This window comes from Acinetobacter sp. P37 (assembly GCF_057480965.1).
In genome coordinates this window covers 1-57,671 of the sequence record NZ_JBLIYY010000020.1, presented here as the reverse complement: position 1 = coordinate 57,671, position 57,671 = coordinate 1, and the positions used below count along the sequence as shown (strand labels likewise).

General features: G+C 39.9%; 49 protein-coding genes and 1 pseudogene. 27 read left to right on the top strand and 23 right to left on the bottom strand.

All coding sequences use genetic code 11. The features are described 5' to 3' along the window. Positions 1-34 precede the first annotated feature (34 nt). From dnaK to AC25JC_RS15190, 3 genes are all read left to right on the top strand, one after another. Entirely contained in the window at positions 35-1,975 is a 1,941-nt protein-coding gene (gene dnaK / locus AC25JC_RS15200) for a molecular chaperone DnaK (protein ID WP_078194438.1), read from the top strand. A gap of 216 nt (positions 1,976-2,191) precedes the next feature. Next, complete coding sequence (locus AC25JC_RS15195; RefSeq protein ID WP_486924358.1) at positions 2,192-3,103, top strand: matrixin family metalloprotease; 912 nt, start codon at positions 2,192-2,194, stop codon at positions 3,101-3,103. 120 nt (positions 3,104-3,223) lie between these two features. After that, positions 3,224-3,601: a hypothetical protein gene (locus AC25JC_RS15190; RefSeq protein ID WP_171263823.1), complete on the top strand. Its 378-nt coding sequence runs from the start codon at positions 3,224-3,226 to the stop codon at positions 3,599-3,601. Positions 3,602-3,669: 68 nt separating this feature from the next. Here AC25JC_RS15190 and erpA read toward each other — a convergent pair whose 3' ends face one another. From erpA to AC25JC_RS15170, 4 genes and pseudogenes are all read right to left on the bottom strand, one after another. Then, positions 3,670-4,005, bottom strand: coding sequence for an iron-sulfur cluster insertion protein ErpA (erpA, locus tag AC25JC_RS15185; protein ID WP_078194440.1), 336 nt, complete (start codon positions 4,003-4,005; stop codon positions 3,670-3,672). Between the two features lie 134 nt (positions 4,006-4,139). After that, positions 4,140-5,106: pseudogene (locus tag AC25JC_RS15180) on the bottom strand (putative solute-binding protein). Positions 5,107-5,352: 246 nt separating this feature from the next. Continuing rightward, positions 5,353-6,363: a putative solute-binding protein gene (locus tag AC25JC_RS15175; RefSeq protein WP_078194442.1), complete on the bottom strand. Its 1,011-nt coding sequence runs from the start codon at positions 6,361-6,363 to the stop codon at positions 5,353-5,355. 257 nt (positions 6,364-6,620) lie between these two features. After that, entirely contained in the window at positions 6,621-7,625 is a 1,005-nt protein-coding gene (locus tag AC25JC_RS15170) for a putative solute-binding protein (RefSeq protein ID WP_486924357.1), read from the bottom strand. Between the two features lie 196 nt (positions 7,626-7,821). Here AC25JC_RS15170 and AC25JC_RS15165 point away from each other — a divergent pair, with 196 nt between their 5' ends. Continuing rightward, complete coding sequence (locus tag AC25JC_RS15165) at positions 7,822-9,759, top strand: ATP-binding cassette domain-containing protein (RefSeq protein ID WP_486924356.1); 1,938 nt, start codon at positions 7,822-7,824, stop codon at positions 9,757-9,759. Positions 9,760-10,289: 530 nt separating this feature from the next. Here AC25JC_RS15165 and AC25JC_RS15160 read toward each other — a convergent pair. The 5 genes from AC25JC_RS15160 to dnaA form a co-directional block, all read right to left on the bottom strand. Beyond that, positions 10,290-10,667, bottom strand: a complete 378-nt coding sequence (locus AC25JC_RS15160; protein WP_078189504.1) for a hypothetical protein — start codon at positions 10,665-10,667, stop codon at positions 10,290-10,292. A gap of 170 nt (positions 10,668-10,837) precedes the next feature. Continuing rightward, entirely contained in the window at positions 10,838-13,306 is a 2,469-nt protein-coding gene (gene gyrB / locus AC25JC_RS15155; RefSeq protein ID WP_078194446.1) for a DNA topoisomerase (ATP-hydrolyzing) subunit B, read from the bottom strand. A gap of 43 nt (positions 13,307-13,349) precedes the next feature. Next, positions 13,350-14,432 carry a DNA replication/repair protein RecF gene (gene recF / locus AC25JC_RS15150; protein ID WP_486924355.1) on the bottom strand — a complete coding sequence of 361 codons (1,083 nt, stop codon included), beginning with the start codon at positions 14,430-14,432 and terminating at the stop codon, positions 13,350-13,352. A gap of 23 nt (positions 14,433-14,455) precedes the next feature. Further along, the gene (gene dnaN / locus AC25JC_RS15145) at positions 14,456-15,604 is read right to left on the bottom strand and encodes a DNA polymerase III subunit beta (RefSeq protein ID WP_180108252.1); all 1,149 of its coding nucleotides are present in this window, start codon (positions 15,602-15,604) and stop codon (positions 14,456-14,458) included. Positions 15,605-15,712: 108 nt separating this feature from the next. Continuing rightward, entirely contained in the window at positions 15,713-17,098 is a 1,386-nt protein-coding gene (gene dnaA / locus AC25JC_RS15140; RefSeq protein ID WP_180131269.1) for a chromosomal replication initiator protein DnaA, read from the bottom strand. 658 nt (positions 17,099-17,756) lie between these two features. Between dnaA and rpmH the strand changes: the two genes are divergently transcribed. The 11 genes from rpmH to dinD all read left to right on the top strand — a co-directional run bounded on the left by rpmH (position 17,757) and on the right by dinD (position 29,668). Beyond that, positions 17,757-17,891 (top strand): 50S ribosomal protein L34, encoded by a 135-nt coding sequence (gene rpmH / locus AC25JC_RS15135; RefSeq protein WP_000831329.1) that lies wholly within the window; start codon positions 17,757-17,759, stop codon positions 17,889-17,891. A 31-nt stretch (positions 17,892-17,922) separates the two neighbouring features. Further along, positions 17,923-18,315 (top strand): ribonuclease P protein component, encoded by a 393-nt coding sequence (gene rnpA / locus AC25JC_RS15130; RefSeq protein WP_078194450.1) that lies wholly within the window; start codon positions 17,923-17,925, stop codon positions 18,313-18,315. A gap of 9 nt (positions 18,316-18,324) precedes the next feature. Further along, entirely contained in the window at positions 18,325-18,645 is a 321-nt protein-coding gene (gene yidD / locus AC25JC_RS15125) for a membrane protein insertion efficiency factor YidD (RefSeq protein ID WP_111885710.1), read from the top strand. A gap of 5 nt (positions 18,646-18,650) precedes the next feature. After that, a complete protein-coding gene (yidC, locus tag AC25JC_RS15120) occupies positions 18,651-20,417 on the top strand; it encodes a membrane protein insertase YidC (protein WP_180050921.1) in 1,767 nt (588 codons plus the stop codon). A 92-nt stretch (positions 20,418-20,509) separates the two neighbouring features. After that, entirely contained in the window at positions 20,510-21,865 is a 1,356-nt protein-coding gene (gene mnmE, locus AC25JC_RS15115) for a tRNA uridine-5-carboxymethylaminomethyl(34) synthesis GTPase MnmE (protein WP_180122696.1), read from the top strand. Positions 21,866-22,068: 203 nt separating this feature from the next. Beyond that, positions 22,069-23,304: a tyrosine-type recombinase/integrase gene (locus AC25JC_RS15110; RefSeq protein WP_486924354.1), complete on the top strand. Its 1,236-nt coding sequence runs from the start codon at positions 22,069-22,071 to the stop codon at positions 23,302-23,304. Between the two features lie 555 nt (positions 23,305-23,859). After that, on the top strand, positions 23,860-24,090 hold the full coding sequence (locus AC25JC_RS15105; RefSeq protein ID WP_486924353.1) for a helix-turn-helix transcriptional regulator: 231 nt from the start codon (positions 23,860-23,862) through the stop codon (positions 24,088-24,090). Between the two features lie 2 nt (positions 24,091-24,092). After that, positions 24,093-24,302 (top strand): helix-turn-helix domain-containing protein, encoded by a 210-nt coding sequence (locus AC25JC_RS15100; RefSeq protein ID WP_067762006.1) that lies wholly within the window; start codon positions 24,093-24,095, stop codon positions 24,300-24,302. A 216-nt stretch (positions 24,303-24,518) separates the two neighbouring features. After that, positions 24,519-24,824, top strand: a complete 306-nt coding sequence (locus AC25JC_RS15095) for a hypothetical protein (RefSeq protein WP_486924352.1) — start codon at positions 24,519-24,521, stop codon at positions 24,822-24,824. Further along, on the top strand, positions 24,821-27,247 hold the full coding sequence (locus tag AC25JC_RS15090; RefSeq protein ID WP_486924351.1) for a DUF927 domain-containing protein: 2,427 nt from the start codon (positions 24,821-24,823) through the stop codon (positions 27,245-27,247). Before AC25JC_RS15095 ends, AC25JC_RS15090 begins: the two co-directional genes overlap by 4 nt. Positions 27,248-28,828: 1,581 nt before the next feature. Continuing rightward, positions 28,829-29,668, top strand: a complete 840-nt coding sequence (gene dinD, locus AC25JC_RS15085; protein WP_486924350.1) for a DNA damage-inducible protein D — start codon at positions 28,829-28,831, stop codon at positions 29,666-29,668. Positions 29,669-30,523: 855 nt separating this feature from the next. Here dinD and AC25JC_RS15080 read toward each other — a convergent pair. From AC25JC_RS15080 to AC25JC_RS15060, 5 genes are all read right to left on the bottom strand, one after another. Next, positions 30,524-31,195 (bottom strand): DUF2290 domain-containing protein, encoded by a 672-nt coding sequence (locus AC25JC_RS15080; protein ID WP_486924349.1) that lies wholly within the window; start codon positions 31,193-31,195, stop codon positions 30,524-30,526. 9 nt (positions 31,196-31,204) lie between these two features. Continuing rightward, positions 31,205-33,358 carry a DEAD/DEAH box helicase gene (locus AC25JC_RS15075; RefSeq protein ID WP_486924348.1) on the bottom strand — a complete coding sequence of 718 codons (2,154 nt, stop codon included), beginning with the start codon at positions 33,356-33,358 and terminating at the stop codon, positions 31,205-31,207. A gap of 385 nt (positions 33,359-33,743) precedes the next feature. Then, a complete protein-coding gene (locus AC25JC_RS15070) occupies positions 33,744-34,922 on the bottom strand; it encodes a hypothetical protein (RefSeq protein ID WP_486924347.1) in 1,179 nt (392 codons plus the stop codon). 142 nt (positions 34,923-35,064) lie between these two features. Continuing rightward, a complete protein-coding gene (locus tag AC25JC_RS15065; RefSeq protein WP_078194454.1) occupies positions 35,065-36,207 on the bottom strand; it encodes an MFS transporter in 1,143 nt (380 codons plus the stop codon). 148 nt (positions 36,208-36,355) lie between these two features. Then, complete coding sequence (locus AC25JC_RS15060; RefSeq protein WP_180024968.1) at positions 36,356-36,622, bottom strand: metal/formaldehyde-sensitive transcriptional repressor; 267 nt, start codon at positions 36,620-36,622, stop codon at positions 36,356-36,358. 56 nt (positions 36,623-36,678) lie between these two features. On the opposite strand from AC25JC_RS15060, the gene dmeF reads away from it, so the two are divergent. Both dmeF and AC25JC_RS15050 read left to right on the top strand, forming a co-directional pair. Next, the gene (dmeF, locus tag AC25JC_RS15055) at positions 36,679-37,629 is read left to right on the top strand and encodes a CDF family Co(II)/Ni(II) efflux transporter DmeF (RefSeq protein WP_486924346.1); all 951 of its coding nucleotides are present in this window, start codon (positions 36,679-36,681) and stop codon (positions 37,627-37,629) included. 116 nt (positions 37,630-37,745) lie between these two features. Beyond that, on the top strand, positions 37,746-38,444 hold the full coding sequence (locus AC25JC_RS15050; protein WP_180116558.1) for a DsbC family protein: 699 nt from the start codon (positions 37,746-37,748) through the stop codon (positions 38,442-38,444). Positions 38,445-38,520: 76 nt separating this feature from the next. Here the strand turns inward: AC25JC_RS15050 and AC25JC_RS15045 are convergent, their stop codons facing one another. The 3 genes from AC25JC_RS15045 to guaD form a co-directional block, all read right to left on the bottom strand. Further along, positions 38,521-38,778 carry a GlsB/YeaQ/YmgE family stress response membrane protein gene (locus AC25JC_RS15045; RefSeq protein WP_078189516.1) on the bottom strand — a complete coding sequence of 86 codons (258 nt, stop codon included), beginning with the start codon at positions 38,776-38,778 and terminating at the stop codon, positions 38,521-38,523. A 179-nt stretch (positions 38,779-38,957) separates the two neighbouring features. After that, positions 38,958-39,485 (bottom strand): hypoxanthine phosphoribosyltransferase, encoded by a 528-nt coding sequence (gene hpt, locus AC25JC_RS15040; RefSeq protein WP_078194457.1) that lies wholly within the window; start codon positions 39,483-39,485, stop codon positions 38,958-38,960. A gap of 225 nt (positions 39,486-39,710) precedes the next feature. Beyond that, positions 39,711-41,027: a guanine deaminase gene (gene guaD, locus AC25JC_RS15035; RefSeq protein WP_486924345.1), complete on the bottom strand. Its 1,317-nt coding sequence runs from the start codon at positions 41,025-41,027 to the stop codon at positions 39,711-39,713. Between the two features lie 208 nt (positions 41,028-41,235). On the opposite strand from guaD, the gene AC25JC_RS15030 reads away from it, so the two are divergent. After that, entirely contained in the window at positions 41,236-41,850 is a 615-nt protein-coding gene (locus tag AC25JC_RS15030; RefSeq protein ID WP_486924344.1) for a nucleotidyltransferase family protein, read from the top strand. A gap of 65 nt (positions 41,851-41,915) precedes the next feature. On the opposite strand, the gene AC25JC_RS15025 is transcribed toward AC25JC_RS15030, so the two are convergent. Together AC25JC_RS15025 and AC25JC_RS15020 are read right to left on the bottom strand one after the other, a co-directional pair. After that, a complete protein-coding gene (locus tag AC25JC_RS15025) occupies positions 41,916-42,881 on the bottom strand; it encodes a TerC family protein (protein WP_486924343.1) in 966 nt (321 codons plus the stop codon). A gap of 302 nt (positions 42,882-43,183) precedes the next feature. Next, positions 43,184-44,377 (bottom strand): sugar transporter, encoded by a 1,194-nt coding sequence (locus AC25JC_RS15020; RefSeq protein WP_180116548.1) that lies wholly within the window; start codon positions 44,375-44,377, stop codon positions 43,184-43,186. Positions 44,378-44,509: 132 nt separating this feature from the next. Here AC25JC_RS15020 and AC25JC_RS15015 point away from each other — a divergent pair, with 132 nt between their 5' ends. The 3 genes from AC25JC_RS15015 (at position 44,510) to AC25JC_RS15005 (ending at position 46,534) form a co-directional block, all read left to right on the top strand. Beyond that, positions 44,510-44,815 (top strand): GNAT family N-acetyltransferase, encoded by a 306-nt coding sequence (locus tag AC25JC_RS15015; protein ID WP_347269446.1) that lies wholly within the window; start codon positions 44,510-44,512, stop codon positions 44,813-44,815. 306 nt (positions 44,816-45,121) lie between these two features. After that, positions 45,122-45,448 carry a GNAT family N-acetyltransferase gene (locus AC25JC_RS15010; RefSeq protein ID WP_180122715.1) on the top strand — a complete coding sequence of 109 codons (327 nt, stop codon included), beginning with the start codon at positions 45,122-45,124 and terminating at the stop codon, positions 45,446-45,448. 615 nt (positions 45,449-46,063) lie between these two features. After that, a complete protein-coding gene (locus AC25JC_RS15005; RefSeq protein WP_180122717.1) occupies positions 46,064-46,534 on the top strand; it encodes a BLUF domain-containing protein in 471 nt (156 codons plus the stop codon). 61 nt (positions 46,535-46,595) lie between these two features. On the opposite strand, the gene mpl is transcribed toward AC25JC_RS15005, so the two are convergent. After that, positions 46,596-47,960, bottom strand: coding sequence for a UDP-N-acetylmuramate:L-alanyl-gamma-D-glutamyl-meso-diaminopimelate ligase (gene mpl / locus AC25JC_RS15000; RefSeq protein ID WP_486924342.1), 1,365 nt, complete (start codon positions 47,958-47,960; stop codon positions 46,596-46,598). A 274-nt stretch (positions 47,961-48,234) separates the two neighbouring features. Between mpl and AC25JC_RS14995 the strand changes: the two genes are divergently transcribed. Next, positions 48,235-48,573 (top strand): DMT family protein, encoded by a 339-nt coding sequence (locus AC25JC_RS14995; RefSeq protein WP_078189529.1) that lies wholly within the window; start codon positions 48,235-48,237, stop codon positions 48,571-48,573. 129 nt (positions 48,574-48,702) lie between these two features. On the opposite strand, the gene AC25JC_RS14990 is transcribed toward AC25JC_RS14995, so the two are convergent. Next, positions 48,703-49,047 carry a hypothetical protein gene (locus AC25JC_RS14990; RefSeq protein ID WP_486924341.1) on the bottom strand — a complete coding sequence of 115 codons (345 nt, stop codon included), beginning with the start codon at positions 49,045-49,047 and terminating at the stop codon, positions 48,703-48,705. A gap of 215 nt (positions 49,048-49,262) precedes the next feature. On the opposite strand from AC25JC_RS14990, the gene purE reads away from it, so the two are divergent. The 3 genes from purE (at position 49,263) to AC25JC_RS14975 (ending at position 52,930) form a co-directional block, all read left to right on the top strand. Beyond that, positions 49,263-49,775 carry a 5-(carboxyamino)imidazole ribonucleotide mutase gene (gene purE / locus AC25JC_RS14985; protein WP_078189531.1) on the top strand — a complete coding sequence of 171 codons (513 nt, stop codon included), beginning with the start codon at positions 49,263-49,265 and terminating at the stop codon, positions 49,773-49,775. 16 nt (positions 49,776-49,791) lie between these two features. After that, positions 49,792-50,913 (top strand): 5-(carboxyamino)imidazole ribonucleotide synthase, encoded by a 1,122-nt coding sequence (locus tag AC25JC_RS14980; RefSeq protein WP_486924340.1) that lies wholly within the window; start codon positions 49,792-49,794, stop codon positions 50,911-50,913. Positions 50,914-51,643: 730 nt separating this feature from the next. Next, positions 51,644-52,930 carry a lytic murein transglycosylase gene (locus tag AC25JC_RS14975; protein WP_486924339.1) on the top strand — a complete coding sequence of 429 codons (1,287 nt, stop codon included), beginning with the start codon at positions 51,644-51,646 and terminating at the stop codon, positions 52,928-52,930. 98 nt (positions 52,931-53,028) lie between these two features. On the opposite strand, the gene AC25JC_RS14970 is transcribed toward AC25JC_RS14975, so the two are convergent. Then, positions 53,029-54,156, bottom strand: coding sequence for an anhydro-N-acetylmuramic acid kinase (locus tag AC25JC_RS14970; RefSeq protein WP_180095153.1), 1,128 nt, complete (start codon positions 54,154-54,156; stop codon positions 53,029-53,031). A 63-nt stretch (positions 54,157-54,219) separates the two neighbouring features. Here AC25JC_RS14970 and tyrS point away from each other — a divergent pair, with 63 nt between their 5' ends. Beyond that, positions 54,220-55,452, top strand: a complete 1,233-nt coding sequence (tyrS, locus tag AC25JC_RS14965) for a tyrosine--tRNA ligase (RefSeq protein WP_171262600.1) — start codon at positions 54,220-54,222, stop codon at positions 55,450-55,452. Positions 55,453-55,948: 496 nt separating this feature from the next. Here the strand turns inward: tyrS and AC25JC_RS14960 are convergent, their stop codons facing one another. Further along, positions 55,949-56,590, bottom strand: a complete 642-nt coding sequence (locus AC25JC_RS14960) for a YczE/YyaS/YitT family protein (protein WP_180108237.1) — start codon at positions 56,588-56,590, stop codon at positions 55,949-55,951. 224 nt (positions 56,591-56,814) lie between these two features. Here AC25JC_RS14960 and AC25JC_RS14955 point away from each other — a divergent pair, with 224 nt between their 5' ends. Then, positions 56,815-57,087 carry a hypothetical protein gene (locus AC25JC_RS14955; protein WP_180024981.1) on the top strand — a complete coding sequence of 91 codons (273 nt, stop codon included), beginning with the start codon at positions 56,815-56,817 and terminating at the stop codon, positions 57,085-57,087. Positions 57,088-57,671 lie beyond the last annotated feature (584 nt).

The following is a 57,671-nucleotide window of genomic DNA, read 5'->3' as shown; positions in this document are numbered from 1 at the left end:
AACATCGTAAAAGAATTTTAGAGGAAACATCCAAATGGCGAAAATCATTGGTATTGACTTAGGTACTACAAACTCTTGCGTAGCAGTACTTGAAGGCGACAAAGTAAAAGTAATCGACAACGCTGAAGGCGCTCGTACAACCCCATCTATTATTGCGTATAAAGACGGCGAGATCCTTGTCGGTCAATCTGCTAAGCGTCAAGCAGTGACTAACCCTAAAAACACATTATTTGCAATCAAACGTTTGATCGGTCGTAAGTACCAAGACCAAGCTGTGCAAAAAGATATCGGCCTTGTACCTTACAAAATCATCAAAGCTGACAATGGCGATGCTTGGGTAGATGTAAACGACAAGAAACTTGCACCACAACAAATCTCTGCTGAAATCTTGAAAAAGATGAAAAAAACAGCTGAAGACTACCTTGGTGAAACAGTAACTGAAGCGGTAATTACTGTTCCTGCGTACTTTAACGATGCTCAACGTCAAGCGACTAAAGATGCAGGTAAAATTGCTGGTTTAGATGTTAAACGTATCATCAACGAACCAACAGCTGCTGCACTTGCGTTCGGTATGGACAAAAAAGAAGGCGACCGTAAAGTTGCGGTTTACGACTTAGGTGGTGGTACTTTCGACGTATCAATCATTGAAATCGCTGACCTTGATGGCGACCAACAAATCGAAGTGTTATCTACAAACGGTGATACATTCCTTGGTGGTGAAGACTTCGATAATGCGTTAATTGAATACTTGGTTGAAGAGTTCAAGAAAGAACAAAGCGTAAACTTGAAACAAGATCCGCTTGCACTTCAACGTTTAAAAGAAGCTGCTGAAAAAGCAAAAATCGAGCTTTCTTCTTCGAATGCAACAGAAATCAACCTTCCATACATCACAGCAGATGCGACTGGTCCTAAACACTTAGTGATCAACGTGACTCGCTCTAAACTTGAAGGTTTAGTTGCTGAATTGGTTGCTCGTACAATTGAACCATGTAAGATTGCACTTAAAGATGCAGGTCTTTCAACCTCTGACATCTCTGACGTAATCTTGGTGGGTGGTCAGTCTCGTATGCCACTTGTACAACAAAAAGTACAAGAGTTCTTCGGCCGTGAGCCACGTAAAGACGTGAACCCAGATGAAGCTGTAGCGATGGGTGCTGCGATTCAAGGTGCAGTACTTTCAGGTGATAAAACTGACGTACTTCTTCTTGACGTAACTCCGCTTACACTTGGTATTGAAACAATGGGTGGCGTGTTAACAGCGATCATTGAGAAAAACACGACGATTCCTGCGAAGAAATCTCAAGTGTTCTCAACTGCTGCAGACAACCAACCAGCTGTAGACATTTCAGTTTACCAAGGTGAACGTAAAATGGCTCAACAAAACAAATTGTTGGGTAACTTCCAATTGGGCGATATTCCACCTGCTCCACGTGGTGTACCACAAATTGAAGTATCATTTGACATCAACGCTGATGGTATCTTGAAAGTATCTGCAAAAGATAAGAGCACAGGTAAAGAGCAATCAATTCAAATTAAAGCTAACTCTGGTTTGAGCGATGCTGAAATTGAAGCGATGATCAAAGATGCTGAAGCGAATGCTGAAGAAGATCGTAAATTTGAAGAATTAGCGAAAGCACGTAACGAAGCTGATGCACTTGTTTCTTCTGCTCAAAAAGCAGTAAAAGATCTTGGCGAACAGGTAACTGCTGATGAGAAATCTGCAATCGATGCTGCTGTAGCTGAGCTCGAAGCAGCGACTAAAGAAAACGATGTAGATGCAATCAAAGCGAAAACTGAAGCACTTCAAAACATCATTATGCCGATCACTCAACGTGCTTATGAAGCTGCACAAGGTCAAGGCGGTGCTGAAGGTTTTGATCCTAACGCTTTCCAAGGCGCTGAAGGTCAAGCTCAAAAAGCAGATGACGGCGTTGTAGATGCTGAGTTCACTGAAGTGAAAGATGACAAAAAATAATTTGTCGCTTTAACTGAGTCTTTCAAAGCTCAAAAAAACCGCGCGAAAGCGCGGTTTTTTTTTGTGGATGATTTTATCTGCATCAGGCAATATTCAAATAACACGCAAACGTTCAAACAGCCACATTCTTCTCGACTCACCATCGATCTAAACTTCGATTTCCATAGCGCTAAATTTCAGTTAAATTAATGTAATATAATCAAGTTTTGCGACGCTATGCGTTTGATTTTAATTATTGTTGTCATCGTTTTGAGTACTTGGTGGATCTATCAAACCAAGCAGCATCCTCAACTGAAATTTAATTCAATTTCAGATCGACTTTTACACCCTCTCGATACCCGACTGCGTTATCGGGTTGCTGATGTCGATCCACGTTTTGGATTAAGCCAACAACAAGTCATTCAACTTAGCCAAGAAGCCGCAGAGATATGGCATAAAGGGACACTCAAACCGTTATTTATCTATGACCCAAATGCACAACTGGCGATCCATCTAATTTATGATGATCGCCAAGAACAATACAATGCCTATAAGCAAGTTCAAAAGACCTTAGCCGCAGATAAAGCCCGTAATGATTTATATGCCGAGAACTTAGCAAATTCGAGAAAAGGGCTGGAGATGGATGAGCAACAGCTCCGATCAAAACAAGCCATGATTCGTGCGGAAATCGCACAGCTGTCGCAAGAACGTATGAACTGGAACCAAATCGAGCATGCACAAGGCCCCAATATGCAACGCGTTGAAAGAGAACTTGAGCAAGTTAAAGCACAAGCGATGCAATTAGACCAAGAAATAGATCGATTTAATCAGCAAAATGATCAATTTAACCAACAAGTCTTAAGCTATAACCAGCAAATCGATCAATATAATGCAGGCGTGATACAAGCCAGTCAGCGCTTTCCTGCTCGAGAGTTTCATAAAGGTGTCTTTATGGGCGATCAGATTCAGATTTATCAATTTGATGCCGAAAATGATTTACGCCTTACCCTTGCCCACGAACTCGGACATGCTCTCGGCTTATCTCACCATAATGACCCTGCTGCATTAATGTACCCAATCTTAGGCGCGCAACAATTAGAAAACTTTAAACTGATGCCAGCAGACCAAGGCTTACTATATTATCGTTAGAATACCCTGAGCAAAAAAAACCATACAATTTATAAGGATATTGCAGGATTCACCAACAAAAATCAGCATTTCATGTTATTGTTGATCTGCAATAATCCCCTTATATCAATGACATCTTCCGTGGAGAGCAATGTGAGTTACTACCATATCTTAATTGAAGTGAATGACCACATCAGCACGATTGAACAAACCCGTGATATTGAGATTTTTGATATTACAGACATTCAACCTTATCTCCATGCGGTACTTTTACCCTTTTTTAATGAGCAATTAATTGAGCTCGAAGACGAAAATCTTGAGTTTAAAGATGTCTTGCATTTACAGGTCAAACAAACCCTATTGCCGATCCGTGACCTCATCGAAGAAGAACAACGCCTGCTTCCGAGTGATACCGATGTCACCATTACGGCATATGAAATTTTTAATAATTATCAATTGACTCAAGACGTGACTACCGTAATTTTAGATCTATTAGAAGCACTAAAATTTGAAGCCTAATATCGATTTTAAACATTAAAAAAGCCCTCTAAATGAGGGCTTTTTTATGGCTCAATTCATCATCGCGATTAGATCGAGAATGAAGATCCACATCCACACGTGGTTGTCGCATTCGGGTTTTGAACCACAAATCGAGAACCTTCAAGACCTTCAATATAGTCGACTGTTGAACCAACTAAATATTGATAGCTCAGTGAATCAACCAGCATCTTCACATCACCATTGATAAATTCAGCATCATCTTCGTTTTGGCTTTCAGCAAAATTAAACCCATATGAGAAACCTGAACAACCACCACCAGTCACATATACACGTAACATAAGGTCTTGATTACCTTCACTCTCACGCAATTGGCGTACTTTATTGGCAGCATTGTCAGTCAGCACAAGTGCTTGAGCATTCATGATGGATTCCTCTGAGTCATTGGGGTGTCTTTAAAAAGAAAAGACCATATTTCAAGTATAACATACTCAATATATGGTCAGTCTTCACAGTTTAAAGTTAAATCAGAGTATTTTTCTCAAGATTCATTTAAAACTTATTTATAGTTTTCTTCCTGTAATGCGCATTCGAAGTTTTTAGGGTCTTGTTTACAGCGGAATTGCCATAATAGTTTCATCATTCGCTTGTCGTAGATACCACGTTTAGTCAAATCGATACGCGCTTCACGCATCATTTTTTGATAGCCAGCTTTGTCTGCTGTTGGAACATCCATCCAATATTTGGCTGGAATTTCTGACTTCATTTTGCCTAATATCGTGAATGCACGAGGTAATTGTGTTTTGACCCAATCACGTGATTTTTGCCCATACCCCCGCTGGGAATTTATCTGGGCGAATAATAATATTTCCCGTGACTTGTAAAATTGGATAATTGACAATTGCGCCTTTGCTGCCTAAACCTTTATGTAATTCTAATGGTTTGAACACCGCAGCAGGTGCCCCAATTATATCTACCTGACCATTGTTAAATTTAGCGCCAAAATTGGTTACATCGGCACTGACCGCTTGAGCCCCGACCTGCTGCACCATAATTTTCTGTGCTTCATCGTAGTCAAGCACCGCAATTTTTTTACCTGCGGCTTTAGCGACAGTATTAATACTTCGGTCATTCACTAACAGATAGGCATCACCAACAGGTATCACACCTGCCACTTCATATTTACTATTGACCATGCTCTTAGCAAATGTTGGACTTGCAAGACCTTGCATAACTTTTACGGCCAATTTCAAATCTGGAATCGCACCAATGGCATCTAAAGAACCAGTAAAATTATTGAATTGGCGACCACGCATACCAGTAACACTGATCCCATCACATTTACCAGCTTTAAAATCTTCTGCAATCACCGCTTCATTTTGACCGACGCGGAGCTCAATGTCTGCGCCCCAGTTTTTTGCCGCCAATTGATAATCTTTCATCAGGGTAAAAACATCACCATTTTTACCAACCAAATCAAATACACATACCACTTGCTTCGCTTGAACTACACCATTTACCGTCATTAATGCAGCAGCAACGCTCAATGCCTTTGTCCATTGTTTCATACTGACTTTCCTTGTTTTTTTACTGTTTTTGTTTTTTAACCATTTTTTGAATTTTGGGTCATGCTGAGTTCGATTCAATTGACTCACAGCCCTCGATTTGAATTTAGATTACCTGAATATTTTGCTCACTCAATGGCGAGAATGACCTATAAATTTGCAAAAAAAAGCCTGGATAAATCCAGGCTTTTTTCTTTAAATATCAGCTTATTCGCCGCCAAGTGAACATTCAAAATTGGCTTTATCGACAGAGCAACGTGCCTTTTTCAAAACAGACATCATGCCTGCATCGTAAATGCCACGCTTCGTCATATCCATACGACCTTCACGCAGTAATTTTTGATATTTGGTTTTATCTTCTGCACTTAAGTTCAGTTTATATTTCGCAGGAATACCTGCTTCTAGACGGTTAATCATCGCGATACTCTTCGGTAAGTGTTTCACAAACCAATCACGTGATTTTTGACCAAAGCCTGCAGGAAACTGATCAGGACGAATAATAAAGTCCGCAGTCACTTGTAAAACTGGGAAGTTAAACATCGCACCATTGGTACCTAAACCTTTATAGATCTCTAATGGTTTGTAGGCATATGCAGGCGCACCCACCATATCTACCTGACCATTATTAAACTTCGCCACAAAGTTAGATACATCTGAAATCACAGCTTGAGCGCCGACACGTTGCACCATGATTTTTTGTGCTTCATCATAGCCTAAAACTGCAAACTTTTTACCTGCTGCTTTTTCAATTGAGTCAATTTTTTTGTCTTTGACAAAGATGAATGCTGAACCTAGTGGGGCAATACCCGCCACTTCGTATTTCTTACCACCTAGATTGCTGACCATTTTTGCAGCATTACGTTGGTCTAATGCAAAGGTAATCGCACGTTGTGCAATCGCATTGCTCGGTGCGCCACCCAGCGCATCAATAGAGCCTGCAAATTTATTGTACTGACGGGCACGCATCGCCGTCATAAATACACCGTCACATTTACCCGCTTTAAAGTCATTGTCAGCTACTGCTTCGTCTTGACGCGGAATTAAGTTAATTTCAGCACCCCAGCCTTTTGCTGCAAGCGCCCATTCCTGAGCCATTTGATATGACTCGCCTGACTTACCTAGTAAGTCAAATACACAGATATCTACTTTTGCTGCCTGAGCCGAACCAGCAAAGCCAATTGCAGCAAACGTAGCCAATGATAGGAGCGTTTTTTTCATTCTATTTTCCTTTCAAATCTTTTTATGGTTCAGAGGTGTCCTTACACAAGCCCGATATTAAGCAAGTTAATTTAAAAAAAATAGAGCATTTACTCCATTTATTTATGTCATTTTGGCATATTCTGTTTTTCTGTGATGTATATCACTTTTTATATGAAGTAAAATTATAAATATAATCATCATCTTATCTTTCCAAAAATGGCTTTTTACATTTACAGCGATTGCATCAAAATTTACAAAGAAATACAGAAAAAAGCTTATTCACCCGCCACTGAACACTCAAAATTGGTTCGCTCAATCGTACAACGGGCTTTTTTCAGTACCGTCATCATAGTGGAGTCATAGATCCCTTGTTTGGTTAAATCCATCCGTCCTTCACGCAATATTTTCTGATACTTCAACTGATCATCTTTGCTGAGATTCATCTTATATTTGGCAGGAATTTCAGCTTCCATACGTTTCACCATGGCAAAACTTTTTGGTAATTGCTTAACAAACCATTGCCGAGAAGGTTCAGCAAAACCTTCTGGGAATTTATTATTACGAATAATCAGGTCTGCCGTGACATTCACCACAGGAAAATTCACCATCGCCCCGGTAGTGCCTAAGCCTTTTGAAATTTCGAGTGGCTTAAAGGCATAAGCTGGCGCAGCCACAATTTCAACTTCGGCCTGATTAAACTTGCGAATAAAATTAGAAATTTCTGACATCACTGGCACAGCGCCAACACGGTCTACCATCACTTTTTGCGCATAATCATAATGCAAAATGGCAAATTTTTTACCTTCAGCTTTTTCTAAATTATTGATATTGCGATCACGGACAAAAATGTAGGCTGAACCAATTTGCCCGATCCCTGCCACTTCATAACTATCTTTGCCTAGATTGCTAATCAGTCGTTTACTGTTCCGTTTATCTAAGACATAGGTAATGGCTTTTTGTGCGATGATATTGTTCGGTACACCGCCAATGGCATCAATCGAACCGGCAAATTTGTTATACGCACGTGCCCGCATCGAGGTCATATAAAACGCGTCACATTTCCCTTCTTTAAAATCTTTATCGACTTTGGATTCATCTTGATATGAAATCAGTTGAACTTGTGCTCCCCATGCCTTACTGGCCAGAGACCACTCTTCCATCAGCTTATAAGATTCCCCCGCTTTTCCAAGTAAATCGAACACACAAACCTTCTGATTGGCATAGCTTTGTGCAGACATCACACCTGAAAGAAGCGATAAAATTAAAATTCCTTTTCTCATTTCTTATATTCCCAATATGTTTTATTAATCCATTTAAAACAACAACTTGAAATATTTTTTTAATACTATAGCCCTTTCAATATACCTAAATACGTGGAATCTGTCACATTTTTTCAGATGGTTGCGATGCTTTGTTTTTTCTTTTGCAAAGCCATCCATTAGAATAGCCCCACATTCTTCTTGTTTAGTTAGTTCCATGATTCAGTTAGACCAACTTTCCATTCGTCGCGGTGGGCGTGTTTTATTTCAAAAAGCATCTATGCAATTGCATCCAGGCTGGAAAATCGGCTTAACCGGTGTAAATGGTGCGGGTAAATCCACTCTTTTTTCTGCGCTTTTAGGTGGAATGGAATCTGATGGTGGTTCATTAACTCGTCCTGCGGTATGGACCGTCGCTCATATGGCACAAGAAATCAAAGCACTCGATATGAAAGCGATTGATTTCGTTCTATCAGGCGATGAAGAATATTGGGATATACAACATAAACTTGAACATCCAGAACAATTAGACAATGAAGCGCTGGCACACTTATATGGCCGATTTGATGAAATCCATGGCTATACAGCTCCATCCAAAGCCTCACAGCTGATGGCCGGCCTGGGTTTCTTTGAACATCAGTCCCAGCTCAATGTTTCAAGCTTTTCAGGTGGTTGGCGTATGCGTTTAAACCTTGCACGTACCCTGATGAGCCGCTCTGACCTTTTATTACTCGATGAACCAACCAACCACTTAGACTTGGATGCGATTTTGTGGTTAGAAGATTGGTTAAAAGCTTATGAAGGCACACTGATCTTAATTTCACATGACCGTGATTTCTTAGATGCGGTGACTGATCATATTTTACACATCGAAAATCAAGAGCTGACGCTTTACACCGGTAACTATTCAACCTTTGAACGTACCCGTTCTGAGCGCTTGGCACAACAACAACAAGCCTATGAGAAACAACTCGAAACTCGTGCGCATCTCCAAAAATTTATTGACCGTTTTAAAGCCAAAGCGACTAAAGCTAAGCAGGCTCAAAGCCGTATTAAACAATTAGAACGCATGCAGGAACTTTCTGCCGCGCATGTCGATACGCCATTTACCTTTAGTTTCCGTGAGCCAACCAAAATGAGCTCACCACTGTTACAAATGGAACATGTCGACATTGGCTATGGTGACAAACTGATTGCCACCAATGTGAATTTACAGATTACCCCAAACAGTCGTATTGGTTTACTCGGGATGAATGGTGCGGGTAAATCAACCTTAATTAAATCCTTAGTTGGTGACCTTCCTTTATTACAAGGGACGCGCAAAGCCTCTGAACTGTTGAATATTGGCTATTTTGCACAGCATCAAATGGATGCTTTAGATGGCAATGCCAGCCCGATGTTGCAATTATCTCGAATCGCTGACAAAAAAGTCAGTGAAGCGGCATTACGTTCATTCTTAGGTAGCTTTGGTTTTAGTGGCGAACGCATGGATACGCCAAGTGAAGGCTTTTCAGGCGGTGAACGAGCACGATTGGCTTTGGCTTTGATTGTTTGGCAGCGCCCCAATGTTTTAATTCTAGATGAACCGACCAACCATTTAGACCTTGATATGCGTCATGCTCTAACAATGGCGCTGCAAGATTTTGAAGGTGCTGTGGTTTTGGTTTCGCATGAACGTCAATTGATTGCCAGCGTTTGTGACGAATTATTGTTGGTACATCATGGGAAATGTCGCGAATTTGATGGTGACCTCGTGGCTTATGCCGATTGGCTGCGTCAAGCGCGAATCGACATGATGAAAAATAGCCAACAAGCCCCTATTCCCATCAAATCTCAAGTTGAAACTAAACCGACGATTTCCAAAGTCGATAAAGAAGCGCAGCGTAAAGAAGCTGCACGTCAGCGTGAATTGACCCGCCCGATTCGTAAAAACATTGAAAAAAATGAAGCGCAAATCAGCAAAATTCAGCCACGCTTAAACGAAATCGAGGAATTATTGGCAGACAGTGCTTTATATGAAGCCAGTCGTAAAGATGACTTACTCAAACTAATGAATGAGCAAACAGAATTAAAAGCCAAACTTGAATCTGTCGAAGAGCAAATGCTTGAATTAATGATGGAATTAGAAGAAATGGAAAGTAGTTTTGAGGCTTAATTTAAAAGTCAAAACCCTAGATTGGCATTATTAAGAAAACCTAACTTAAGCTCAAAAAATCAATCGCCGTGAAATTTAAATGTTCCACGGCGATTTTTTATTTATACTTCACAATAATAATCACGCTATAAATCTAAAAAATATTTAAAAAATCGAATGTTCATATCCAACTGGTTATTGCATCGTTAAGGCATTTCTATGCAGAAAGAATCTAAAAATTGAGCGATCGCTTTTACCCTAATTTTGTAAATGAATTCAAAAAAAATACTTCACATCAAACTCATTGCCGCAGTTATCCATAAAAGTCATTTTTAAATTCAAATCTTAGTTTTAAATTCATTTTTATTTTTTAAATTCAAAATATCGAACCACCTTTTTGTGGATAAATATTTTTAAATGATGTTATCCACAATTATAAATGACTTTGATGTTGAACACTATTAAATGTGAAAATTCACAAAACTTATCCACATTTGCAAGATGGATGCATTTTATCTCCATTCACGACATCAATTTAAACTTTTTATTGTTTAAGATAAGGCAGAAGGATGGGCTTTTTTTGCCTTTAAAAAACGTAATTCTTGTATTTTCCAGGTCTGATCAAAATGCCAGATTTCCTGTATTTGCTGCTGTGTTTCGGCTAAACCAATTAAAATTTTGCACTCAGTTTGGTCACGATTAAACTCATATTCTTCAAATTCTACGTCTGGTTTTTGTGGTTTCCAAACCCCATTCTTCACTGCATGTGCAATACGTTCATAGCGGACATAATTACTTTCGACACGCCCGTCTTGCTCATAAACCACCTTAAAGTGCTCATCTTCGTATTCGGCTAAAACGGTATAATTTCCGGTAAAAAATGCATTTACCCAGATGTCACGAATGTGTTCAAGTTGATTGTCCATCATATATAGACCTCTTATTTTTAGCTGCTAAGTTCAATTTGATTTGAGCTTAGCATCAGAATAAGTCAATTTTATAAAACACAAATTGGCGATTTAATATTCAATTTTATTTAAGATAGCATAAAAAAAAGCACTCCCAAGAGTGCTTTTTTGAATGATTCTGTAATCAGAATTTAGGCATCAATATCCGCATTTAACGCATTTTCTTCAATGAAGGCACGACGTGGTTCCACATCATCACCCATCAAGCAAGAGAACATACGATCAGCTTCAATCGCATCCTGTACCGTTACTTGCAGCATGTTACGGTTCTCAGGATCCATCGTGGTTTCCCAAAGCTGCTCAGCATTCATCTCACCCAAACCTTTATAGCGCTGAATCATCATGCCACGGCGTGAGTCTTGTAAGATGTTTTGCCAAACCTGATGGAAGCTGCTCACTGGAATTTTGCGCTCGCCTTTTTGTAGGTAAGCACCTTCTTCCAACAATGTGAACCAACTCTTCGAATTTTTGAGTAAACGCGCATATTCACCTGAACCCAATAGACCTGAATCTAACAAGTATTGGTGCGGTAAATTATGAACATAGATGGTAATACGCGGGAAATAGGTCGCTGACTTATTGCCTTCAGTATCTTCATGCTCAAACGTTTCTAAGCTTAATTCAGGACGTAGGCTAGGCTGAGTTTTCTCAATATTGGCACGTAGTTGCTCACCCCAAGTCTGTACATAGTCTTGGTTATTTGCTTGATCTAACTTAAAGCCTTCTACTGCCAATAAACCATCCAACACACTTGCAGGATAACGTACAGTCAGACGATGCAAACTCTTTTGAGAGGTTTGATAATCCGCAATCACACCCGCTAAAGCCTCACCACGAATGGCAGGTGCTTCTGCACTGATGTGTAATTCAAGCTCATCAATTGCATTTGAAATCAAGTAAGTCTCAAGTGCATCATTATCTTTAATGTACTGTTCTTGCTTGCCTTTTTTCAGCTTATACAACGGTGGCTGTGCAATATAAATATATCCACGTTCCACAAGTTCTGGCATTTGACGGAAGAAGAAAGTCAATAGTAGCGTACGAATGTGCGAACCATCGACGTCGGCATCGGTCATGATGATGATTTTGTGATAACGCAGTTTATCTGGGTTATATTCCTCACGGCCAATACCACAACCTAAAGCGGTAATCAGTGTTCCCACTTCTTGAGAAGAAATCATCTTGTCAAAACGTGCACGTTCCACGTTGAGGATTTTACCTTTCAGCGGCAAAATCGCTTGCATCTTACGGTTACGGCCCTGTTTTGCAGAACCACCCGCAGAGTCACCTTCGACTAAGTAAAGTTCAGACAACGCAGGATCTTTTTCCTGACAATCGGCCAATTTACCTGGCAGGCCTGCAATATCAAGCGCACTCTTACGACGAGTCATTTCACGTGCTTTACGCGCTGCATCACGCGCACGGGCTGCATCAATAATTTTGCCTGCAATCGATTTAGCGGCTTGGGGGTTCTCTAAAAGATATTCAGAGAACGATTTATTCATTGCTTGCTCAACCGCAGTTTTCACTTCGCTCGACACCAATTTTTCTTTGGTTTGCGAAGAGAATTTTGGATCAGGCACTTTCACCGAAACAATTGCAGTTAAACCTTCACGTGCATCATCACCAGAAACCGCCACTTTCTCTTTTTTGAGTAAGTTTTCGCTTTCCATGTAGCTGTTTAAGCCACGAGTTAATGCAGCACGGAAACCCGCTAAATGCGTACCACCATCTTTTTGTGGAATGTTATTGGTAAAGCAACGAACATTTTCCTGATAAGAATCATTCCACTGCAATGCAACTTCTACACCAATGCCATTATCGGCTTGAGTAGTAAAGTGGAAGATATCATTCAGATGGGTTTTGCCTTGGTTAATATATTTTACAAACTCAGACAAACCACCTTCATAGTCATAAACGTGCTCTAAATTGATACGTTCGTCACGTAGCACAATTCGTACACCTGCATTCAGGAACGATAATTCACGTAAACGACGCGCCAAAATATCGACATTAAAAATCGTTTGACTGAAGGTTTCAGCACTTGGCCAGAAACGTATACGTGTACCTGTACGATCTGTCTCACCCACCACCTTTAATGGATACACGGAATCACCGTGTTTATATTCTTGCTGGTGGATTTGACCCGCACGATGAATGGTTAATTCGAGCTTACTTGAAAGCGCATTCACCACGGATACACCTACACCGTGTAGACCGCCTGAAACTTTATAGCTGTTATCGTCAAATTTACCGCCCGCATGCAGAATCGTCAAAATCACTTCTGCTGCAGAAACACCTTCTTCTGGGTGAATGTCGGTAGGAATACCACGGCCGTTATCCGATACGCTTACAGATTCATCTTCATGAATGGTGACTTGAATTTCGTCACAATGACCTGCCAACGCTTCATCAATTGAGTTATCGACAACTTCAAACACCATGTGGTGTAGGCCAGTACCATCGTCAGTATCACCAATATACATGCCCGGACGCTTACGTACAGCGTCTAGACCACGTAATACTTTGATGCTAGAGGAATCATAAGCTTTTTCTATGGTTTGTTCTGTTTGAGAAGCAGCTTGATCTTCTGAACTCATGGTTTCTCCCTAGTGAAAAATAGGTCTATCCAAAGGTGGTATTTCATTGCACAACAGCCTGCACCGTACCATTTTCAACTTTGAATAATTGATAAGAAATAGATAAATCATGTAAGTGTTTTTGCACTGAATCATGGTCTAAAGTGGTAATAAAAACTTGACTACCAAGATGGCTTAAACGCTCAATTAAACGCTGTTGTGCGGTTAAATCTAATTCTGCTGTCAGATCATCTAATAATACCACAGTTTCCTTATTACAAGCATGTAGCATTGCAATCTGTGACAGTTTTAACGCCATGATCAATAACTTTTTTTGCCCACGTGAGAGCACAACATCAGCATCCCCCATAGCAGTTTTTAACCTTAAATCTGCACGGTGCGGACCATACTCAGTATAGCCACGTTCGCAGTCTTTAAAGTGCTGATTGGTCAGATCATTCAGCAGTCCTGTTTCAGCATGAAAGCCTGCACTATATTCCAATGTCACTGTTAAATCAGGCAATAATGCTTCAAGATCTTGTTGGAAATATCGAGTCCACTGTTCCACCACATTGCTGCGTAGACTATGTAATATCTCACCATAGTCACTGAGCATTTTGTTCCACGGTTCTAAGTCAGACAAACTCAAATGACGTCGTGATTTCAGCAAACTATTCCGTTGTTTTAATGCCCGTGCATAATATTGCCATGTATGGTAAAACTCTGGTTCCACGTGGAACATCAACCAATCTAAAAGTTGACGTCGTGGCTTCGCACCATGATCAATAATATCCGTACTTTGTGGATCGATGAGTTGTAGCGGTAAAATCTTAGCCAACTGCCCTTGTGTCCCCACTAGGTCGCCATTGACTTTAATCACATGCTCGCCCGACTGCATTTTTTGCATACCAATGCGGTCTGTTGCAGACTGCGCAAAGACAACAGCGTCAGGGCTATTATTTTGAATATAGTTTTTCGGAATATGGGTTCGAAAAGAACGTCCAGTTGCCAGCAAATGTACTGCTTCTAATACAGACGTTTTACCTGAACCATTTTGCCCATAAAAGACATTAAACGGCTGCAACCCTGAGAGTGCAACCGTCTTTAAATTTCGAACACGTTCTACATGTAAACGCGTGATATGCATAATAATTGAGACGTCAGTCCGAATTAAACACGCATTGGCATCACAACATAGGTTTGATCTTGTTGTTGTGGATCTTGTACCAATACCGACTGGTTCGCTTCTGTCATGGTCATTGCAACATCATCACCATCCAATACATTCAGAACTTCCAATAAGTACTGTGCATTAAACGACATTTCCATCGGTGCATCTGCATATTGAATCGCAAGATCTTCGATTGCTTCATCTTGCTCAGGGTTATTGGCACGAAGTTGTAAAGTGTCCGCATCAAAATTCAAGAATACGCCGCGCAATTTTTCATTACTTAAAATCGCTACACGTTGCAGTGATTGTTTAAATACATCATGTGCAATGCGCACGTTTTTATCGCCACCACGTGGAATCACACGGCGGTAGTCTGGGAATTTACCATCGATCAATTTTGTGGTGAAACGTACGGTAATATCACCCTGCTCTTTATCACGGCTGGCAATGGTAATTGTTACATTTAATAATTCACGACCAATTAACAACGATAATTGCTCGTCTTCAACACTCAATAGACGCTGCAATTCACCTACGGCTTTACGTGGAACAATCGCTTGCATTGCTTGTGTCGCATTCGAGCTTGCCGCTGTTTCACACATCGCCAAACGGTGACCATCGGTCGTTACTGCACGCAATTGATTTTCATCAATTTCAAGCAAAGTACCCGTCAAATAAAAACGCACATCTTGAACCGCCATGGCAAAAGATGTTTTCTCGAATAAACGCTTTAACTCACGTTGAGTCACACCAACTTGAGTGCCTTGAGTATTTTCAGTGGTTAATAATGGATAGTCTTCTGCAGGCAAAGTACCCAATACAAAACGACTGTTTCCAGATTTTAAAATACAACGTTGGTCTTCAGTAATTTGCAAATCAATCAATGCCGCTGACGGTAATGATTTACAGATATCCATCAGTTTACGCGCAGGAACTGTCGTCACCCCTGCTTGTAAACAAGCACCGTCTGCCAGCGGTGTACTCGCAACCAATTCTACTTCTAGGTCAGAACCTGTAATGGTCAATGCTTGCTCAGTAACCTGTACTTTGACATTGGATAAGATATTTAAGGTATGGCGACGCTCAACCGCTCCTACGACATGTGACAGAACATTCAGTAAGCTTTCTTTCGCGATTTTTAAACGCACAATACATTCCTCTAAAAACTGAAGACAGACAAAATAAATTAATTTTTTAGCAGTGTACTATGCGGCAGAATATACCGCATTGCAAGAACAGAATTTGAACAAAAAGACTTAACTTTGCAGCAGACGTTGCAAGTTTTTATAGTCCTCATTGAAGATTGGATCTTCTTCACGCAGGCTTTGTACTTTTTCACAGGCATGCATCACAGTACTGTGGTCACGGTTACCAAAAGCCATACCAATTTCAGGGAAACTATCCCCTGTCAGCTCACGTGCTAGCCCCATAGCCAACTGACGTGGACGTGCATAAATACGTGTACGTTTTGGGCCAACCAATTCTTTGAGTGGAATACGGAAATATTCACTCACTACACGCTGAATATTTTCAGTACTGATGGTACGTGCACGAATCGCTAACACATCTTTTAATGATTCACGCACCACATCAAGGTCGATAGCGGTACCTTTAAAACGAGAAATGGCTACAACTTTATTCAGCGCACCTTCTAGTTCACGAACATTGGCAACCACTTGTTGAGCAATAAACAGCGCACAATTACGTGGAAGTTCCACGCCATTGCTTTCCGCTTTTTTCAGTAAAATTTCAATACGAGTTTCGATATCTGGTGGTTCAACACCCACCGATAAGCCCCACGAAAAACGTGAAACCAAACGTGGATCTAGCTCAGTCAGTTCTTTTGGATAACGATCTGAGGTTAAAATGATTTGCTTAGATTCATCTAATAACGCGTTGAAGGTATAGAAAAACTCAACCAAGCTGGCCTCTTTACCCGCCAACAAATGAATATCATCCACCAATAACAAATCTAACGAACGACAGTTTTTCTTAAATTCTTCGACCTTACCTTGCTGTAACGAGCTCACAAAGTCTTGTACAAAACTTTCAGCCGTCATGTACATCACACGTGCATTCGGCTTCGCTTGCAATAATGCATTACCAACTGCTTGCATTAAGTGGGTTTTACCTAAACCTGTCGGCCCATACAAAAATAAGGGATTATGTTGTGAAGCACCGGGTTGTGTAAGTACTTTACGACAGGTTTCTGCCGCCATCTGATTGGAACGGCCTTCAACAAACAAGGAAAAGGTAAATAATGGGTTAAGCTGACGCTTACGGTTATTTTTTGAAGACGTCTCTTCTTTTTCTTTTTTAGGACGATTCGGTGCAGACACTTGCGGCGTTGACTCTAATGCTGCGGTGGTTGTTGCAGGTTGTTCAGCTGCAGATAAAATTGCACCAGGCCGTGAATCAACCAAAATCTCGACTTTACGTACCCGACCTTCAGACAACTGTTCCGCTAAAATAGAGATCAGTTCTAAATGGTGCTCTTGAATATAGCGTGTCCAATACGGATTCGGTGCATAGAGTTTTAGACTATCACCTGCATCTTCTGCCACTAGTGGGCGTATCCACATTGTATAGACATTTCCTGAAAGCTCTTGTCGCAAGCGAGTTAAGCAGTCTGTCCAAAGCATGTGAAACCCCTATTTCAGTCCATTGTACGAAAAAAATAATTTAACCCCGCCTAAGCGGGCAGCCATTCTAACCATCTTATCCACATCTGTCATGAACAAATCAGTCGAAATCGATCAAAAAAACGCAAATTGAGTTTAAATTTAAATTTAAATCGCGTGTGGATAAGTTTATCCGCAAGCTGTGGATAAATTATAGCACAAAGTTATCCACAAACTATCAAAATTATAAAAACATCATTATCCACAATATAATTATTTGTTTTTTAAATCTAAAAATGCTTTTTCCACAGAAAACATCAACACTAATAATAATAAATTTAAATTTTAAAATTTGAATTTATTTATAAGATCGACCCATTCTGGGGATAACTTGATGGTTGGTTTAAATTCAAATTTAAATTCATAAAACCAATTCACAAATTTGAGATTGTGGATAAATCTGTGAGTAAACTTGAAGATAACTTAAATAATTAATATATACAATAATTTAGCCTGTGAGTATTTTAATTTAAAACTTTCTGACTGATTTCTAATCCTTATATTATCTTGATATATCACAGCCTAGATTTTGAAAGAAAGCGTGTTTTTCATTGACAGCTCAAGCAATGAGCACTAAAATCGCGAACCTTTACTGAAAGATCATTTTTGGAGTTTCGATATGAAACGTACTTTCCAACCTTCTGAGTTGAAACGTAAACGCGTTCATGGTTTCCGTGCTCGCATGGCTACTAAAGCTGGCCGTCAAGTATTAGCGCGTCGTCGTGCAAAAGGTCGTCACAGCTTAACTGTTTAATTTCAGTTAAGACTGTCAAGACTTGGGTGTTATGACAACACTTTACGGCTTTAGCACAGATGTGCGAATACACTGTGCTGCCGATTATAAAAGTGTGTTCGATGGTGCGCTTTTTAAAGTGCATCAACCCCATTTCTTATTTCTAGCAAAAATCTCCGAACAGCCGAATAGCCGTTTGGGTATTGTTGTTGCTAAGAAAAAAGTGCGCCGCGCACATGAAAGAAATCGAGTAAAACGACTTGCACGCGAAAGTTTTCGCCTGCATCAACAGCAGTCTAATGTATTAGATATTGTCGTTATGCCAAAAATGGGCATAGAGGCGGTACCGAATGCAGAGTTGCATCAGCAATTACAATTTGCTTGGCAAAAATTGCAGCGCCTTGCAAATAAGCATAAAAAAATAGCTACCTCCTCACAAGCGTAGAGATGACCAATGGTTCGTTTACTGCATTGGCTCATTCGTTTCTATCAGATTGCGATTAGTCCTTTATTGGGACCACGCTGTCGTTATATTCCAACATGTTCTCAATATTCTTTGGAAGCAGTCCATCAACATGGTGCTGTACGGGGAGTGTGTCTAGCTGTTCAGCGTATTTGCCGTTGTCATCCTTGGGGCGGTTCAGGCTATGATCCTGTTCCATCAAAAGCAATTCGTTTTATTTCATTTCAGCAAATAGATTCTCAAACGCGTCACGTTGCTGTACCCTTTCGTGAACGTTTATTGAACCAAAATCACTCTAACCACTTGGGGTAATACCTATGCAACAATGGGCCAGGATTGCAATTCTAGGGGCCATGTTTGTTGTCGCATATTTGCTCATTTTGGCTTGGCAGAAAGATTATGGACATGCGGAACAAAAACCTCAGCAAAATGCTGCGGTGGTAACGCATGAAGTATCTGCCGATTTGCCAAATGGCCAGACAGCTACGGCTGCTACTGATGTGCCGCAAGCAAATAATGCTGCTACACAACAAACAACAGATGCCACTGCACCTGTTAGTCAACAGTTAATTTCAGTACAAACTGACCTTTACCATCTTTGGATTAATCCAAAGGGTGGCGATATTGTTCGTATTGAATTACTCAATCATGACAAAAATAAAGACAGCGACGAACCGTTTGTAATGCTTGAAAGCGATGCAAAACGTACTTATGTTGCTCAGTCTGGCTTAATTGGTCTTAATGGCCCTGACAGCAATCCGAAAGGACGTCCAACCTATGAGATTGAAAAATCTTCATATACGTTAAATGACGCAAAAGCTGTGAAGGGTAAAGATGGCCAAACAGCAAAAGTTTTGTCAGTACCAATGGTTTATAAAACAGCAGATGGTGTAGAGGTTATTAAAACCTTTAACTTTACTGAAGGTGAATACCCTGTTGTCGTGAATCATAAAATCGTGAACCGCAGTGCTCAGAACTGGCAAGGTCAAATGTTTGGTCAGCTTAAACGCGACAACTCTGAAGATCCGGGTAAATCTGATCAAGGTATTTTCACTTTAGGTACATTCCTTGGTGGTGCATGGGGTTCGCCTGAAGAACATTACAACAAGCTTAAATTTGCTAACTTCAATGAAGAAAAATTGAATGTTGAAGCAACTGGCGGTTGGGTTGCAATGGTTCAGCATTACTTCGTGAGCGCGTGGATTCCTGGACAGATCAAATTAACGCAAGCCAATGGTCAACCGTATGCTGCGAAACTTGAGTCACGTAAATCTACTGATGATATGAACATCATTCAGTTCACATCACCTGCAATTAATGTTCCTGCAGGAACAGTGGCAGAAGTAGATGCAACGTTCTATTCAGGTCCAAAAATCCAATCTGAATTAAAAGAATTGGCAGTTGGTTTAAACCAAACTGTAGACTACGGTTGGTTATGGCCTATTGCGAAATTATTGTTTGTCGGTCTTGAGTTTTTCCACGGTTTAGTGGGTAACTGGGGTTGGTCAATTATTCTATTGACCATTCTGGTGAAACTGATCTTATGGCCATTGTCGTCGAAGAGCTACCGCTCTATGGCGAAAATGCGTGTGATTGCACCTGAAATGCAACGCATGAAAGAAGAGTTCGGTGAAGACCGTATGCGCTTCTCGCAAGAAATGATGGCATTGTATAAACGTGAGCAAGTGAACCCACTATCAGGTTGCTTGCCGTTATTGCTCCAAATGCCGATCTTCCTTGCTTTGTACTGGGTGTTGATGGAGTCCGTTGAACTACGTCATGCGCCATGGTTAGGTTGGATTCAAGATTTATCTGCGATGGATCCATGGTTTATTTTGCCGCTATTAATGGGCTTGACCATGTTCATTCAGCAAAGTTTGAACCCACAACCGGCTGATCCAATGCAGGCGAAAGTCTTCAAAATCATGCCAGTGATCTTTACGGTATTTATGCTGTTCTTCCCTGCGGGCCTTGTGCTTTACTGGATCTGTAACAACAGTATTACTATTCTTCAACAAGGTTTGATTAACAAATCTGTTGAAAAAGACCGTTTAAAACGTGAAGCAGCTGACTCAGCAAACTAAGCATTGCTGATGGGCTGAATAAATCCGCTTAAGATGGTAATCTTAGGCGGATTTTTCTTTATCTGTCGTTTGAAAATTTTTAGGTAAATTTTATGTTAAACCGAACCACCATCGCAGCAATTGCCACACCGCCGGGTCGTGGTGGTGTCGGCGTGATTCGCCTGTCTGGTCCCAAATCTTATGCCATTGCAGAAGCATTAACGCAGCAATCCCTGCCTGAAGCACGTTTTGCTGGTTTCCGTAAGTTTTTTGATGCATCGAATGAAATCATGGATGAAGGTTTGGTGATTTGCTTTCCAAATCCGCACTCCTTTACGGGTGAGGATGTGGTGGAGCTTCAAGGTCATGGTGGCCCCGTTATTCAAAATGCATTATTGGCACGGTTACTTGAATTGGGTGCTATTGCTGCAAAAGCGGGCGAATTTTCAATGCGCGCCTTTGAAAATGGCAAAATGGACTTGGTGCAAGCCGAGGCGATTGCTGATCTGATTGATGCCACCTCACAAGCAGCGGCACGTTCAGCGGTACGTTCATTACAAGGTGCTTTTTCGAGCAAGGTCAATACGGTGTTAGAAAAACTTATCCATTTGCGTTTGCATGTGGAAGCAGCGATTGATTTTCCTGAAGAAGAAATCGACTTTTTGGCGGATGGTAAGATTTTGGGCTTATTGGATGAAGTGGCAAGCTCGGTCCATGCTGTGCAGCAATCTGCCCGTCAAGGTCAGTTACTGCGTGAAGGTCTACAAGTGGTGATTGCCGGTAAACCCAATGCAGGTAAGTCATCGCTACTCAATGCTTTAGCGGGTGTTGAACGTGCAATTGTGACGGATATTGCGGGTACGACACGTGATGTTTTACATGAAAAAATCAGCCTCAATGGTTTGCCGATTACCTTGACCGATACCGCAGGTTTACGTGAAACCGGTGATATCGTCGAAAAAGAAGGGATTCGCCGCGCAATTAAAGAAATTGAGCAAGCTGACTTGTTACTTTTGGTCTATGACTTAAGTCAGGGCGAAGATCCACTACAATTGGCTCAAGCATACTTTGCCGATCATATTGAACCGAAGCGTTTGATGTTGATTGGTAATAAATGTGATTTGACAGGATTTACCGCGGAAATGACCGATTTAAACGGTTTTCGACATATTCGCGTTTCGGCTAAACAAGAAACTGGCGTTCAAGCGCTTATTGATGCGATTACAGCGCATGCAGGCTTTCAACCAGAGGAAGATACCTTTATTGCTCGAACACGCCATTTAGACGCAATGAAGCGCACTCAGCGCTATCTTGCAGAAGCACGTGAGCAGTTGGTGGTTTATCATGCGGGTGAGTTGGTGGCTGAATCTCTACGTTTGGCGCAAAATGCCTTAGGTGAAATTACGGGCGATTTCAGTGCGGATGATTTGCTTGGGAAGATTTTTGGATCGTTCTGTATCGGAAAGTAATTTTAATTTAAGTCAATATTCCAATAAGTTCCAATAAATTACTATATGAATTAAATAGCATTAAGTTTTAATAACTTAGTGCTTTTTTTTGCCTTATTATTCTTCCAATATGTTCAATATGCTCAACTGGTGCTATGATTTTTTAGTCACTAAGGAGTCACGGACTTTAATGTGACTATATTTTTTTATATGGTGACTAGGTTATGGCACAAGCAAAAAAGATAGTTTTTTCTACTGACAGAGAAATTAAAAGTCTCAAAGCCGGTGAAAAGAGATATACAGCTAAGGATGCATTAGCGAATGGCTTGTTCCTGGATATAACAACGACTGGTGTTAAGTCGTGGTGGTATCGTTACTCTTTAAATGGAAAACAGGAAAGACTGGTTATAGGTCGTTATCCAGATTTGTCACTGAAAGATGCTAGGCAGGTTCGAGATGAGTCTGCATCATTGGTGGCCAAAGGTATTTCACCAAAGCAGAAGAAAAATAAAGTCAGCAGTACCTTATTTAGTGACTACGGTGAACGCTATCTAAATGAGGTCATCAAAAAAGACCGTAAAGACCCTTACAACATGATTTTATGTCTGAACAATGACATTTACCCAATAATGGGCCACATCCCTTTAGATCAAATCAGCATTGAAGATGTACGCCGTACAATATGGCGTAAAAAAGAACAGGGATATGATGCAGCAGCTAACCAAGTCAGAGGCTTGTTAAAGCGCATGTTTGATTATGCAATGACTTTGGGCCTTGTACCCCATAACCCTGTTTTGGCTATCCCATCACGGCACGTACACAAAGCTAAGCCTAGAGATAGATATTTAAATACAAATGAAATCCGTACTTATTACACCACCCTCTTAAATTCAAGAATCTACCGGCCTAGAAAGCTGGGCCTTTTGCTGTCATTACTGACGTTGGTTAGGAAGTCAGAGTTATTAAGAGCCATGTGGGAACATGTGGACTTTGATAGTCGTATGTGGCTTATTCCAGAAACAAAGGCGGATAGCATGACAGGCCATAGCCGTGAAATGGTCGTCTATATGTCAGACCAGGTTATAGAGCTATTTAAGGAATTAAAAACGATTGCTGGTGATGAGCCTTATGTTTTTGTAGGTCGGAAGTCAGGTACACATATTAGCCACAACGCTTTTAATACGGCGCAAAAGGCAGCATTATCTTTAACAGATATACCCGACTTCACTGTTCACGATTTGCGCCGTACAGCAAGTACCCATTTAAATGAGCAAGGTTTTAATAGTGATGCAATCGAGGCTTGTTTAAACCATACGGCGAAAGGTGTTAGAGGCGTATATAACAAAGCAAAATATGAGAAGGAACGTATAGAGATGATGCAAAAGTGGAGTAATTTTATTTTTGATGTGATTTATGAGCCGAACGTAATATTTTTTAACCAAAATAGAAAGATTGGCTGAATAGTTGAAAATTACTAATTATTTGTGTTTCTTTGCCTATGAAATAGCCAATTTAGGGGGATATTGGGGAACAGTAAATTTTTTAGCTGTGTTAAGGTTCGAAAAATTGAAAAGAAGAACAATGTGTTCAAAGGAATACAGCAACTTTTCAATTTTTAAAAGCGAAAAAGACCAAGTACGCCAATACTTGATCTTTTTTGTGTAGCAGGTGGTTTAGGTAACGCCAATTACCCAAAAAAGCCATCATTTTTTTAATCTTGCCGTTGAGGGCACAAAACTAGGAGAACCTAGAATGTAAAAGCAAAGATTATAGGGAGTGACTATAAAATTATAGTCACGGCTATAATATTATAGGTTTTGTAGCTATTCAGCAAATTGTGGTCCTTTAAATTTCTCTTTTATTTATGTAATTGGGAAGGGAGCGCATATCTTTGCTATTTTCATTAGTTTTAATACTTTAATATTTATACTGTTTTAATTCTCCCTTTTTATTCTTGCTCCATTCTTTCCTTCCTATTTTGTGTTTAGGCATTTCCATATTTGGAGAATGTTTAGATGACATCATCTAATAAAAATACAGTTCAGCGTTTAATTCGCCGTAAAGAGGTCCAGGAAAAGACCGGTTTAGGCGTGTCCTCAATTTATGCTTTGATGAAAGAAGAGCTTTTCCCTAAATGCATTAATCTTTCTGAGCGCCGGGTGGCCTGGGTTGAGTCCGAGGTGGATGAGTGGGTATCTGAGCGTATTGCTTGTCATAGAGATAACAACAAGAAAGAAGGTATCTAACCGTGAGTACAGATACCTTAATTCTAAATTATTTAAAACAGGGCAATTCAATCACTCAATTTGAAGCGATAGAGCTATTTCGCTGTTATCGCTTGAGTGCTGTTATTCATCGACTTCGTGGTGCTGGATATCAAATTAAATCACATCGGCAACCTAATACGAATGGTGGTGGGGCTTTTTCCAGATATGAGCTAGATGAGGTGCTTGTATGAAGGGCGTTTCTATAAACAAATTTAAGACATGTTTAGTCGTGGGTATAACCTTTTTTATTGCTGTTTGCTGTGGGCGTTCTGCCTATGGGGATGTTGTATTTATGAATATGACCATCCCTACTACATTTCGTTTTTACAGCGTTCAGAAAATAGCTGTACCTACGGTGTGTCCTATTAACACTTGTTTTTCAAAACTTAATTGTTCAGGGGAAAATAATGTCTAATCAAAGCAATTCTATGCAAGATATTTCAGTCAAAGTTTATAGTGTGAAAGATATGCATGATTTGGCATCGTTGGCTGAGTGCGATATGCAATGGATGAATACAGCGATAGAGCATGTAAAAAAAGAACTTAAAAAATTATTGGATGAATGCGTGGTTCCAGGCCATCAATTGTCAGATTTAATGACCCATTTAGATATGTATGAGTACATAGCATTAAGCCGTTTAGGTCATTATTCGGATAAAGCTATGGAATATGGAGCAGAAATAGATGCAAATAAAAAGGCAGAATCATTGTGAGTGAAACTGCCTTAAAGGAACCAAATAATCCTACAGAGATATTAGAGCATTGTTTATCTTTAAATCCTAGTGATGAAGAATATTCGAAGCATCCTATTATTCAGCGTTTTGGCAGTCCATCACAGCCGATCTATGTTGACCAATGCAATGTAGACATTGACGGCATTGAGTACGATAGTCCTTTGATTCTGCCTATTTATAACGGCCAATTAGAGCTTGTTCAATGTGCTGTATTACAGGACAAACAGCGTGTATCTGTCATCCCCGATGGCCTAGCCAAAGGCTTTGCAAAGTATGGGGACTTTGACCCAACCAGACCTATCATTATTACCTATGGTCTGGAGGCATTCTTTAAGATTGCCCAAACTGGTTATGCCGTGGCTTTGGTGCTATTGCCTACCCTTTGCCATGAGCAACGAACAGAACTCAAGGCTTTTGATTTTGAGCAAATTCAGTTTGTGATTCATCAATTAAAAATGTCAGGTTTTGGCAGGTTGTATATGCCAGTACGTCCTGAACATATACAGCTTGAAGCCTTCCAAAACCTAGAGAAAAACACGGCGGTTCGATTGCTGAATCAATATCAACAGATCGAAGGAAACGAGTTTTTTATTGAGTTATCACAGCATGAGAGTAAAGAGGAAATTACCGCTTTTATTGATGAGGCAATCACCTTATTACCTGAAAAAGATCCACTACCGAAAGGACATTTAGCTAAGCCGTTTAAGTATGGTGATGGGGAATTTCATCTTTTAAAAGATGGCTTGTATTACATCGAGCAGACCAAAGAGGATGAATATAAACGCTATATCTCAAGTCCTATTCAGGTTTTGGCACAAACCAGAGATACCACCAATAATGCTTGGGGACGCTTATTAGAATGGCATGATGCTGATGGGGTAAAACATACTCAAGCCTTGTCTATGGAGCTATTTCAATCTGATGGTGTGGAGCTACGAAAAGCCTTAGCTTATCAAGGTGTCATCATTGCACCCGATGGCAGAGCAAGAAACTTATTGCAAAGTTACCTCATGAGCTACCCCACCCATGCAAGGGCGTTATGTGTTGATCGTGTAGGATGGCATGACAATGTATTTGTGTTACCTCATGAGCAGATCGGACAGCATGAACATGATAATTTAATCGTTTATCAGACTACACAAGGCATTGATAGTAATTATCAGAGCAAAGGCACTTTAGAACAGTGGCAAAAGAATATCTCTATGCCTCTTTCTAGTCATTCTAAATTGGTCGTTGCGTTGAGTTCTGCTTTTGCAGGGCAATTACTCACGCCATTGGAGCAGCAAACAGGTGCAGGCGTACACTTTAAAGGGCAATCCTCTAAAGGTAAAACTACAGCGTTATATGTGGGTTGTAGTGTATGGGGTAAACCGAGCAGTTATTGCAAAACATGGAAATCCACAGGTAACGCCTTAGAGCATACGGCATATATTCATAACGATGGATTCTTAGCACTGGATGAAATTGGCGAGGTGGCCAATCCTAAAGAGCTGGGGAACATTGCCTATATGCTTGCCAATGGTAAAGGTAAAGCACGACTGACCAAGGAAATTAAGACTAAGCCATCGTACACATGGAAAGTTATTTTTCTGTCTACTGGTGAAAAGAGCCTAAAAGAAATCATGCAGGAGAACGGACAAAAGACCAAATTAGGACAGGAAATCCGTTTAATCGATATTGATATCGACCAGTCCGAATATGGCCTATTTGATCAGATCGACTTTGCCGAAGATGGTGCAAAGCAGTCTAGGTTATTGGTCGAGCGCTCTAATCAATTCTATGGCGTTGCAGGCATGGCCTGGCTGAAATACTTAACGCAGGATAAAGAAAGCGTTATTAATCATGCTCGACAGCTCTTAGAGCAATATAACCTTGAACTGGTTGCAGAGCATAAACAAGGTCATATTGTACGTGTAGCCAATGCCTTTGCTGTGATTGCGGTAGCTGGTGAGCTGGCAACTCAAGCAGGCATTACAGGATGGCAAAAAGGTACAGCATTAAACGCTGTGAAAGCTGTTTTCAATGCTTGGGTGAATGACTTTGAGTATGTCGGGGACTACCAGACCAGAGAATATATTTTACATGTTAAGGCGTTTTTTGAGGCGAATGAATCAAGCCGATTTGAGGCCATTACGCCAGACCCCGACCACCTTGAAAAGATCATTAATCGTGTGGGCTACTGGAAGATCGAGAAAGGCGAAAAACTATTTTTCGTGTTACCTGAGCAATTCAAAAATGAAGTATGTAAAGGACATGATAGCCGAAAAGTAGCAAAGGCTTTATTGATTGAAAAATTGCTAGAGCATGATACAGGCAAGAATACAAAAACAGTTCGCCTACCTAGTCGGACGAAAGCTATTCGAGTTTATGCCGTAAAAGACGCTATTTTTAGTTGGGAATAGCAAAAACACAGGGCAACAAAGGCAACAAGGGCAACAGCCTTATAAATAAAGGCTTTGAACGTGTTGCCCATATAAAAATGCAACAGGCAACAAAGGCAACAAATTGAGGTTTACCTTAAATGTTGCCTGTGTTGCCCCTGTTGCCTCTAAAAAATAGATATGCTGAGAGTGTTTAAGAAATTTAAGTCAATGCCAAACATAAACTATGGAACATTCCGTATTTGTTGGCTGTAGAAAATAGATACTGGCCTGGCCTAATTATGGAGATTCATTTTTAGTAATTATTCATTCCGTTTATAGTGCCAAATTTATGCTTTTTTTTACAAAAAAATGAAATGCCGTTTATTGAAGGAGTTAAGGTAAAATTACTATTAATTACAATATGATATTAGGTTTTTTGGAGTGTAAAAAAGGCGTAATTAAACCCGGAAAGCGGCATACCGGTTTTCCCGAAAGGTCTGGTTGAAAAAGTCGCCTATAAAAATATAAATATAGTCGTATAGCTGAGTTTTCATACTGCATTTTAATGAGATAATTTGAAATAAATCAGATTTACTATTTATAAAAATGTAATGTGCAAAACACATGTTTTGAGAGGCATAAAAAAGCACCTCTCATCGGGGTGAAGCCCGATTATGAAGTGCCTTTTATATTTTTACTTAGCCATAAATGGTCAAGTAAAAAAGACGGCTCAAGATCGGGGGAAAGCCCGACTTGGTAGAACCATTTATTAAAAAAGATAACTATAATTTTATAGGTTGTCAACTTGAGGCATGACCTATTGGGAATGGATATTCTGAGAGAGGTAAGTCAATGCCAAACATAAATAATGAAATATTCCGTACTTGTTGGCTGTAGAAAATAGATACTGGCCTGGCCTAATTATAGAGATTCATTTTTAGTGATTACTCATTCCGTTCATAGTGCCAAATTTATGCTATTTTTTACAAAAATATGAAATGCCGCTTATTGAGATGAAAAATTAAAAAAATAATTTATTACAATAGGATATGAGGTTTTTAGAGTGTAAAAAAAGCGTCATTAAACGCAAAAAGCGGCATACCGGATTTTACCGAAAGCATCCTTGAAAAGTCGCCTATAAAAATATAAACATAGTCTTATAACTTAGTTTTTTTACTCATTTACTCATTATGGAATTGAGGCAATCAGAGTGAATAAATTATAATTTATTTTAAATGTTGCCTTTGTTGCCCAGGCCCAAAAAAGGAGGCAACAGTCTGGAACTCAGTTATATCAAGTATGTTGCCTGTGTTGCCCTTGTTGCCTCTAAAAAATAGATAATCTGAGACGGTAGTAGACTTAAACCAATACAAATGCATGAATCGCAACTAATCGCAGCGTTATCGTAAGCCGTTTGTGATTATAAGGCCCTTCTATAGCAAGGGATACAGGATAAAATCGCAGAATCGCAGCTATTTCAAAGGGAATTGAAAAAGATTAAATGAAAGCTATAACTAGGACTGGATATAAGCCAAATTTGTCAACTAGCTGAACAGGTTCAAAGTGTTTATATTCTAATGACTAAAAGTAATGACCAATTAGCAATAAACGGAAATAATTATGAGTGAACAGCATCAGACATTTGAAGATATAAGACAATTAGATGAAGATGGGAATGAGTTTTGGTTAGCGAGAAGTCTTGCAAAAGTTTTGGAATACTCAGATTATCGAAATTTTTCAAGTGTTATCGAAAAAGCAAAAATTTCATGTAATAACAGTGGAATAGATGCTGATGACCATTTCGTTGAAGTCACCGAAAAGGTTACTCTTGGGTCAGGAGCAATACGTGAATTAGATTCATATGCTCTATCAAGATATGCTTGTTATTTAATTGTACAGAATGCAGATCCAGCAAAACGAGTGGTGGCACATGGGCAAACTTATTTTGCATTACAGGCGAGAAGACAGGAACTCGCAGACGATGATGTATTTAAGGCTTTACAAGAGGATGAGAAGCGACTTTTTCTACGCAATGAATTGAAACAGCATAATAAGCAATTGGTTGATGCTGCATTTAATGCTGGAGTAAAAACAGAAATTGATTTTGCTGTATTTCAAAATCATGGTTATAGAGGTTTATATGGTGGCTTAGATGCCAAAGGTATTCATGCTAATAAGGGATTAAAGAAGTCCCAGAAAATTTTAGATTATATGGGGAGCACTGAATTAGCAGCTAACCTTTTCAGAGCAACTCAAGCAGAAGAAAAATTAAAACGTGACAATATCAAAACGAAAAAAGAGGCTAATAATACACATTTTGAGGTAGGTCAAACTGTCAGAAAAACGATTGCTGAGCTAGGTGGGACAATGCCTGAAAACTTACCTACACCTGAAAAGAGTATTGCTAAAATTGAAAGAGAAACTCAAAAAGTAATTTCTCTACCTAATCAGAATAAATAAGTGTGCAGCCTCCTTAACTGGAGGCTTTTGAAATGCTACCCATAAAAGTATAGTAGAAATAACAATACCCTGTTTTGTCGTTCTAGGTCGTAAAAGAAAGGGAAAATTTAGAGATACGACATGCCGTTAATTTATCTTGCCAGCACTCCATAAAAAAGCACCATAAAAACCATGTCAAAGCCTTACTATATAAGTATTACAATCATTTTATTAAAACTGCATTTTGTTAAGGTAAATAAATCAATTGCGTGTCTCTACGTGTCGCAAAATTGGCCTGGTACATTGATGCGTGTTACGCCGTACCTATTCCCTTGATGGACCATAATCATAAAGTGCTCTTAAATGGCCTTAAAGCTATGTGCTGTATGGTTTAGCTCTACTTTGATGGATTTAGATTTCATCAAGGTAAATACTCGAATGGATCTTGGTAGCATTTTAAATATGCCCAAGTTTCCATAAGTGTTGAATGGTTATTATCACCATGCAGGAACAACAAGCTCCCCCTGCCCATCCAGTTACGAATACCAGACATGCACAGTCTATAGTTATGTTTTACGTCCTTTCTGTACTCGGCTCCCATTTTTTATTCAAATCTGACCTAAATCATTAGTAAAATAATGCAACGTGTTTTGCAGATTTTTAATCTAATATATTGACTAATATTAAGTAAATTAATCACATCAAATGTGAAACCTTGTGCCATCTTTCGACCATAATTTTTTTTAGAAATTGAGGAAATCCTCTTATAGCCTTATCCAAGCATATTTGCCTGATTTTAAATAACCTCATACGTACTTAAACATGGCATAAGTCATTAACTAATCAAATATGAATAGGGCTGTACAAATTATTTAATTAATAGGGAATAAGCAAATGAATCAATTTTTCTTCATTTGGTGTAATTGTTCTAGGCATTGTGAGAATAGATTTAGGAAGATTAGAAACTAAATCTCTGCTTTCTAAATGATAAAAGCATCTAACAATGAATTCGATAAACCATCTTGGTGTGAGTGGAGCAGATATTGGAATTCTACAATATTTCACATCTCCAAGCGTAAGATGACTTTTTGGATGTTTAATATCTTGAGCTTGTGCTGGATCAAAATCGAACCTAATAGGGAAAGGAACTATTTTTCTTGTAGTAATTTCTGTATATAACTCATCCTTTTCATAGGATTCAGGGACTTCAGAAAAACATGCAAGTTTTGTTGAAGGATAATAAGCTAACCTATGTTTTAGTACTTCATTATTTTGAAATCTAAAAGAAATTTGTAATATTCCTCCATCAAGGAACTTTAATGAAAAGCATCGTCTTTCATAAAATTCCTCATATACATCTTCATAAGAAATATCATTGTATGCAATTGATAAATATTCTGATTGAGAGAAAGAAACATCCCAAATATTTCCAATACTCGAGCTAACAGCTGGAAAATTCTGGTCATTAACTAGACCAGTTTCGATCAGATACCCAATCAAATTATTAATTTCAGTGACTGTTTGTGCAACAATTTTTGGCGGAGTCATGATTGTTTATTACTCACTACCACCGTCACTTAGTAGTTTTAATAATCTTTGTTTTACATCATTGTCCAACAGTTTGACATTCAATTCTCCTGATTCTAAAGCTGTAGTTAGACTCTTTAGATTATCTTCTTGTTCCTGTAGACGTTGTTTTTCATGTGGTGATAAGTCTTTGTGAACTACTCTTAAAGTTTTGAGGAGATTTTCATCAGGGTATGTAAAATCTAACTTAAATTCTTTTGATTTTAGTATTTCATATTCCTTAATCAAATTATCCATTTTATCGCCCCAACCTATAACTCGAATCCAAGCTTTACTTCTAGTCATAGCTGTAAACAATCTATTACGCAGGCTAGATAATCCTATACCTTCACCATCACAATCCTGTGCATTAACTACATAAACCATCCCTGCTTCATTACCTTTCGCGCGATAGATACCTGTGCAAGTTATAGAGTCTGAATCATTTTTAAAAAAGACATCTGCATCAGTATCTACACCTGCTGTATGTGATGGAATACCATTGTCGAATAGTTTTCGACGTATTTGACCTAGCTTTTCTCTAGCAGTGAATGGGTCGGGATTAATAACGACAATATCATCGTATCTAAGTTCATCTTCTCTAATATTTTTAATAATTTCATCTGTTAACCATTCATTCTGTTCTGCTTCTGATTTAAAAGACTTAAATATTATTAAATCATCAATAGATGAGTGATTAGCAAGAAAATCTGGACTGCTTTCATTCGTTCTTTCTAGTACGACTCTTTCACCTTTTGCTAAAACACCAGATTTAACCTGATAACCAATTTCTTTCCATAAAGCTGGTTGTTCAAACATTTGTACTAAACCACTTTTTAAAGTACTAGGAGCATCTCGATAGATACCAAAACCTAGAGCATGTGCACTGACAAGAACAGGTAATGAATTCCTATAGCACTTTTCTAATAAAACATCCCTATTAGTATCTCCGGCTAAAGATACAACAGGTTCACCATTAGCTTTTTTACCGAATATTTCTTCTGGGGGGGGTAGTGAGGCACCAGATAGACTTTGTAGTTCATCGTAAGCGTAAACTAGACGTCTCGGGTCCTTTAAAAGACGGAAACATAATTGCAAAAATGCGGAAGAGAAATCTTGGGCTTCATCTACAAGAATTGCATCATATACTTCAGGAGATAGGTCAGTATTTTTTAATGCTGCTGAGCAAATTGAAGCAAATGGATCATTATTTCCAAAATATGCTTTTGCACCTTGGAGGTCAAAATACTTTTGATCCGTCAAACGACAAAATTCATAATAAATACCATCTCTCTCATCTCCTCCCGGGGCACCCCAAGAATTGATGATTCGGATTTTATTCCAGTCAGGTTCATCTCCGCTCTGCTCAATACAAAAATGGTTAATTAACTTTTTGAATTGAGCCTTAAGTGCACGAGTATGAAAAGTTACCGCAATCCTCCATTCGGGATGTTGAATATGAAGATATGCAGCTTTTAAGGCTAAAATAATTGTTTTTCCCGAACCTGCTAAGCCACGGATTCGTTGAACTCCTTCAATAGTTTCTATTACCGCCTTATTTTGCTTATGGTCCAAAGTAGCAATAGAATCTTCAAGATTCTTTAACTTCGCACCTTTTGAATCTGGTTTATATACTTCTCTGCGTTGCCTAGATTTTCGAATTGTTGAAAGGCTCTCAATAGCAGATAGAGTTCTACTATAAATTTCATCAGTTAACTTGGATGTACCAAAATTTTGGAGAGTAGCGAGAAGATTATCATCATTACAGACATAATAATCTTCATCATTAGGAAGAATTGGTACAGATGGGGCAAATGTAACTACGCGAATTTCAGGAATTAGCTTACGGCCTTTGACTAAGTCACGATGAACTTTTAATTTAGATTCTAACTTATTCCCTAGGTCATCTTGCCTCTCTTTATAATCACCCAGGTTCGTCCCTTCGATAAGATCAAAGATAACAATTCCTATTTCTTTTGAAATAAGAGTAGCGTCTAAGGAATATTTTCCATCAGGCGTAGCAATTAAAGGGAAACCAAAATAGCATTGCCCATCTATTACATTGTTTTTACTTAAAGTTTGTTCTAATAATGAAGATGAAGCAGGTTTTTTATTTGTGCCTTTTGTAAATTTTATATTGCTCATCTTTTCTCCAATTAGGCTTTGTAAAGCCAGTAATTCCATTTGACAAAAGTAAATTTTACATTAGACATGATCTTTTTTTCAAAAACTAGTTTAGATTTAGATATCTACTTGAATTGTAGAATATGAAAATTAAAAATTTGAAGAATAGAACAAGTGTTGTGAATCATTGTATGGGAATTCTACTTACTCAATAAATTAACTTTATTAGTCACTTATTAGTCACCATTAGATTTTATTTGAAATAAATTTATGATTTTTATTGCTTATTTCTAAATAAATACATTCTGTATCGGAAAGTAATAAAACGATTGAGCTGCTCGTTTCACCTATGGATAGATCCATCCAAAGCACGATGTTCGAAATCATCGTGCTTTTTTTAAATCGTTTAGCGTGGGTTTGAGCCAAAAATGATTTTAAAGATTGTTCTCAGCACATCTTTCATTTTCATCCCATAAAAGGGATTAATCGCTGCTCTTTTCGATGCGGCTTCAACTTTGACTTTGAGTGTTGCATAGTCTGGAAATTGTTGCTGTTGCGAGGATTTTTCGACCGCTGACAAAATATCAATTAAAAAAGCACGATTGATTTTTGAACTTAATGGAATGGATTGATACCACTGTTTTTCAAAGCGACGATCTAAAAAGATATCGGGAATTTCGGGGCTAGAGGCATAGAACATGGCTTTGGTGCGCATACATTTGCTGCATTGACCACAATTTTTAGGTCGAGCCCTATATTCCACACAGATCGAGAGGGTTTGTAAATCTAAGCCAGATTGGCTTAAAAATGCAGTCTTTTGTGATCGCGTGACATCATCGTCGAGGGTGATTAACGCCCCAGATCGATTCTTCATCAATCGGTTGGATGCTGTATTTGAGCCATATGGATGAACGAATAATTGTTGATCTAAACGGTAATCGGCTGAAATTCGATATTGCTGGTAATGTTCAAAAATCGAAGCGCAGGAAAACAGCGAAAAGATATGTGTGACATGTGAACCTTTAGGGTTACAGCCATATTTACTGTATAGCGCGTAAGCATCGGTTTTTACCACGCGACTTTGCTTAAAAACTTGGCTTCTAAAGTCATGGGTCTGATCCATTAAGGCCTGAAATTTTTCATGGTCATCAAATTTATAATCCATTCCATGCACAGTGAGACAATCAGAATCTTGCCCATTTTCAAGAAAAGCTTTGTATGTACTATAAGTGGAGTCAATCCCACCGCTAAAAAAGCTTAAATTTTGAGTGGTTTGGTTTCCCGGTGGTGTTTGGATAATCGATGCAGCACTGAGCATGACTGGTTGATATAAATCAGGTAACCAAGCGGCCCAGACAGTTGAAACCTCCCGTGCGGAGTGGAGGGTTTGTATTGAAATAGGTCCTTCTACATGCAGCGGGATGCCAAGGCGCATGGCAATGGGTAAAAAGCCCCAAACAATAAAATCATAGGTTTCTAATTGCGGTAAGGATTCAAACGGTAAAATATAGTGAATATTACCGTATTCGCTGCTAGCAATGATTTGATTTTCTACAGTGTTAATTTGACATTGAATTTTTAGCATTTTTTAAATTTTTGAATCACATCAGACAAGATCTTAATTTAATTTAATTTAATTTAATTTGATTGATTTTTATAGGGTTTCTTAATTGTTTTTGGGTTTAAGAAGCACCCAATACAAGATGCTTCTTGAATAAGTTTAGTGGTTAATTGGTGTTCAGACTACGGTGCCAAAGCAATAAGCCGATACACAATAAACCTACACCCATACAAAAACCTAAAACACCGACGATCAAGCCGAAATGATCAGATAAATAGCCGGCTGCAATAATTGGAATAATGGTTCCTAAATATCCGATAAACAAATAGGTCGAGATCACCGCAGCACGGTTTTGATTGTTGGTCATTTGATGAACTAAGCCAAATGCGCCTAAAAGCCCTAGACCATGCCCTACACCGACTAAAATATCGCTAATAAAAAACAATGCACTCCAGTGTTGGGTCATACATAGCGCAAGGAGCGCATAGCTCAGTATTAACACTATTAAGCCGGCATTGACACATTTTGCAGAAGGAATCGATTTCGCCATAAATTGCACGACAGCGGAAACCAGCAAGATACTTGCAATGGCACTACCACTGACCAAAGGGCCATGCCATGGGATCGCATCTTTGACGAAAGAGGGTGCGAGTGATGCAAATAAGCTAAAAGAACCAAAGGCACAAAAGGCAGTCAGTCCAGCGATATAAAATCGTGAATGATCACGCTTTTCAGGCAATTCCAAATGTGGTGCCACTGAAAAAGGCTGTGGCTCAAAATTCGGTGTGCGAATAAAAAATAACCCTATTAAACACGCCAACCCCCCAAAGATCACAGGGATATAAGGGGTGACTAAAGGCTGTTCCGAAAATTGGGCAATCACTCCACCAATAAATGGGCCAAGACCAAAACCAATCACGGTAATGATTGAACTCAACTGTGGAGCATTATTTTTATGCGGTTCAGGAATGGTATAGACCAAACCAAGCATGGCTGAGGTGCTGATTAAACCCGAGGCAATCCCGATAATAAAGCGCCCGATAGATAACCACAGCGCATTACTGGCAAACACCGACAAGCTTAAACCTAAGATGATGCACGCCATACCGATTTGCAGGGTTCTTAAAAAACCAAAACTGTTACTGGTACGACCTAAAAACAGCAAGGTCGCTAGGCAACCAAACATGTAGGCAACAAAGATATAGGTGATATGACTCGGCAGCAGTCCCCAAAGTTGCTGATAAATGGGATACAGAGGACTAGCTAGCGCTGTACCAATAGTGCCCATACAGAGTGCAAGGCTCACCATAATAAACGGTCGCTAAGAGGGAGATGTGGTCATTTTAAAGTCGCAGAGGTACAGCCCATAGGGTCAATATTGTGCTGCATGAGAAAGAAGGAAATATGGGCTCAGTTTAATGCCGATTGTTTTCCATGGTCAAATCGCAGTTGTAACTTTATCCATAGCGTTTAAGCAGTTTTACAAAATCTTCCAGTTCTACTTCATTGATTTCAACATCTTGAGGCAATACATGATGGCGTAAATGTGCTTCGATTAATTCATTCATTAATCCATTTACAGCACCTTTGATGGCCGCAACCTGTTGTAAAACCTCGATACACCCTGCTTCGGGTTGCTGTAAAGCCAGTTCAACTGCTTTGACCTGACCTTGTAGACGTTTAACCCGATTTAAAATCTTTTTGTCCTGATGTAAATGACTCAACACTTTCTCCCGAAAATAAATATACTATGGGGGAGTATATTTAAGCATAGAACCTAATGAAAACTTCCCCATCCATCCGAATTCATCATCATCAATTTGATGAAGGTAATCCACTCGCACAAAAACGGATCTTAATTGCCACCATTTTAACGGCAGTCATGATGTTGTTAGAAGTCATTGGCGGATGGATTTTTAATTCGATGGCATTATTGGCAGATGGCTGGCATATGAGTTCACATATGTTGGCATTAGGCTTGGCTTATTTTGCCTATCGTGCGGCACGCCACTATGCCCAAGACGCTCGTTTTAGCTTTGGGACTTGGAAAATTGAAATTTTAGCGGGCTATAGCAGCGCGATATTATTGATGGTCGTTGCTGCATTTATGGCCTTTCATTCGGTGGAACGCTTATTCAACCCGGTCCAAATTCATTATAACGAAGCAATCCCTATTGCGATTTTAGGTCTAATGGTGAACTTGATCTGTGCTTGGTTATTGCATGATGACCATCACCATCACCATCACCATCACCATCACCATCACCAGCATAGCCATGAGGAGCAGCATGATCATCATCACGATCTCAATCAGAAAGCAGCCTTCATGCATGTGGTTGCTGATGCGGTGACTTCGGTGTTGGCCATTGTGGCTTTATTTGCTGGAAAATGGATGGGCTGGGGATTTTTAGATGCGCTATTGGGGATTGTTGGTGCAGTGCTTGTCGGTAAGTGGGCCATTGGCTTGATGAAAGAAACAGGACAAACATTACTGGATGCGGAAATGGATCACCCTGTCGTTGATGAGATCCGAGAGGTTTTAATGCAATTGCCTGTCGACGTCGATGTGACCGATTTACATGTGTGGAAAGTGGGTAAAGGTCAGTTTTCATGTATTGTTGCTTTAGAAACCAGTCAGGCATTGAGCGCCGATGAAGTCCGCCAAGCGTTGTCGATTCATGAAGAAATTGTGCATGTGTCTGTTGAAATTAATTCACCTGATGCAGCGTAATATGTTCCACGTGAAACGGCATGTAGCTATTGCGTAATGAACTGAAAAAAGCCCAAGACTTTCACCTGTTAAGGCTTAGAATGCTGAATCAATTAAATGTTGAAGTTGTTCGGTCTATGTTGAAAAAAATATGTGCGTTGGCGTTGAGTACCACCCTTTCGACTTTTGTTTTGGCGGATGTAGCACAGGTTCAAAAGCTCTTGGCAGAAAAGCACCCTAGTTTAAAAATTGAAAATATTCAAAGTACCGAAATGCCGGGCATATATAGTGGCTTTGTTGAAGATCAAGTTTTGTATTTGAGTGAAAATGCGGATTATGTGATCGCAGGTTCTATGATTCGTTTAAAAGATCAAAAAAATCTGACCAAACAATTGATCCTCAGTCAGCAAAAAACTGAGTGGTATAAACTTCCATTACAAGATGCGATTAAAACAGTCAGGGGGAATGGGAAGCGCCAAATCGCGATCTTTTCTGACCCAAATTGCCCATATTGTAAGAAGCTTGAAGTAGAACTGGCAAAACTCAATGATGTGACCATTTATACTTTTGTCACAGCGATAAAACCGCAGTCGTTGGCGCCATCGAAGCAGATTTTTTGTGAGTCAAACCCTGCTATGGCCTGGGATAATTTAATCAATAAGGGAATTCAACCGAAGTCAGCGAAAAGTTGTGCAAACCCGATTGATCGAAATTTAATATTAGCTAAAAGCTTAAAACTAGGTGGTACACCGGGAATCGTTTTTGCCAACGGTTCGATCTTAACTGGTGCTTACCCTGCTGCTGAATTAGAATCGATGTTAAAAGAGATCAAATAATTTCAGCTGTACGGCATGAATAAAATATAAAAAAAATACCCGTCTATAGGCGGGTATTTTAATGGTGCTATAAAAATTAGACGCGGGTTTTTTTCGTTACAAGGTTATAGATAAACAACACGATGATCGCACCAATGACGGAAGCGATAAATCCTGCAGCAGAATTTTCTCCATACAGACCTAATAAACGTCCGCCATAGGTCGCAAGTAAAGAACCTGCAATCCCGAGAATGGTGGTCATGATGAAACCGGCTTTGTCATCTCCAGGATGGATCGCACGTGCAATTAAACCAGCAATAAAACCAACAACAATCGCAACAATGAGTGACCACATAGTAACTCTCCTTTTGTTATCATGTATTTGTTTTTTACGACATGTTCAATCTTTATCTTTAATCAAAACTGCGCTGAGCTATAGCCTAAACATGCAAAAAACTGTTGTTTTTTTGTTCAAAACAAACCAAAAAATAAAAAAAAAGTGGCCTTCGGCCACTCTTAAGTATCTGATTTTACTTAGAGACCAATTTCGCCAATAAATGGAATATGACGATATTTTTGATCATAGTCCAGACCATAACCCACGATAAATTTATCTTCGACTTCAAAACCTAAAAATTTCACTTCGAGTTCAATCTCACGACGTGAAGGCTTGCTAACCAAAGTACAAAGCTCGATTGAATTTGGATTGCGCGTCTGTAAAATTTCTAAAACTTTGCTTAAGGTATTTCCTGAATCGATAATATCTTCAACCACCAAGACATCTTTATCTTTAATGTCGCCGTCTAAATCTTTTAAGATTTTAACATCACGAGTAGATACGGTCCCACCGCCATAACTTGAAACGGTCATGAAGTCGAGTTCATGCGGTTTTGAAATTGCGCGGCAAAGGTCAGCCATAAAAATAACAGAACCGCGTAAAAGACCGATTAACACCAACTCTTTGTCGCTGTTAGCATAGTGTGCATCAATTTTTGCGCCAAGCTCTTTCACTTTAGCTTGAATTTCTTCAGTGGAAATCAGTACGCTCATTTGAACAGACATGGGTAGATACCTAAAAAAGCAAATCAAAAAAATAAAAAAGGTGTTGACTTGCAACACCTCTAAAGATGAACCAATTTTAATACATCTGGCTCGCAGATGCATCTTTTTTGCCGTTGAAAATGTAATCAGTTTTTCTTGGAAATGCTGTCACGCTTGAGTAAGCACAAACAAGCGACGGCAATCAGTCCAATTTTCAACGCTGTTTTTCGTCTCGGTCGAGCCGTTTTATGCTTTGACATACGCACATTGTCCAAACACATAGGTGGCATGGATATTACGATCATCACCCATCAGCATGAGGGCAAATAAAGCATCTTCCAGATTTTTGGCACGTTGTTGACGTAAGGCTTGTAAAGCCGTGGCATTTAAATCGAGCACCACAAAATCTGCTTCTTTGCCTAAATCAAAGTTTCCAAGTTTGTCCTCTAGATCTAAGGCTTTTGCTCCACCTAAAGTGGCATGGTACAGCGCTTCAAATGCGGATAGTTTATCGCCTTGAAGTTGTTGAACTTTGTAGGCTTCATTGATGGTTTGCAGTTGGTTAAATGAGGTGCCTGCGCCAATGTCTGTGCCTAAGCCGACTTTCACCTGTTTTTCCCATGTTGTCTTTAATGGAAATAACCCACTGCCTAAGAACAAGTTCGAGGTGGGACAAAACGCAATGGCAGAGTTGGTCTGATGCATACAGTCCCATTCGGCATCTTCCAAATGCACGCAGTGCGCAAACACGGAACGTGATCCGGTCAGACCATAATGATGATAAACGTCTAAATAGCCGTTTTGCTCAGGGAATAATGATTTAACCCACGCTATTTCATTTTTATTTTCACTCAAATGCGTATGTACATAGACATCAGGATACTCGGCTTTTAGCTCCCCTGCCCGTGTCAATTGCTCAGGCGTTGAGGTTGGGGCAAAGCGAGGCGTGATGGCATACAGGTTACGGCCCTTGCCATGCCACTTTTCGATGAGTGCTTTGGAGTCGTTGTAGCCACTCTCAGCTGTGTCACATAATGCTTCAGGGGCATGTCGATCCATCATGACCTTACCGGCAATTAAGCGCATCTGATGCTGTTCTGCAGCCTTAAATAAAGCATCGACCGATTGTGGATGAACGGTACAAAAAACCAAGGCTGTTGTGGTTCCATTTTTGAGTAACTCGTTTACGAAGAACTGTGCAATTTGCTCTGCATAAGCCGGATCTTCAAATTGGATTTCGGTTGGGAAGGTATAAGTATCAAGCCATTCCAGTAGCTGTTCACCATAAGCCCCCATCATTTCCGTTTGTGGATAATGAATATGGGTGTCGATGAAACCCGGAACAATCAATTGATCTGGATAATGTTGTACTTCAACCTGATCTGGGAGATGGTGTTGGCCCTCAGACCATGGACCGAACCATTGAATTTTTCCGGCTTGCGTAATCAGCAAACCATCTTCGAAATAGCGCACTTGGTCGTGAATTTCACGTGCTTGGGCAACTGTATTCTGAATATCTAGAAAGCGACCACGGATCGCGGTAGATGCGATAACAGAAGACATGACATACCTGCAGTTTAGAATTTTTTCGGTTGATTGTAGCCCAATTTGGCTAGAAAAGGCGTTGCTGTAATTAGAGGATCATGTTCTAAAATATCGAACAGCCATTAATGTATGTCGAGAGCATGTCATTTTTTCAAAGCGATTGATTAAATCAATGCGCTTGTGTCAGGCTAAATCGAATCAAAGAATAGAATTCAACAGTGTATCTATGTCCCATCCAATGCATCCTGTGAATCAATCACAGCTTGAAGCCACGTATGTTGAGCGCTTGCAGCAACTGATTCGGCAACATGACGGCATCATGTCTATTTTAAAGCAGCTTTATTTGGTGGATGCCAGTGCGTATATTGCCGCAGGTGTCATTCGAAATATGCTGTGGTCAGTGCTACACCAACACAGCTATACACTGTCCAATACTGAGGTAGATATCATATTTTATGATGCTGAGGATAACGGTGCTCATAGTGATCAGATCCAAAAAGAAATGCAGTCTTTCTTTCCATTAATACAGTGGGATGTGACCAACCAAGCTTTGGTGCATCATTGGTATCGTTTAGACAATGGTGATTCTATTTTGCCCCTAACATCGATTTCCCATGCCCTTTCTTTGTGGGTTGAAACTGCAACGGCTGTTGCAGTCCGTTTAAATGAGCTTGATCAAGTAGAAATCGTGGCACCATTTGGACTAGCTGATTTATTTGAATTAAAACTGCGTTGGAATTCAACCTTAGTTAGTCGAGCGACTTTTTTGCAACGTATAGAAGCGAAAAAATTTTTACAACGCTGGCCGAAACTCAAACTCTTGATGACGCTTGAAGCTTAGCTGATGGCTTTGTTACAGAATAAAAAAAGCCTTCTCGAAAGAAGGCTTCCATTTATCTAAGCGTTTTATAACGTGGTTTGATGGTACTTCTTACTGTGTCGGATCGATAACCACGCGGTGATGGTTAAGGTCACCACAATAAAGCCGAGTGAAATCCAAATTGGCATGTGGAACACATCGAGCAACAGCATCTTAGCGCCAATAAATACCAGAATAATGCCCAGACCATATGGTAAGTAATGCATTTTCGATGCAGCACCAGACAAGAGGAAGAACATGGCACGTAGACCCAAAATCGCCATCAAGTTTGCAGTCAGTACAATGAATGGGTCAGAGGTAACCGCAAAGATTGCTGGGATTGAGTCCACCGCAAAAATGACGTCCGATGCTTCAACCAAGATCAACACTAAAAAGAGCGGCGTTGCCCACAAGACACCATTTTGACGAACGAAGAATTTATCTTTATGCATTTGAGGAGTAATACGCATGTGTTTACGTAGCCACTTCAAAATCGCCATATCTTCGATATCTTTATCTTCTTCGTCTTGGCCTTTAAGGAATTTAAAGCCGGTATACACCAAGAACGCACCGAAGAAGTACAGCACCCAAGAGAATTCTTGAACAAACCATGCCCCAATAAAAATAAAGATGGTACGCAGTACAATTGCGCCGAGGACACCGTAGAGCAACAGTTTACGCTGCAAAGCAGGTGGAATGGCAAAGGCAGCAAAGATCATGAGCCAGACAAAAACGTTATCAATTGCGAGTGATTTCTCGAGCAGATAACCAGCGAAATATTCCATGACTTTGGTGTTTGCAACAGCGACACCAGCGGTTTGCTGTAAGTAGAGCCACAATGCACCACCGAATAAGGTAGCCACAGAGACCCATGCAATACTCCAATAGGCAGCGGTTTTGACTTTGATTTCTTGGCCTTTGTTATTTTTAAAGCCTAAAAAGTCGATGAGTAGCATGATGGTGACTAAACCGAAAAATGCCAGATATAGCCATAAAGAGCCAATCGTTTCCATGTGTATTCTCCACATCTAACAACCAGCCATAAAAAAACCTCGACCAGTTGCCAGACGAAATAAAACGCCTGAGACAACATGATCAAGGTCTTGCCTACATCGTACTGTAATGATTTGCAGCTGCGATGCTCAGATACCGACTTTTTGCAAAGTGTAATGACGATATTCTGACACGTAAAACAAGGTTTACGTTTGGAGGAGGCTACTCCCCTTGTTCAAATTTTGTTTTGGACATTGTCCAAATATGCGGCAAAGCATGACAGTTTTTAGTACAAAGTGCAATCGGCAATTTACGAATTCATTTAATGTGCCACAGGAGGATTAAAATCACCACGTTGTACCAACGCTAAGGCTAAAAGTGTGCCGATCACTGCGATGATTCCTCCGATCACACCAATATAACTCAAACCGAAATGAACGCTGACGATACCGCCCAAGAGTGCACCACCGCCAATCCCGACATTATAAAGTCCTGAATAAATGGCCATGGCGACATCGGTGGCATCGGATGCGAGATGCAGCGTCTTTGACTGTAATGCAAGGCTAAATCCAATGATACTCATGCCCCATAGTAGGCACACCGCACTCACACCTGCAAAACTCAGAGAAACAGGCAGCAACAGCAGCATGGATAAAGCCAGTGTGGCTGTACTCAAAGGAATCGCAACTTTAGGATATTTCCCACCAAATTTCCCGAACAGATAAGAACCTAGAAAGCCTGCAGCACCAAAGATTAATAACAACGTGGTGGTTTGCATGGAACTGAATGCAGCAATGTTGAGTGAGAACGGTTCGATATAGCTATATGCGGTAAATTGCGCGCTAATGATGATAATGGTTAATGCAAAGACCATCATTAAGCTTGGACGGCGAATAAACTGTTTTAAGCTGCTTAGCGAGCCAGAGTTCAAACTCGGCAGTATTGGCAGCGTTTTGGCTAAAATCAGGCAAACGATACTGGCGCCAATGCCAATCAGAGCAAAGGTATTTCGCCAACCATAGGCTTCTCCGACCATACGCCCAAACGGAATACCGAGAACCATCGCCAAAGCTGTGCCTGTGGCCAAAAGCCCCAAGGCTTGAAATTCTTTGCCTTTCGGTGCAACACGAACTGCCAGCGACGCAGTAATGGACCAAAAAAGTGCATGCGAGAAAGCAATGCCAATTCGACTGAGCAATAAAGTATTAAAGCTCCATGCGAAATACGACAGAACATGGCTGACAATAAACACTATAAATAAGCAAATCAGGAGTGATCGACGTTCAATATTTTTGGTCAATAACATGATCGGCAATGAAATCGGCGCAACCACCCATGCATAGAGCGTAATCATGATGCCGACATCGGTCGCGGCTAAGCTAAAGGTTTTGCCAATATCGCTGAGTAAAGCGACAGGTACAAATTCAGTGGTATTAAAAATAAATGCTGCGAAAGCCAAAGCAATCACAGCCGTCCAAGAGCCAGAAGAAGCCGTTTCGGAGGGAGAGGCAGACATGAGTGTCTTCAAATAAATAAAGTGGCTTATTTTACTATGCTCTATACACAAGCAGGAACCGATTAAAGCCCTGTGCATGCGCTTTAAATTAATACAAAAACAACAGAGTTGACCTGCATTACATGCCAATTTATAAAAAAATGGAGGAAATTTAAGATGTTTGTACAACAAGATGATGATCAAAAAAAAGGAGCTTTCTTTGTTGAGCAAGATGGGGAACGTTTGGCAGAGATGACTTACTCATGGGCAGGCGATGATAAATTTATTATTGATCATACCGATGTCAGTGACAGCTTGCGAGGACAAGGTGTTGGACGACATCTCCTCGATGCAGCAGTGAATTTTGCTCGGGAAAAGAACGTGAAAATTATTCCACTCTGTCCTTTTGCAAAATCTGTATTTGATAAAGATGAATCGATTCGTGATGTTCTACGCTAAATTGTACAGCGTGATGTAGATTAATCATTTGGATAAATAAAAACAGCCTGATCGTATTGCAATCAGGCTGTTTTTATTTGAAATTTAGCTGTGAAATTGAATTAAGATCGTGATTTATACAGCGATACAACCAAGCATGCTGCAGCAATGAGCAATACAAAGATAGCGATAAGATAAAGGTCCATAATAAAAATATCCGGCAAGTGTGATTTAATTGTTTTTTAATTAATGTGAAAGGTGTACGGATTTATTATCACCTACAGTTGAATATAGGTCGTTTAAGTTCTGTACCAATCACTTTCTCGTTTGTTACACGGTGTATTTTTTCATAAAAAGGAAGAAAAAACAGTGACTATGCAACATCAAGATAACGGTCAAAAAGGTGAATTTTTTCAGTTAAATGCTGAGGGTGAACGGCTCGCAGAAATTAGTTATCTATGGCGTGATGAACATACCATTGTGGCAAATCACACGTGGGTAGATGATTCATTGCGTGGGCAAGGTATGGCTCGAGTGTTATTGGATCATTTGGTGGAATTCGCTCGTGATAAACGCTTAAAGATTATTCCAACTTGTTCTTATGTTGATGTGATGTTTCGTAGAGATAAAACCCTTGCCGATGTTCAAGCCTAAAAAAGCCCGCCATGCGGGCTTTTCTATCATTATGAAATTTTTAAAAAAAACTTAAAAAGCTAATTTGTATTTAATTGAGCTTTAATTTTAACAGCGTAGTAGGTACTTTGAAAAGATTTGGCCAAAACTGCAATAAGATCGAGCAGCTTGATATCCCTAAAATCAAGCTTAAACACATGATATTTAATAATGCAAAGTCATTCAGTACAAAATAAATACTGCCAATAGTCATCATCATTAGTAAATAAATGAGATAGTGAGGAATCGCAGTACGCAGTGTTATTCCTAAAATAAATGAGCAAATAACGACATTAAAAAAATCTGAAACGCCAAAATTATTCAGTATGATCAAGGCAGCAAAATATACACAAGTGATTGATAAAAAAATGAGTAAATTCTTGAGCATGGTAGGCCTCTTTATTCATCTTCAAATGGAAATAATTTCATTGTTTTAATATGTATGAGTTTAAAAAAATGAAGGTGATATCGGTATACGTGATCTTGGTTTTGTGTTGTAAGTTAAAAAGCACATTTGATTAAAAAATATACAAATATTTACTCATCCTGTAGCGCTTTCTACGTTAAAATCGTGCAAATACTTTAAGAATAAATACAATGATACAACTCTGTTATGCCAGTACACGTGTAGAACAACAATTTGATTTAATACAAGATTTAAGTGATATTTTGGTGAGAGCCCGCAGCTTCAATACCGAACAGCGTATTTTTGGCGTGCTGTACTATGCCGAAGGCCGGTTCTTCCAATGCCTGCAAGGTGAGCAAGCGGCTCTCGAACAGCTTTTTCAGCTTATTGCGAAAGATACTCGCCATCGGGATATTGTGCGTTATCCTGATCAAAATATTGATCAAATCGATTTTTCAAAATGGTCGATGAAATATGTCAACCGACATAGTGAAATTGCTAGTTTGTTTCAGCGCTTTGGATATTCAAGCTTTCAACCCGACGTGCTCAATCTAGAACAAATTCAGGCGTTTTTAACGACATTGTTAAGATTAGAGAATGTTGAACAGCCGGTTAAGCTGGATTTAGGCTATAAAAACCGAGGCTATCAGCATTATTTTTAAGCTGAGTGTGAATAAAAAAAAAGCCCGCGCAGCGGGCTTTTTTTTATTTTATCTAGTGGGTTTAGGCTTTTAATGCACTGATCAACTTCTGATGTAAACCACCAAAACCGCCATTCGACATAATCACCACAGCATCGCCCTCGCCTGCCTCGCTTACGATGGTTTGAATGATCTCATCCAGTGAACGAGCCACCACAGCTTTATTCGTAGCAGCTTCAATCACAGGCTGTAGATCCCAATCCAAACCTTCAGGTTGATACCAAATCACTTCATCCGCTAAGCGTGCAGAATGTGCAAGGCCATCTTTATGGCTACCCATGCGCATGGTATTAGAACGTGGCTCGATTACTGCCCAAAGCTTACGTTGACCCAGACGCTTACGCGCACCTTCTAATGTGGTATCAATCGCCGTTGGGTGATGTGCAAAGTCGTCATAAACTTCAATGCCACGGATTGTGCCCAAAAGCTCCATACGACGTTTTACACCGCCAAAATTTGAAAGTGCTTCACACGCCGTTTCAATCGAAACACCGACATGTTCAGCCGCAGCAATGGTTGCCAAAGCATTGGCTACACTGTGTTGCCCAGTCATATTCCATTTGACTTCGCCTTTCACGACACCATGCTGTAGCACTTTGAAATGTGAACCGTCAGCAGACAATTGTTCTGCATACAATTCAGATTTGTCATTGGCATCTAAAGATGTACGCACCACAGGTGTCCAGCAGCCCATTTCCAAGACTTCATCAATATTTGTTTCAGTGATGGGCGCAATGATACGGCCTTCACTTGGAATAGTACGCACTAGATGATGGAATTGCTTTTGAATCGCAGCCAAGTCTTCGAAGATATCGGCATGGTCAAATTCAAGGTTATTTAAAATCGCTGTTTTAGGATGGTAATGCACAAACTTAGAACGTTTGTCGAAAAATGCCGAATCATATTCATCGGCTTCTACACAGAAGTATTTTCCACCGCCTAAACGTGCGCTTTCACTAAAGCCTAAGGGTACGCCGCCAATCAAGAAACCCGGGTTTAAACCCGCTTGATCGAGCACCCATGCCAACATGGTTGTGGTTGTGGTTTTACCATGTGTGCCTGCAACACCTAAGACATGTTTACCTTGTAGCACGTGGTCTGCAAGGAACTGTGGGCCAGAAATATAAGGCAGGCCTTCGTTCAGCATGTATTCCACTGCATCAATGCCACGTTTCATGGCATTGCCGACAATCACGAGATCTGGGTGTGGTTGAAGGTGGCTACGGTCATAGCCTTGCATTAAGGTAATGCCTGCATTTTCCAATTGGGTAGACATTGGTGGGTAAACGTTTTGGTCTGAACCCGTCACCTTATGTCCTAAATCACGCGCCAAGAGCGCCAATGAACCCATAAAGGTGCCACAAATACCCAAGATATGCAGATGCATTCGTTCTAACTCCACTGCTTTTATCGACACATCACTTTGTTATTGTGGTGTTGTCATTATAGATTTGGTTGAAAAGGTTAATTTCATTTGAGAGCAACCATAGCAAGGGTCTTAGGGAAAAGATAGATTTTTTTGTATGAGATCGTGCAAAAAGATTGAGCTCGTAACTGATCAAATGTACGCAATTTTCTTGAGGATAAAAACACGGAAAATAGGCGCGAAATCGTGATGAAAAACGTACAATATGCGCAAATTTTTGCGATCTTGATTGCTTATGTCACTTGCCCTGTTTTTATTGATTATTTCCAACTGTTTTATGACTTTGGCCTGGTATGGGCATTTGAAGTTTTTACATGATGCACCGCTTTGGCAAGCGATTTTATTTGGATGGGCTATAGCATTACTCGAATATAGTTTTATGATCCCAGCAACGCGACTGTTGGCCAAACATGGGTGGTCTTTGGGTCAAATGAAAATCACACAAGAAGTCGTGACGCTATTGGTCTTCGTTCCATTTATGATTTTCCTTTTTAAACAACCCTTTAAGTTGGACTATTTGTGGGCAGGTTTATGCCTTTTTGGATGTGTCTATTTCGTGTTTCGCAGTGCTTAACTGATCCAATGCTGCATGGCTCTGATCATTTAAGTGAGGCGTGTTTGCAGGCATTTTTGAGGACTTTACTAAACTCACGGTCTCGTGGAGTGGGATCTTCATAGTCAAAGGCATAATCACTCTCATTGGTTAGTACAGTCTTTGACCGTCTGCTTCAAAGTTCATGAGAGCAAAACCATAGCTTTGGTCATCACAATAAACACGATATTCTGAAATTGAATACATTTTATCGCGGCCATCATCTGCTTTGTAATAGCCTGTCATCTTGACCGGCTTACGTTCATCAATGATCGATTTTCCGGTGACTAAAAATTTTTCGTGGATGTAGCCATTACTCTTAATTTGGCCGTTATAGCCTTTTTGTTGCTGTAAGAGGTTAAAGTCTTTTTCAAATTGGCTTGTATTGAGTTGAACGAGTTGGGCAAAACTCGGAGAGCTTAGGGCTAGAGTAAGTAGGATAAACATCTGTTTCATGTTTAAAGTGTCTTATAAATATTGATTTAATAAAAGTTTTTATAAAATTGAAAAAAATAAAAATATTTTCATCAAAATATTATGGAGTTTTCTCTTTAAAGACAACCGTTAAATTTTATTGAGATGAATTTTCAGTCTATAATATGGGGCTCTTATTAAAGCTTGGCTCTAGTCGAGATTTACTCTCTCTTACTTTAATCTCTGGAAACATTGCAATGAATGCGGCCGCTTCACAAGACACTCCTCTCGTTGGAATTATCATGGGTTCTCAATCGGATTGGGCAACGCTAGAAAACACTGCCAATATGCTGAAACAGCTTGGCGTCCCATTTGAAGCGGAAGTTGTATCTGCACACCGAACTCCAGATCGATTATTCGAATATGCTGAAACCGCACGTGATCGTGGTATTCAAGTGATTATTGCCGGTGCTGGCGGTGCAGCGCATTTACCAGGTATGTGTGCAGCCAAGACTGACCTACCTGTACTTGGTGTACCGGTAAAATCATCAATTTTAAACGGCGTGGATTCATTGCTGTCTATCGTGCAAATGCCAGCAGGTATTGCCGTTGGTACTTTGGCGATTGGCCCAGCGGGTGCGACCAATGCAGCGATCATGGCGGCACAAATTTTAGGTTTAACGCGTCCTGAAATCGCAAAAAATGTTGCAGATTTCCGCGCTGCGCAAACCGATAAAGTGGCGAGTAAAAATATTCCGGGTCAAGCTTAATTAAGGGGCATTTCTCATGGATAAAACCATTGGTATTTTTGGTGGTGGCCAGCTCGGTCGTATGATGGCGCAAGCGGCATTGCCTTTAAACATTCAATGCACCTTCTTTGAAGCGAGTACTGAGTGCCCTTCTGCTGCGCTGGGTCCAGTGATTTCGACTCAAGCTGAAAATGGTTTGCAAGATTTCATTCAGAGCGCAGATGTTTTCAGCTTAGAGTTTGAAAATACCCCGTTGGCAGATGTTGATGTTTTGACCAAGAACAAAGCATTGCACCCACCGCGCCAAGCTTTAGCGATTGCACAGCATCGTTTGTCCGAAAAGGCTTTGTTTGATGAATTGGCTATCCCAGTTGCACCTTATAAGGCCGTGACGTCTTTCGAGGATTTACAAGCTGCTGTTGCTGAGTTGGGTTTACCCATCGTACTGAAAACATCGCGTGGCGGTTATGACGGTAAAGGTCAATTTGTGCTACGTAGCGCTGAGCAAATGGATCAAGCATGGGCTGAACTAGGCCCTGCAGGTGAATTGATCGCGGAAAGCTTTGTAACCTTCTCACGTGAAGTCTCAATCATTGCGGTGCGTGGTCAAGATGGCGATGTGAAAACATGGCCATTGGCGGAAAACCACCACCACAACGGTATTTTGTCGCATTCAATTGTGCCTGCGCCAAACAGCGCAGACTTACAACCAGTTGCGCAAGACTACATTACTCGCCTGCTCAATCATTTGAATTATGTCGGTGTTTTGACGCTAGAGCTGTTTGTGACAGATAAAGGCTTATATGCCAATGAAATGGCGCCACGTGTGCATAACTCGGGGCATTGGTCGATTGAAGGCGCAGTGTGTTCACAATTTGAAAACCACATTCGTGCTGTAGCAGGCCTACCTTTGGGTTCGACTGAAGTTGTTCGTCCAACGGTCATGGTAAACATCATTGGTCAACATCCGAAGTCTGAAGATGTATTGGCACTGAATGGCGCGCATTTGCATCTGTATAACAAAACAGAGCGTGAAGGCCGCAAAATCGGTCACATCACTTTAATGCCGAACGATACTGCTGAATTAACAGCTTTATGCCGTGCTTTGGCGAAAATTTTGCCGAATCCACTGGCACTTAGCGAAGATATGACCATTTAAACCTGTGTTTGAATGATAAAAAAGCGGTCATGCACATGGCCGCTTTTTTTATTGCTGTAGTTCGGGCATCATTGCGCCTCTTTGCAAAATCACACCGTTTATCGCTGAAACGATAAGAAACTATTGATCATAAAGTGTTCGTTCGTTTATAAATATTCTGCGTTAATCTTCGTATGATTTTTTGTGTATCAATAGCCTGTGATGTGTGTGAATCAAAATCAAAAATAACCAAAGCGTTTTGAATTTAAATTGTGTTTTTGAATTCAAACTATGAATTTGAATTCAAAAAATCCTATACCGAAACAATGAATTCAAAGTTTATGAATTTAAATTTGAAAAAATGAATTCATTTCGCTGTGTTTAAATTTAAAAATTTGAATTTAAAAGTTGCCTAGCCTTATTGAATCTATAGAGAGAGTCTTTTAAAAATTATAATATTTTGATTATTAATAATAAAAATGAATTTTCACGCCATTTTGAATTTATGGATAACTTTTTCTGCATGCAGTTTATTTTTGAATTTAAAAGTTTTGAATTTAAATTTAAACAGCTGTTTGGTTTGTAATGAATTTAAAACCAGATTGTGGATAACTGCTTTTGAATTTAAATTTTAAAAATGAATTTAAATAAGTAGAAATTATGAATTTAAATTTACGTTTTGAACCTTTAACTTTTGCTTTGAGCTGCTATTGTTAAAGCAACAATTTAAATTCAAAAAAAGATCTAGGGTATGAAGCATCACTTAGGATTTGTTTTCGGGACTGCTTTATTGGCAATAACTCAGGCAAATGCCGAGTTGGTTATTAATGGTCAGTCTGTCAATTCGTCGAGCATGCCTACAACAAGCAGCATTTCACCACAAAATAACTTTCAAGGTTGTTTAGCCAATTTGCGCTCGCAAGCAATGAATGCTGGTGTGAGTGCATCCACTTATGATCGCTATACACAAAATTTAACACCTGATTATTCTGTGATTGAAAAGCTCAACTATCAGCCTGAGTTTTCAACTCCGATTTGGGACTATCTGTCCGGTCTGGTAGATGAAGAGCGTGTACAACTGGGTCAGCAGAAATTGGCGCAGCATCGTGATGTATTAAACCGTGTCGCAGCGGCTTATGGTGTGCCTGCTGAAACCGTGGTCGCGGTTTGGGGTGTGGAGAGTAATTTTGGTGATATTGCGGGTAGCTATCCTTTATTACAGTCATTGGGCACTTTGAGTTGTGAAGGACGCCGTCAAAGCTATTTCCGTGGCGAGTTTTTTGCAGCCATGCGGATTTTGCAGCGTGGTGATTTAAATGAATCTCAATTGAAAGGTTCGTGGGCAGGTGCATTTGGTCATACCCAATTTATGCCGAGTACCTATGAAGAACTGGCCGTGGATTTTGATGGTGATGGCCGCCGTGATTTGGTGTCGAGTACCACAGATGCGTTGGCTTCAACTGCGAATTTCCTGAAAAAGCGTGGTTGGCAAACTGGTCAGCCGTGGGGCTTTGAAGTAAAAATTCCCGAAGGAATGTCGATCAGTGGTGAAAGTCGCCGTAATAAAAAATCCTTGGACAGCTGGATGAATCGTGGTTTGCAGCGTGCCGATGGTACACCGTTAATACAAGGTAACCTTTCTGGATCGAGCCAAGCAGGTTTAATGGCACCGGCTGGGGCAAGTGGGCCTGTGTTCTTGGTGTTTAAAAATTTCGATGCAATCTATAGCTACAATGCCGCAGAGAGTTATGCATTAGCGATTGCGCATTTATCCGATCGCTTGCAAGGCAAGGGTGGCTTTAGTACGACATGGCCAACCGATGATCCTGGGACTTCACGTGCGGAACGACGTGAGATTCAACAATTTTTACTTAACCGTGGCTATGACATTGGTAAAGTTGATGGATTAATTGGAGATAAAACCCGTCAAGCCATTCGACAAGAGCAAAATCGACTGGGTTTAAGTCCAACAGGTCGGGCGGGACAGCAGATTTTACGGGCTTTCCGTAATGAGCATGCCAAGGCAATGATGAATTAAGTTTGAGCTATGTTTTTATATAGTAGTCAATCTATATCAAAGCGTGTCTATATAAAAAAAGGTCTGCAATTGCAGACCTTTTTATATGTTTTTGACTCTTAAACCGCAGTGATTGTACCTAAGATACGATAGCCAGCAGCACCAGTCACACTTGGTAAATTTGCACTGAGTTGATTGACAAAGCGCATCGCCAGCCAAGCAAAGGCTGTGGCTTCCACCCATGTCGGGCTTAAGCCTAAATCTGCGGTACTTTGCACAGTCCATTCATGTTTACGTAGACGCCAGCGCAGTTGCTCTAAAAGGTGCGAATTGTATGCACCACCACCACAGACATAGACTTCACCAGTATCCATGTCAGAACGATAAATGGCTTTTTTAATAGCACGTGTGGTGAGTTTCATTAAGGTTGCTTGAATGTTTTCTGGCGTATCTTCGAGTTCGTCATATTCGAGATCTCCACGCCAATCGAGAATCTGTTCATCTAACCATTCTAGATTGAAGTCTTCACGACCTGTGCTTTTTGGCGGTTCTTTAGAGAAAAACTCATGTGCTTGTAAGCGGTCGAGCAGACTGCGAATAGGTTGACCATAAGCTGCCCAGTTCCCATTTTCATCATAGGGCTGACCAGTATAACGTTCGCACCAAGCATCCATTAAAATGTTGGCAGGTCCTGTATCAAAGCCATACACGGCTTCAGGTTGACCTGCAGGTAACATGCTGACATTGGCAATGCCACCCAAGTTTAAAATCACACGGTGAATGGTGTCATGTTGGAAAAGCGCTTGATGGAACGCAGGAACTAAAGGTGCGCCTTGACCACCCGCAGCCATATCACGGCGGCGGAAGTCTGAAATCACCGGGATTTTAGTGAGTTCGGTAATAATATTGGGGTCGCCAATTTGCAGGGTAAAACCATGTTCAGGGCGGTGGCGAATGGTTTGTCCATGTGAGCCAATCGCCTTGATTTGACTTCGATCTAGCTGATTCTTCTCGATCAACTCATTGATGCCATGACCGATCATTTGAGCTAAAGCTACGTCTGCCTTACCCATACGATCAATTTCGTTGTCATCAGGCAAGGTGAGAGCCATTAGTTCATCACGAAGGTCTGGGTCAAAGGGAAGTGTGAGCGTCGCATGAATCTCTAAAGGATCAAAAGAAGCAGCAACAATATCGACACCATCCATGCTTGTGCCGGTCATTACCCCAATGTAGATCGCTGTCATGATGATTCTTAAGCCTGCAATGTGCTGAAAAAGTGTTAGTATATCGCACAAATTGTATAACTGATCTATTTGGATTTTGTGATGTCAAATTTCCTGCCGGCTGAAGAACAACTTGCCCTCATCCAACGAGGCACACATGAGATTATTTCTGAAGAAGATCTTCTTAAGAAATTAAAGCAGAATCGCCCATTAAAAATTAAAGCGGGTTTTGACCCGACTGCACCTGATTTACATTTAGGTCATACGGTTCTGATTAATAAATTAAAAGTTTTCCAAGATTTAGGTCATGAAGTTTACTTCCTGATTGGTGATTATACAGCCATGATCGGTGACCCAACCGGTAAGAGCGCTACGCGTCCACCGTTGTCACGTGAAAAAGTTTTAGAAAATGCTAAAACTTATCAAGAACAAGTATTTAAGATTCTTGACCCTGCGAAAACTAAAGTTGTGTTCAACTCAGAGTGGTTTGGTCAAAAAACTGCTGCTGACTTGATTCAGTTGGCTTCACAGCAAACTGTGGCACGTATGTTGGAACGTGATGACTTCACTAAACGTTATAACAGCCATCAACCAATTGCGATTCACGAATTTTTATATCCATTGGTGCAAGGTTATGACTCAGTTGCGCTAGAAGCGGATGTAGAGCTGGGTGGTACAGACCAAACCTTTAACTTGCTGATGGGTCGTACATTACAAAGCCGTTATGACCAAGAATCTCAAGTGTGCATTACTGTGCCGATTCTTGAAGGTTTAGACGGCGTAAATAAAATGTCTAAATCTTTGGGTAACTATATTGCTGTATTTGATGCACCGGGTGCGATGTACCAAAAAGTGCTTTCAATGCCAGATGATTTGATCGAACGTTACTTTGACTTGTTGAGCTTTAAATCGATTGAAGAAATTCAACAGTTGCTTAAAGAAGTGGCTGAAGGTCGTAACCCACAAGAAGTGAAGAAAATTCTTGCACTTGAATTGGTTGAGCGTTTCCATGGCGCAGAAGCTGCAGCAAATGCGCACAAAGGTGCAGGCAACTTGATTACTGAAGGTGAACTTCCAGAAGGTACACCAGAAGTGACTATTTCTCGTGGCGCATTTGGTGGTGAGATTTTCATTACATCTATTTTGCGTGAAGCGGGTTTGACTAAAAATGCAGCTCAAGCAAAAGATGCAATTGGTCGTGGTGCAGTGAAAGTGGATTGGGAAGTGGTCGATGCAGGTTATGCTGTGTCAGAAAACAAAACTTTGATCATCCAAGCGAGCAAAAAAGCGATCGCAAAAGTAACTTTTACCGACTAATAAATTCTTGAATTTTTAGTTAAGTTATTGAATTAAAAGCAGGCTTCGGCCTGCTTTTTTTTACCAATTAATATATTAATAATATAAATAAGCAAATTCAAAAAAAACCTTATAAAAACAATACTTAAATTTTGCCAAATGTGTTGCATTTCTTGAATTTTATGTATAAGATTTATTCATCTAGAGAGATATATATACCATCTAGAGGGTACATAACGATAACTCCACTTTTTATAAGTCTCTTCCCCAAGGGACTCTTTTTTTAGTGAAGTAAACAGATAACTATAATAATTACACGATGGATCGACTAAAGATTCAATTCTAAGGGAAAGATTTTGGGAGAGATCTTTCCCTTTTTTATTTGTAAAATTGAGCTATTCCTTTCAAAAATCACATTCATTTCTGTATTAAAGATTTTAATCGCGCCAGAAAAAAGGCCCGATTCAATCGAGCTTTAAAATGTCTTTACTTAGATAGATGTTCATGGAGCTTGGTTTTAGGGCTTAGAGCCAAATTGAATGAAGCTTAATTTAGGTAAGATCCGCTTGACTAAAGTCCCGACTAAAAGTGCGGTAATAATGGTGCCTTCACGTACCCCGATGACTTGATGTAAGACCAGCCAACTGCTGATAACCGCAATACTGACCAAGAGGATGTCGCCATATGTTTTACAGTTGCCAAAATCAAGGCGATAACGAACAGCAATGGCTTGATAGAGGCCTTCTGCGGCCAAGAGGACTAGACTGGCTTTGACCACTAAGCTCACACCTAAAGCAGTAATCAGGCAACTTGCCAAGCAAGCCAGGAGTTGAAGTGGGTAACTTTCTATGCTCCAGCCTTGGGTGAGCCACATTAAACCGTCAATAAATGCACCAAACAAAATTCCCACGGGTAATTGCAACCACTGTATCCACTGAAAGCGTGATTTTAAGATCAGCATTTGCAACAGTATCATGACGATATGCATTAAAACTGTTAATGTGCCGACGGTGAGAGGAAAGATATAGCTAAAGCTGTAGGGCACCGAAGAAATAGGGGATGTCCCTAAATTTGAATGTATAGAGAGTACGACACCAAAAGCCAATAATCCTAATCCGCTTAATAGTAAGAATAAGCGTGGAAAAAACTGTGTTGGCATCCTGCACCTAAAAAATAAAAAGAGTGTACGTGAAATGCAGCCTGCGCTCTATGCGTCTAAAGCCCAAAAATAGTGGCTTTTTATGACTGTGATCGTTAATAGTGATTATTCAAATAAATAGGCTGTATTTTTATCAGCAAAAATGACTAAGCATGTAATTAAAATGATTTTTGCAAAAACAGGCCTTATGGAACAATGGTCAAAAATCAAAAAAGAGCAACAACATGGCGTATTACAATACCGATAATCATGATGAACAGATCGATCGAATCTTGAGATATTTATTTGACTACCAAACTAAACAGCATAAACGAGCATTATTTTGTGAGGCGCGGCAACAATTACATGATTTGGATATCGCAGCACAGTACCAACTATTCGCATTGGTAAGAGAACAACTCCCTAGACGTGCAAAGCTGCTATTTTCTGCCGAGGATTTCAGTGGAAAGCAACAAGTCATCTTGGAAGTCATGCAACATTTAGCATATGAACGTTAAAAAAATGCTTGGAAATATAAAAATGCACGCTAAAAAATGCCTATGAAGCTTGAATCGATATGATGACAGAAAAAAATTAAGTGCTTTGAAGAATAAAAGTAGACTAATGATTAATAAATAATCAAAGCTACTTTTATTAGACTTAAAAGTGCTGAAAAAGATTTGCTAGATATAAGAAATTTACTTAATTAAATATCGACTATTTGCTAAATATTTATAAAAAATGCTTAAAAAATAGGTAAAAGTGCAATTTTTTTAGCAAAAACGCTTATAAAAAATACATACGTGAAAAATATAGTGAATTGGGGGTTGCAATGATTCTGAAATGCTCTAGAATGCACCCCATACCGACGAGATAGACGGAAACGAACGAAACGCGAAGCGTTGAGTTGTTAAGTTTATCGAAGTCCAGCTTCTAGCATTGACGAAATGTTAGAAAGATCATTAAGAGATTATGAAGAACAACTTGTGTGGATTTTTACTGATTGATCGATCGAAATTATTTTCATTGATTGATGGTAGAAATTACTCGAAGTTTATTTGAGCAAATTTTTGTCAGTAATTGATGAGCCAAGATTGGCACC

Excerpts from the sequence above, each read along its gene's own strand:
- dnaK (WP_078194438.1), top strand. The coding sequence starts at position 35 with ATGGCGAAAATCATTGGTATTGACTTAGGTACTACAAACTCTTGCGTA.
- AC25JC_RS15195 (WP_486924358.1), top strand. The coding sequence starts at position 2,192 with ATGCGTTTGATTTTAATTATTGTTGTCATCGTTTTGAGTACTTGGTGG.
- erpA (WP_078194440.1), bottom strand. The coding sequence starts at position 4,005 with ATGAATGCTCAAGCACTTGTGCTGACTGACAATGCTGCCAATAAAGTA.
- AC25JC_RS15175 (WP_078194442.1), bottom strand. The coding sequence starts at position 6,363 with ATGAAAAAAACGCTCCTATCATTGGCTACGTTTGCTGCAATTGGCTTT.
- AC25JC_RS15170 (WP_486924357.1), bottom strand. The coding sequence starts at position 7,625 with ATGAGAAAAGGAATTTTAATTTTATCGCTTCTTTCAGGTGTGATGTCT.
- AC25JC_RS15165 (WP_486924356.1), top strand. The coding sequence starts at position 7,822 with ATGATTCAGTTAGACCAACTTTCCATTCGTCGCGGTGGGCGTGTTTTA.
- AC25JC_RS15160 (WP_078189504.1), bottom strand. The coding sequence starts at position 10,667 with ATGATGGACAATCAACTTGAACACATTCGTGACATCTGGGTAAATGCA.
- gyrB (WP_078194446.1), bottom strand. The coding sequence starts at position 13,306 with ATGAGTTCAGAAGATCAAGCTGCTTCTCAAACAGAACAAACCATAGAA.
- recF (WP_486924355.1), bottom strand. The coding sequence starts at position 14,432 with ATGCATATCACGCGTTTACATGTAGAACGTGTTCGAAATTTAAAGACG.
- dnaA (WP_180131269.1), bottom strand. The coding sequence starts at position 17,098 with ATGCTTTGGACAGACTGCTTAACTCGCTTGCGACAAGAGCTTTCAGGA.
- rpmH (WP_000831329.1), top strand. The coding sequence starts at position 17,757 with ATGAAACGTACTTTCCAACCTTCTGAGTTGAAACGTAAACGCGTTCAT.
- rnpA (WP_078194450.1), top strand. The coding sequence starts at position 17,923 with ATGACAACACTTTACGGCTTTAGCACAGATGTGCGAATACACTGTGCT.
- yidD (WP_111885710.1), top strand. The coding sequence starts at position 18,325 with ATGGTTCGTTTACTGCATTGGCTCATTCGTTTCTATCAGATTGCGATT.
- yidC (WP_180050921.1), top strand. The coding sequence starts at position 18,651 with ATGCAACAATGGGCCAGGATTGCAATTCTAGGGGCCATGTTTGTTGTC.
- mnmE (WP_180122696.1), top strand. The coding sequence starts at position 20,510 with ATGTTAAACCGAACCACCATCGCAGCAATTGCCACACCGCCGGGTCGT.
- AC25JC_RS15110 (WP_486924354.1), top strand. The coding sequence starts at position 22,069 with ATGGCACAAGCAAAAAAGATAGTTTTTTCTACTGACAGAGAAATTAAA.
- AC25JC_RS15105 (WP_486924353.1), top strand. The coding sequence starts at position 23,860 with ATGACATCATCTAATAAAAATACAGTTCAGCGTTTAATTCGCCGTAAA.
- AC25JC_RS15095 (WP_486924352.1), top strand. The coding sequence starts at position 24,519 with ATGTCTAATCAAAGCAATTCTATGCAAGATATTTCAGTCAAAGTTTAT.
- dinD (WP_486924350.1), top strand. The coding sequence starts at position 28,829 with ATGAGTGAACAGCATCAGACATTTGAAGATATAAGACAATTAGATGAA.
- AC25JC_RS15080 (WP_486924349.1), bottom strand. The coding sequence starts at position 31,195 with ATGACTCCGCCAAAAATTGTTGCACAAACAGTCACTGAAATTAATAAT.
- AC25JC_RS15075 (WP_486924348.1), bottom strand. The coding sequence starts at position 33,358 with ATGAGCAATATAAAATTTACAAAAGGCACAAATAAAAAACCTGCTTCA.
- AC25JC_RS15070 (WP_486924347.1), bottom strand. The coding sequence starts at position 34,922 with ATGCTAAAAATTCAATGTCAAATTAACACTGTAGAAAATCAAATCATT.
- AC25JC_RS15065 (WP_078194454.1), bottom strand. The coding sequence starts at position 36,207 with ATGGTGAGCCTTGCACTCTGTATGGGCACTATTGGTACAGCGCTAGCT.
- dmeF (WP_486924346.1), top strand. The coding sequence starts at position 36,679 with ATGAAAACTTCCCCATCCATCCGAATTCATCATCATCAATTTGATGAA.
- AC25JC_RS15050 (WP_180116558.1), top strand. The coding sequence starts at position 37,746 with ATGTTGAAAAAAATATGTGCGTTGGCGTTGAGTACCACCCTTTCGACT.
- AC25JC_RS15045 (WP_078189516.1), bottom strand. The coding sequence starts at position 38,778 with ATGTGGTCACTCATTGTTGCGATTGTTGTTGGTTTTATTGCTGGTTTA.
- hpt (WP_078194457.1), bottom strand. The coding sequence starts at position 39,485 with ATGTCTGTTCAAATGAGCGTACTGATTTCCACTGAAGAAATTCAAGCT.
- guaD (WP_486924345.1), bottom strand. The coding sequence starts at position 41,027 with ATGTCTTCTGTTATCGCATCTACCGCGATCCGTGGTCGCTTTCTAGAT.
- AC25JC_RS15030 (WP_486924344.1), top strand. The coding sequence starts at position 41,236 with ATGTCCCATCCAATGCATCCTGTGAATCAATCACAGCTTGAAGCCACG.
- AC25JC_RS15025 (WP_486924343.1), bottom strand. The coding sequence starts at position 42,881 with ATGGAAACGATTGGCTCTTTATGGCTATATCTGGCATTTTTCGGTTTA.
- AC25JC_RS15020 (WP_180116548.1), bottom strand. The coding sequence starts at position 44,377 with ATGTCTGCCTCTCCCTCCGAAACGGCTTCTTCTGGCTCTTGGACGGCT.
- AC25JC_RS15005 (WP_180122717.1), top strand. The coding sequence starts at position 46,064 with ATGATACAACTCTGTTATGCCAGTACACGTGTAGAACAACAATTTGAT.
- mpl (WP_486924342.1), bottom strand. The coding sequence starts at position 47,960 with ATGCATCTGCATATCTTGGGTATTTGTGGCACCTTTATGGGTTCATTG.
- AC25JC_RS14995 (WP_078189529.1), top strand. The coding sequence starts at position 48,235 with ATGTCACTTGCCCTGTTTTTATTGATTATTTCCAACTGTTTTATGACT.
- AC25JC_RS14990 (WP_486924341.1), bottom strand. The coding sequence starts at position 49,047 with ATGAAACAGATGTTTATCCTACTTACTCTAGCCCTAAGCTCTCCGAGT.
- purE (WP_078189531.1), top strand. The coding sequence starts at position 49,263 with ATGAATGCGGCCGCTTCACAAGACACTCCTCTCGTTGGAATTATCATG.
- AC25JC_RS14980 (WP_486924340.1), top strand. The coding sequence starts at position 49,792 with ATGGATAAAACCATTGGTATTTTTGGTGGTGGCCAGCTCGGTCGTATG.
- AC25JC_RS14975 (WP_486924339.1), top strand. The coding sequence starts at position 51,644 with ATGAAGCATCACTTAGGATTTGTTTTCGGGACTGCTTTATTGGCAATA.
- AC25JC_RS14970 (WP_180095153.1), bottom strand. The coding sequence starts at position 54,156 with ATGACAGCGATCTACATTGGGGTAATGACCGGCACAAGCATGGATGGT.
- AC25JC_RS14960 (WP_180108237.1), bottom strand. The coding sequence starts at position 56,590 with ATGCCAACACAGTTTTTTCCACGCTTATTCTTACTATTAAGCGGATTA.
- AC25JC_RS14955 (WP_180024981.1), top strand. The coding sequence starts at position 56,815 with ATGGCGTATTACAATACCGATAATCATGATGAACAGATCGATCGAATC.